This is a genomic window from Rhodococcus sp. T2V (assembly GCF_029269925.1).
Lineage (GTDB): Bacteria > Actinomycetota > Actinomycetes > Mycobacteriales > Mycobacteriaceae > Rhodococcus_F > Rhodococcus_F koreensis.
Genome location: NZ_JARJBD010000052.1, coordinates 1 through 56,987, shown reverse-complemented (window position 1 = coordinate 56,987; position 56,987 = coordinate 1). Strand labels below are relative to the sequence as shown.

Below are 56,987 nucleotides of genomic sequence, written 5' to 3'. Positions count from 1 at the left end.
CGAGTTCGACTCGATCTGGTTGGTCCCGACGAAACCCTTCGCCAGTTTGGTGATCAGATACTGCGCCTCGATGGACATCTGACCGGAGACGTAGAAGGACAGGGCGTCGGGACCGTGCTCGTCGAGTTGTTCCTTCAGCCGGCGGGCGGTCTCGCTGATGGCGGCGCCGACGTCCACCGCGGTGGGCGCCTCCCCGCGCTCGTCCCGCACGTACCCGGTTTCCATGCGGCCACCGGCCACGAGCATCTCCGCGCTCGTCGCGCCCTTGGTGCAGAGCCGCCCGAAGTTGGTGGGATGGTCCTTGTCGCCGGACGCCTTGAGCACCCGGCGCGCATTCGTCTCGGGATCGATCCCGATCTCGAGCACCATGCCGCAGCCGACGCCGCAGTACGAGCAGGCGGTCTTCACTGTGGAAGTCCCGGCTTTCTGCTGCTGCATCGACTCGCTCCTCACCTGCACGGTCGCCGCGTGTCCACCTGGCGCACGACCTGTATCAATGGTGCCGACCGGCGTGTTTCGTCGGGATTAACCCCGGTGAGCGTTCGATGACGTCTCTCGCACCCGGCCGCGGGCGCGGTGGTGATGTCGGCACCGCGGCAACGACCAGGTCATGTGACCTGCATCACTCGATTCAGGTGTGCAGTGTGGCTGAGCAGGGGAGGAACCGGCGGAGCGGTCAGGCCTTCTTCTGCTCGGCCCACCATGACAGGAGTTCGGCCTCGGCCTCGTCGCGGCTGAGAGGGCCGCGGTCGAGCCGGAGCTCCTTGAGGTACTTCCAGGCCTTCCCGACCTCCGGCCCCGCGGGAATGCCGAGGAGTTCCATGATCGCGTTGCCGTCGAGGTCGGGGCGCACCCGGGCGAGGTCTTCCTGCTCGGCGATCCGGGCGATCCGCTCCTCGATGTCGTCGTACGTCGCCTGCAGCGCGGCCGCCCGCCGCTTGTTGCGGGTGGTGCAATCGGCGCGGACCAGCTTGTGGAGGCGCGGCAGCAGCGGACCGGCGTCCGTCACGTACCGGCGCACCGCGGAATCGGTCCACTGCCCCTTGCCGTAGCCGTGGAACCGCAGGTGCAGGAACACGAGCTGCGAGACGTCGTCGACCATCTGCTTCGAGTACTTCAGGGCCCGCATCCGCTTACGGACCATCTTCGCGCCGACCACCTCGTGGTGGTGGAAACTCACGCCGCCACCCGGCTCGTTGCGCTTCGTGTCCGGTTTGCCGATGTCGTGCAGCAGCGCCGCCCAGCGCAGCACCAGGTCGGGGTCGCCGTCCTCGAGGTCGACGGCCTGCTTCAGCACCGTCAGCGAGTGCCAGTACACGTCCTTGTGCTGGTGGTGCTCGTCGATCTCGAGCTTCATCTGCGGCACCTCGGGCAGCACGAAATCGGCCAGACCGGTCTCGCACATCACGTTCATGCCGTCGATGGGGAACTCGCCGAGGATCAGCTTGTCCAGTTCGGCGCGCACGCGTTCGGCGGTGATCCGCTCGATCTGCGGGGCCATGTCGGCGATCGCCCGATGCACCCGCTCGTGCAGGGTGAACCCGAGCTGGGACACGAACCGGGCGGCCCGCAGCATGCGCAGCGGGTCGTCGTTGAACGAGTTCTCCGGCGCCGACGGCGTGTCCAGCACCCCGGCCAGCAGCGCGTCCATGCCGCTCAGGGGGTCGACGAAGTCCTGCGAGCCGTCCGCACCGATCCGGACGGCCATCGCGTTGACCGTGAAATCGCGCCGCACCAGGTCGTCCTCGAGTTTCGTCCCGAACTGGACGACAGGATTGCGCGACACCCGGTCGTAGGCGTCCGCCCGGTACGTCGTGATCTCGATCTGCTGACCCGCCTTGGCGGCGCTGATCGTCCCGAACTCGATGCCCGTGTCCCACTGGTTGTCGACCCAGCCGGACAGCAGTTTCTGCACCTGCTCCGGGCGGGCGTCGGTGGTGAAGTCGAGGTCGGTGCCGAGGCGACCCAGGATCGCGTCCCGGACACTGCCGCCCACCAGGTACAACTCGTGACCGGCGGAAGCGAACTTCTCACCGAGCGGCGTCAGGACTTCGGACAGCTCGCGCAGCGTCGTCGCCGCGCCGGCAAGCAGTCGCGTACGGCGCTCGTCGTCGAGAGAAGGGGCAGTCACGTCCAGGAAGCTTACCGAGGTGCGCAAATAGCGGGATACGCATACACGCTGTCACCTCGCAGTTCGGTTCACCACAGGTGTGTCACGAAGCGTCTCGGTTCGGGTGCGGCGTTCCGGTGGAAACGGCAAAGCCAACTACTATCGATGGGGTGTCTGCTGCCGAACGTGCGAACAGGAGTCGCCGCAACTCGCGGCGGCGCGGCGCCGTCGGCAAACCCGCGAAACCCCACATGAGGACGGTGCGGGAAACGTCGGCGGGCGGGCTCGTCGTCAACGGTCTCGGCGGACCGCGGGAGAATCTGTGCGCCGCGCTGATCGGGCGCACCGACCGTCGCGGGCGGCTGCTGTGGTCGCTGCCCAAGGGGCATATCGAGCAGGGCGAGACCGCCGAACAGACCGCGATGCGTGAGGTCCAGGAAGAGACCGGCATCCAGGGCACCGTCCTCGCGTCGCTCGGCAGCATCGACTACTGGTTCGTCACCGAGGGCCGCCGGGTCCACAAGACCGTCCACCACTATCTGCTGAGATGCCTCGGCGGGGAACTGTCGGACGAAGACGTGGAAGTCACCGAGGTAGCGTGGGTGCCGCTCGCCGAGCTGGGATCACGCCTGGCCTACGCAGACGAACGGAAACTCGCAGAAATCGCCGGTGACTTGATCTCCAAGATGACTACCACTCCGCCCGCACCCGACCTGAAGCTCCAGAAGGGGCCAGACGCCGGATGAGGATGGCTTTGCGTCGGGTCGGTGCCGTGACGTTGACCGCACTCGCGGTCGTTCTGGCTCCCACCAGCACCGTGGTGGCGTCGGCCCAGGAACCCGTGCCGCCGGAGAGCGCCGGGACCCAGCTAGTCGACGAGGACCCCGAGTTCCTCGAACTGCACATCGACAACGTCACCCCGTCCACGGTGACCACCACCAGCGACCCGATCGTCACCGTCACGGGCTCGGTGAAGAACATCGGCGACCGCACGGTCCGCGACGTCAGCGTGCGGCTGCAGCGCGCGCCGGCCGTCGCGAGCAGCGAGGGTCTCCGCACGTCCCTCACCCTCGATCAGTCCCGCTACGACACGGTCGGCATGTTCGACACGGTCGCGGGCCGCCTCGACGAGGGCCAGAGCAAGCAGTTCACGCTGTCGCTGCCGCTGCGTTCCGACACCGACCTCTCTCTCGACATCACCGAACCCGGCGTGTACCCGCTGATGGTGAACGTGAACGGCACCCCCGAGTACGGCGGGGCCGCGCGCCTCGACGACGCCCGCTTCCTGCTGCCCGTGTTCGGGGTCCCGGGCAATCCGGCGGTGCCCCCGGACATCTCCAGTCCCGTCGCCGTCACCATGATGTGGCCCCTCGCCGACCGCCCCCGGCTCGCGGCGGGTGTCGCCGGCTCCGTCACCGAACCGGTGCGTCTCGTCGACGACGACCTCGCAACCTCGCTCGGCGACGGCGGCCGGCTCGACGAACTGCTGGGGGCGGTGGAATTCGCCACCCGGGAGAGCGTCGACCGGGACCACACGCTGCGGGACAGTCTGTGCCTGGCGGTGGACCCGGACCTGCTGATCACCGTCGAGAACATGACCCGCGGCTATCTGGTGGTGGACGACCCGTCCGATCCCACCGGTTCCGCGCACGAGGGTGCGGGCAAGGATGCCGCGTCGGCGTGGCTCGAGCGCGCCCGGACGCTGGCCGCGACGATGTGCACCACGCCGGTGCCGTTCGCGCAGGCCGACCTGTCCGCGATCACCGAGGTCGGGAACGCCGACCTCACCGCGACCGCCGTCGACGCCCCCGCCGACATCGTCGACAACGTGCTGGGTGTCACGTCGCTGCGCAATTTCGTGTGGAGCGACGCCGGCGTGCTCGACGACGCGACGGCGCAGATGCTCCGCGGAGACGAAGCGACCACCGCGCTCGTGGCCGCGAACTCCGTCGACACGACCACGCCCCGGGACAGCGCCCACGTCATCGAGGCGACACCGCCGCCCCCAGCCCCCGTCCCGGCGAACGGGGAGACGACCACCCCGGCGGCCACCGAGACGCCCGCGGCCACGGGGAGCGTCGACGCGCTGCTGTTCGATCCGTCCGTCGGCACGGCGCTCGCCGCGATGGGAACGACTCCGCAGACTCCGTCCTACACCCCCCAGCGCGCCCGGTACGACCTCTCGGACGATTCCCAGACCGCCCGGCTGCAGGACGCGCTCGGTGCGGTGTCGTGGTCTGCCCTCGAACCCGAGGCCGCACGGGCCGCCGGTGTCCCCCGATCGTTGATGGTGGTGCCGCCGCAACTGTGGACGGCAGGCGCCGACGATGCGAAGACGCTGCTGTCGACGGTGTCGTCGCTGATGCGCTCGGGGCTCGCGACGCCCCGGCCGTTGCCCGCGTTGCTGGGCCGTCAGCCCGGATCACCCGAGGTCGCGAGCCTGGACTACCCGGATCAGGCCGCCGAGGACGGCGTCCCCGCCCACATCCGCGACGCCGCCGCCACACAGATGCCCCGGATCGAGGCGCTGAACGCGGCGCTGGTCGACGACCCGCAGGCCCCGCTCACCCCGGAGCGGTTCACCGCGCCGCTCCGCGAGGACCTGGTGCGGTCGATGAGCCTCGCGCATCGCCGCGACGACGAACGCCGGTCCGCGGAGGAAGCGTCGGACACGCGCGCCGACGAGGTGGCCGAAACCATGGACGACATGTTCGGGGCCGTCACCGTCGTGTCGCCGGGCGGCGTCTACACGCTGGCGTCGGAACAGAGCCCGCTGCTGCTGGTCGCCAGAAACGACCTCCCGGTCGGGATCACCGTCCGTCTGCAGGTGGACGCGCCTTCCGGGATGACCATCACCGACATCGGCCCCACCACGCTGCCTCCGCGGGGCAGTCGCACCCTCACCGTTCCCACCGAGGCCAACGACTCCCGCAAGCTCGTCGTCAACTTCTCTCTGACCACCGCCGATGGACAGCAACTGGGAGAGCCGACCAGCGTGACGGTACGGTCCAACGCGTACGGGCAGGCGTTGGCGATACTGACAGCATGCGCGGGTGCTCTGCTGCTGTTCCTCGCCGGCCGCCGGCTGTGGCATCGATTCCGCGGCCAGCCGGATCCAGCTGACGAAGGGTACGAACGTTCATGACCGGGAACTTGCCCAGTAGGGGCCAGAGGCTTCCCGATCGCTCTCATCCCCGGGTCGCGCCATGGGAGCGGGACCACTGGGCTCGGGAGATCCGGCCGGACGAGGCGCCGACGGTGCAGTTCGCGGCCATCCGGGTCGACCCTCCGCCGCCGCCTCCGGTCCAGGACTCGGGGCCGTCGACGGCGCCGCAGAAGCAGGGCAACTCCCGCCTGCTGGCGTCGACCGGGTCGATCGCGGTGGCGACGCTCGTCAGCCGCATCACCGGATTCGCCAAGCAGCTGCTCGTCCTGACGCTGCTGGGCGGGTCGGTGGCCAGCTCGTTCACCGTCGCCAGCCAGATCCCGAACATGATCTCCGAGCTGGTGCTGGGCGCGGTGCTCACCGCCATCGTGGTGCCCGTCCTGGTGCGCGCCGAACGGGAGGACCCGGACCAGGGTGCCGCGTTCGTGCGCCGCCTGTTCACCGCCACCTGTGTGCTGCTCGGAACCGCGGCGCTGCTGGCGACCGCCGCGGCGCCCGTGCTCACCACCCACGTCTTCCTGTCGGCCGACGGCAAGGTGAACACGTCCCTCACCACAGCCCTGTCCTATCTGCTCCTGCCCGCGATCCTGTTCTACGGACTGTCGGCGCTGCTCACGGCGATTCTCAACACCCGGCAGGTGTTCAAACCCGGTGCCTGGGCCCCGGTGCTGAACAACGTCGTGATGCTCACCGTGCTGGTGATCTACTACGCCACCCCGGGGGAGATCACCCTCGACCCGGTCCGGATGAGCGACCCGAAACTGCTGGTCCTCGGCGTCGGCGTCACGCTCGGTGTCGTGGTGCAGGCGATGAGTCTGGTGCCGGCGATCCGGCGCGAGGGCATCTCGCTGAAACCGCTGTGGGGCCTCGACGACCGGCTCAAGCAGTTCGGCGGCATGGCCGTCGCCATCATCCTGTACGTGCTGATCAGCCAGGCGGGCATGATCGTCGCCACCCGCATCTCGTCCCACGCGGACGCGTCGGGTCCCGCGATCTACAACAACGCGTGGCTGCTGCTGCAGCTGCCGTACGGCGTGCTCGGCGTGACGGTGCTGACGGCGATCATGCCGCGACTCAGCCGCAACGCCGCCGCCGACGACACCCCCGCCGTGGTCGACGACCTGTCCGTCGCCACCCGGCTGACCATGATCTCCCTGATCCCGATCATCACGTTCCTCACGTTCGCCGGACCGGAGATCGGTCAGGCGCTGTACGGGTACGGCAACTTCGGGTCCGGTGACGCCGAACGTCTCGGCGAGGCCGTCAGCTGGTCCGCGTTCACGCTCATCCCGTACTCGCTCGTGCTGATCCAGCTCCGCGTCTTCTACGCCCGCGAACAGGCGTGGACTCCCACCTGGATCGTCCTCGGTATCACCGCGGTGAAGATCGCGCTGTCCGCGCTCACCCCGATGATCGCCTCGAGCGACGACCAGGTGGTGATCCTGCTCGGCGTGGCCAACGGCCTCGGCTACATCACCGGTGCCCTCGTCGGCGGGTACCTGCTGCACCGCAGTCTCGGCAATCTCCAGATGGCGAATGTCGGCAAGACCGTGTGGGTGGTGGTCCTCGCATCCCTCGCGGGCGCCCTCGCCATGCTCGGCGCCGACCGGCTGCTGCAACTCGACCGGCTCACCGAACTGTTCGGCGGACCGGGTTCCATGGTCCGCGTCGCCATCAGCGGCATGCTGATGCTCGTCGTCACGTTCGTGATCCTCTGGTTCGCGAAGATCCCCGAAATCGTGTCCATCACCGTCGCCGTCACCCGCAAGGTCCGCGCCCTGCGCGGTCGCGGCGCCGCACCGGAGCCGGAGGTCGACCCGCTCGCAGACGCCGAAACAGAACTGATTCCCGTGGTCCGCGCCACACCGCGCGACGCCGGAGGACAGCCGCGTGGTATCGAACGACCCGGTGGACTCCCGTACCCTGGACACGAGCGGGTCGGATCGCCGCCCGGTACTGGTCGGAGTTGGGCATTCGAAAATGAAGGAGTGAGGGTGAGCGACGACGACGTGGCCGGCAGCAAGAGAGCCGGAGGTTCTACGGTGCAAGCGTCCGAACGCGATTCGGCCGCCGCACCCAACGGCGTCGACGCCCCGACGACCCGGATCTCGTCCGAGTCGGCCTCCACCGACTCCGCGAAGTCCGACACGAAGGCCGGCGCCGACGCACCGCAGAAGAAAGACGCGGACACCTCGCAAAAGAAGACCGCCGACGCGTCCGCGGCCTCTGCCGGCACTCCGAAACCTGCGCAGAGCAACGAGACCGGGGCGAACGCCGAGAAGAAGGCGGCGCCGAAGACTCCCAGCGACAACTCCGGCGAGTCGCCCGCCGACGAACGTCGAGACACACGTCACATGGGCTCCGCACCCGCACGGGATCTCAGCTACGACACCGGCGTGATCCCGATCACACCCGCGCCCGGTCGTGACCCCGGAGCGGGCCCGCGTCGTACTCCCCGTGGCCCCAAGCTCATTCCCGGCGCCTCCGTCGCCGGTGGTCGCTACCGCCTGCTGACCCCGCACGGCGGTTCGCGGGGACTGCAGTTCTGGCAGGCACTGGACGTCAAGCTCGACCGCGAGGTGGCGCTGACATTCGTCGACGCCGAGCAGCGCTCCACCTCGGCCGGTCCCGAAGGCCCGCAAGCAATTCTGTCGCGCACCCTGCGACTGGGCCGGATCAATTCGCCCGGCCTCGCCCGTGTCCTCGACGTGGTCCGGGGAAGCTCCGGCGGCATCGTCGTCGCCGAGTGGACGCCGGGCCGGTCGCTGCGGGAGATGGCCGACACCAAGCCATCTCCGATCGGCGCCGCCAGCGCCATCCGCGCGCTCGCCGCGGCCGCCGAGACCGCGCACCGGGCCGGTGGGGCACTGTCCATCGACCATCCCGACCGCGTCCGGATCAGCATCAACGGCGATGCCGTGCTGGCGTTCCCGGCCACGCTCGCCGACTCCGACTCGAGTTCCGACGTGCGCGGGCTGGGCGCCATGCTCTACGCGCTCATCACCGCCCGCTGGCCGCTCGGCGACCCGTCCGCTCCCGCGGGTGAGCCGTCGGGTTCGCACCGCCCGGGCAGCATCGGCGGCATGCGACTGGCCGACCGCGACTCCAGCGGGCAGCCCATCGGTCCGCGGGTGATCCGGCCGGAGGTCCCGTTCGAGATCTCCGCGGTGGCCCTGCGCTCGCTCGAGCCGAACGGTGGAATCCGCACGGCGGCCACCGTGCAGCACATCCTCGATCAGGCGTCCGTCGTCAACGAGAAGACCGAGTTCATCCCCGTACTGCGGCTCGGGCAGCGGGCCCCCGGCCCGTCCGGTCACGCTCTCGCCGACCCGGAAGCACTGGAGGCGGAGAAGAAGAAGTCCAACCGGATGATCGCTGCGCTCGTCGGGCTGGCGGTCGTCACGATCATCGTGCTGGCGCTGCTGGGCTTCTGGCTCGCCACGTTCCTCACGGGCAGCAGTTCCGACGCGCCGCTCACCGAACAGGACTTCGGACTCACCACCTCGGCGGAGGCCCCACCGAACCCGGAGTCGCCCGCCGCCGCGCCCACCCCGGCGGCGAACGTCGCACCGATCAAGCCCTCGGGCGCGACGGTGTTCTCGCCGCAGGGCACTCCCGACTCCGCCGCCAACGCCCGGCTGGCCATCGACGGCAACACGTCCACCGTGTGGAGCACCGACTCGTACTTCCAGCCGTTCCCCGCACTGAAGAACGGTGTGGGCCTGATGGTCACGCTGGACGAGCCGGCGACCCTGTCGAGCGTGTGGATCAACTCGCCGACCCCCGGCACCAACGTCGAGATCCGCAGCGCCCCGTCCGAGGACCCGACCCTCGACCAGACGCAGGTCCTCGGTTCGAAGGTCCTCGGCAACGGCGTCACCGAGATCCCGGTCAAGTCGGAGGGACCCACCAAGAACGTCCTGGTGTGGATCACCGGCCTGAGCAATTCCCGCGGCACCAACCAATCGTCCATCGCCGACATCGGTTTCAACGCATCCACGTAGTCGGCACCCGATGCTCGTGGAGCGGCGAACTGAGCTAACATCCGCCGGTGCGAATCTTCCGGGGGGATTCCGAGGGTGAGCCCTCGGACGTCGACCTGTTGGCTGCGCACGTCGCCGGCGATCGGCACGCCTTCGAGACCCTGCTCGGACGGCACTACGACCACCTGTGGCACGTCGCCAAACGCACCAGCTACACCACCGAGGACGCGGCGGACGCCCTGCAGGAGGCGCTGCTGTCGGCGCATCGCAACGCGGGCTCGTTCCGCCGGGACGCCGCGGTCCGGAGCTGGCTGCACACGATCGTCGTCAACGCCTGCCTCGACCGGATCCGCCGGAACAAGGCCCGCCCGGCGGTGTCCCTGTCCGCCGACGAGGACGACGAACCGCGCGACACCCGCGATTACGTCTCCGAGGTGGAGCTCAGCCTGGTGGTCGAGCGCGCGTTGGCGCAGCTCCCGCCGGAACAGCGGACCGCGATCGTGGCCGTGGACCTCGAGGGCCGGTCGACCAGCGAGGCCGCGGCGCTCCTCGGGGTTCCGGAGGGCACCGTGAAGAGCCGCTGCGCCCGCGGCCGGAAGAAGCTGGCCGCCTCTCTCGAATATTTTCGGGTGGAGGGGAACCGATCATGACTCCGCAGCGTCAAAACCTGATAGGAGCGGGGAAGTGTTCTGACGTCCCGGACCACGATGACTCGGTGAGGAGGTGCCATGGCCGACCGTGAATCCGAGCCGTCCGATGCCGCACTACCCGAACCTCCCTATTCCGAGGACCTACTCGCGGATCTGCATGCCGGGGTGCTGCCGGAGTCGGTCGGCGATCGTCTGTGGCCGCTCGTCCGCAGCGACCCGCAGGCGATGGCCGTCATCGACGCCCTCGACCGGGTCACCGATCAGCTCGGTGCGCTCGGCCGCGATCATTCCGTCTCGACCCCGATTCCCGCCGACATCGCCGACCGCATCAACCGCGCGCTCGCCGCGGAACGCGACACCCCCGCCGAGGCCACCGTCGTGCCGCTCGCCCGGCGCCGGAAGTGGGCTGCGGCGGCCGCGGGAACGTTCGCGGCGGCGGCAGCGGTCGTGGTGGCCGTCGCGGTCGTGGTACCGGACGGCGGGGAATCCGAGCCGCCGCCCGTTGCCCTGCCCGGTTCCGAGACCTCGCAGGCACCGGAGGTTCTCGACCTGGGCTCGGATCTCGATTCCGGGCGCCTCCTCACCGTGATCGGTTCGCGGCAACTCGGTCCGCTCGAGAATCCTGATCGGCTGGCAGAATGCCTGAGCGCCAACGGTATCGACCCGGCCCGTGCGCTTATCGGTTCCGGTGAGGTTCGTCTCGACGGCGTGCCCGGGGTACTGCTCCTGGTGGCCGCGCCACGTCCGCCGCAGATCACCGCGCTGGTGGTGGGCCGCGAGTGCGGCGCGGGCGACCCGGCCACGATCGCCGTCACCGACATCGGTTGACCCTCAGTCCTTTCCGGGTTCCGAACGGGCGACCGGCATGAGCAACTCGAGGATCTTCGCCCGCAGTGCGGGAGTATCGTCCTCTACCGCGATCAGGCTCGTGAACAGGGCCGCGCCTGCGGCGAGCACCAGCACGGCCGTCGCAGTGCTCGACTCTTCGGAGTCCGCGCTTCCGAACAGTTGAGTACTCGGCCCGCTGAATCCCCGCCAGAGCGTGGTGCGGAGATCGTCGTGGTCCCGTATCGCGGCCAGCAGTCCCGGCGTGGCCGCCCGCACCTCGGGTCGTGAGAACAGTTCGGCGCTGCCGGTCACCACCCAGCGGATCCAGCCTTCGCGATCGGTGCCCTCGAACGGCGTCAGGTCGGGTGTCGCGCCGAGGATGGCGTCGAGAACCAGGTGCGCCTTCGACGGCCACCGCCTGGTGATGGACGCCCGGCTCACCCCGGACCGCGTCGCGATGGCTCGCATGCTCAGTTGTTCCCAGCCCGACTCCACGAGCATCGCGCGGGTGACTGCGAGGACGTCGGTGTCGATCCGCGGGTCGCGAGGGCGGCCGGTTCCGGTTGCATTCATTGGTTCGAATTGTGGGACAGAAGTGCCGTCCGCGCTATATCGTACCCCTTACGAGTCCAGTGGCACCGTAATTCGAGCGAGGCGGATACATGAAGATCGCGGTCACCGGCGGCACCGGCTACGTCGGCGCCCACACCACGCTGGCGCTGCTCGCCGACGGGCACGAGGTTCGGCTGCTGGTCCTCCCCACCGAAACTCCCGACGCCCTGCTCACGGCGGCCGGGGCCGACGCCGCGCGGATCGAACCGGTGGTCGGCGACATCCGCGACGCCGAGACGGTGGCGCGCCTCCTCGACGGCTGCGACGCCCTCCTCCACGCCGCGGGGTAGTGGGCACCGACGACCGCCGCGAACAGTTGATGTGGGAGATCAACACGCAGGCCACCGCCGCGATCCTCACCCGCGCGGCCTTCCTCGGACTCGATCCGATCGTCCACGTCGCGAGTTTCAGCGCCCTGTTTCCGTCGCCCGACGCCGTCATCGGACCGGACAGTCCGACCGCGCCCGGCCGCAGCGCCTACGGCCGCACCAAGGCCGCCGCCGACCGCATCGCCCGCGCACTCCAGGACGCGGGCGCCCCGGTGGTCATCACCTACCCGACCAGCGTCGTCGGCCCCGGGGTCGGAACCACGAAAGGGGTCACCGAACAGGGCTGGGGCGCGATCGTCGGCGGCGGGGTGGCGCCGCGATTCGACGGCGGCATGCAGATGATCGACGTGCGGGACGTGGCCGCCGTCCATGCCGCCGCGATGCACCCCGGCCGTGGTCCACGCCGGTACGTCTGCGGCGGTCAACTCGTCGAGTTCAATCAGCTCATCGACGTCCTCGAACACTCCTCGGGTCGTCGCATCCGGCGTATCCCGCTGTCGGGCAGCGCCTTTCGCACGATCGGGCGGATCGCCGACGTGATCGGCAGACTCACGCCCCTCAGCCCCGGGCTCGGTTACGAGGCGGCCTGGCTCCTCACCTCGGCCACGCCCACCGACGACTCGAGAACCCGCGACGATTTCGGGCTCACCTGGCGACTCGCCCGCGCGGCGCTGGCCGCGACCTTCGCCTGAGAACCCAGCACCCCAGAAGGCAGACCACCATGACCGTTCCACCACCGCGACCCGATATCTGGGCGCCGGCCCGCCTGGGCCCCCTGACGCTGCGCAACCGCATCGTGAAGGCAGCCACGTTCGAGGGTGTCATGCCGCGCGGCCGCGTCACCGACCGGCTCGTCGACTTCCACGCCGAGGTCGCCCGCGGCGGCGCCGCACTGACGACCGTCGCGTACTGCGCCGTCTCACCCGGCGGACGCGTCCACGCGAACACCCTGGTGCTCGACCGCGCCCGCGTCCCCGACCTGCGCCGGCTCACCGACGCCGTCCACGCCGAGGGGGGATTGGCCGCGGCCCAGATCGGTCATGCCGGGCTGGTCGCGAACACGCTGTCCAACCGCACCAAGACGCTCGCGCCGTCCACTCGGCTCAGCCCGCCGGCGATGGGTCTCGTGCGAGGTGCCACCCGGGACGAACTCGACGAGGTCACCCTCGACTTCGAGAACACGGCACGCAACGCCGTCGACGCCGGATTCGACGCGATCGAGGTCCACCTCGGCCACAACTATCTGCTCAGCTCGTTCATGAGCCCCAATCTCAACCGGCGCACGGACGAGTACGGGGGCAGCCTGGAGCGACGGGCGGCGTTCCCGCGCCGGGTGCTCGAGCGGGTGCGCCACGCCGTCGGCGACTCGGTGGCCGTCACCGCCAAATTCAACATGACGGACGGTGTTCCGAAAGGGCTGTGGCTCGACGACAGTCTCCGCATCGCCCAGCTCCTCGAGGCCGACGGGCACCTCGACGCGATGCAGCTCACCGGCGGCAGCTCACTGCTCAACGGGATGTACTTCTTCCGCGGCGAAGTCCCGATGGCGGAATTCGTTGCCTCACAGCCGAAGCTGGTGGGCTGGGGACTGAAGGTGTACGGGCCGCGCATCTTTCCGACCTACCCATTCGAGGAGGCCTTCTTCCTGCCGATGGCCCGGCAGTTCCGCGACGCCCTGTCGATGCCGCTCATCCTCCTCGGCGGAATCAACCGGCTCGACACCATCGAGAACGCGCTCGGCGAAGGATTCGAGTTCGTCGCGATGGCCCGCGCCCTGCTCCGCGACCCGGACCTCGTGAACAAGTTCCGCGACCGGCACGTCGCCGAGGGACTGTGCATCCACTGCAACAAGTGCATGCCCACGATCTACACGGGGACGCGCTGCGTCATCCGGGAGACTCTGCGCTGATCACGTGGCCTGCGGGGGGAGCGACCGGTATCACCTGCAGTCCGGGAACAACACCCTTTAGTCTTGTGTTGATCCATACGACTGAGCACCCCTCACTACTGGAAGGCCCGCATGACCACTCCATCGACGGTTCATGAACTCATCATCGTTGGTTCGGGACCTGCCGGATACACCGCTGCCGTCTACGCGGCGCGCGCGGAACTCGAGCCGCTGCAGTTCGAGGGGACCCAGTTCGGTGGTGCCCTCATGACCACCACCGAGGTCGAGAACTTCCCCGGATTCCGCGAGGGAATCATGGGACCCGATCTGATGGACCAGATGCGCGAGCAGGCCAAGCGCTTCGGCACCGACATCCGCACCGAGGACGTCGAGGAACTCGACCTCACCGGCCCGATCAAGAAGGTCGTCGTGAACGGCGAGACCTACCAAGCGCACGCGGTCGTGCTGGCGATGGGTGCCGCAGCCCGCTACCTGGGGATTCCCGGTGAAGAGAAGTTGCTCGGCCGCGGCGTCAGCGCCTGTGCCACGTGCGACGGATTCTTCTTCAAGGATCAGGACATCGTTGTGGTCGGCGGCGGCGACTCCGCCATGGAGGAGGCCACCTTCCTCACCCGCTTCGCCCGCAGCGTCACCGTGGTGCACCGCCGTGAGGAGTTCCGCGCGTCCCGCATCATGCTCGAGCGCGCCAAGGCGAACGCGAAGATCCGGTTCGTGACCAACGCGGCGCCCGTCGAGGTGCTGGGGGAGAACAGCGTCACCGGGCTCGTGATCCGCGACACCGTCACCGGTGAGACGTCCACGCTGGACGTCACCGGAATGTTCGTCGCCATCGGTCACGATCCGCGCAGCGAACTGGTCAAGGGTCAGGTCGACCTCGACGAGGCCGGCTACGTGATCGTCGAGAACCCGACCACCGCCACCTCGGTGGACGGCGTCTTCGCCGCCGGCGACCTCGTCGATCACATCTACCAGCAGGCGATCACCGCTGCCGGTACCGGATGTTCCGCGGCGATGGATGCCGAGCGCTGGCTGGCCGAGCGCGGCGACATCACCGCCAACACCGTCGCAGCCGCCGGCTCACCCGTCGACGCCTGAGCCGTCCGCACACACCCACCTACCCATCTCGAGTAAGGGAAATCCCCGTGTCGAATACCGTCACCATCACCGATGATTCGTTCCAGCAGGACGTCATTTCCAGCGACAAGCCCGTCCTGGTCGACTTCTGGGCCACCTGGTGCGGCCCCTGCAAGATGATCGCCCCCGTCCTGGAGGAGATCGCCGGTGAGCACAGCGACAAGCTGACCATCGCGAAGCTCGACATCGACGCCAACCCGGGCGCTGCCCGCGACTTCCAGGTCATGTCGATCCCCACGCTGATCCTGTTCAAGGACGGCAAGCCGATCAACACGATCGTCGGCACCAAGGGCAAGGCTGCGCTGCTGAAAGAGCTCGCCGACGTTCTCTGATCGACACCCGAACACCCAGCGCGATTCCCGATTTTGTGGGAATCTCTGAGACAATCGATCGATGTGCTCCAGTCGCATCAGCTAGACCGACCGGGCACATCGATCGTTTTGTTTGTACCGAGATTCGTATTTCTCGTTGATTCGGACTGAGAGGCCCTGAAACATGCACCGACTCCGTCACGGCGACCATGGTCCGGCCGTCGCTGAGATTCGGGGCACCCTGGCCGGTCTCGGATTCCTGCACAACGGTGTCCCCGGCACCCGGCGTGACAACATCAACGGATCTCACTGGATCGCCCCCGACGCCGTGTTCGATCATCACCTCGACAGCGCCGTACGGGCCTTCCAGCAGCAGCGTGGGCTCCTCGTCGACGGAATCGTGGGTCCGGCCACCTACCGGTCCATGAAAGAGGCGTCGTACCGCCTGGGCGCGCGGACGCTGATCTACCAGCTGTCCGCACCGCTCTACGGCGACGACGTCGCCACCCTGCAGACCCGCCTGCAGGACCTCGGGTTCTACGTCGGACGCGTCGACGGCTTCTTCGGCCCGCAGACCCACGACTCCCTGTCCTCGTTCCAGCGGGAGATCGGCATCGCCGCCGACGGCATCTGCGGTCCCGCCACCCTGCGGTCACTCGAGTTGCTCGGCACCCGCGTCACCGGTGGGTCGCCGCACGCGATGAGCGAAGAGGAAATGGTCCGCAGCTCCGGACCGCAGCTGAGCGGCAAGCGGATCGTCATCGATCCGGGCCTCGGCGGCAACACCTACGGAACCATCGTCCGTTCCCCGTACGGCACGATCTCGGAGTCCGACATCCTGTGGGACCTCGCCAGCCGACTCGAAGGTCGCATGGCCGCCACCGGGATGGAGACGTTCCTGTCTCGCCCGCACCACGAGAACCCCACCGACATCGAACGCGCATCCACGTCGAACGCCTTCGATGCCGACCTGATGATCTCGCTGCGCTGCGACGGGAACACCAGCCCTTCCGCAAACGGTGTCGCCAGCTTCCACTTCGGCAACTCGCACGGTTCGACGTCGATGATCGGTCAGGTGCTCACCGGATTCATCCAGCGGGAGATCGTGGCACGCACGCCGTTGCAGGACTGCCGCACCCACGGCCGCACCTGGGATCTGCTGCGTCTGACGAACATGCCGACCGTGCAGATCGACCTCGGATACCTCACCAACGAATTGGACGCCACGGTTCTCTCCAACCCGCGGGCGCGTGACGCCATCGCCGAGGCGATCCTGATCTCCGTGAAGCGCCTGTACCTGCTCGGTCAGGACGATCAGCCGACCGGAACGTTCACGTTCGCGGAGTTGCTCGCCGAAGAGCTGTCTTCCTCCGAACGTTTCTGATCTCCCGCCGAGCGCTCAGTGCGCTCCGACGGGCGTGCGTTCTCCGATGTCGACCATGCTGACCGATGCGGTGTGGATGAGACGCTCCAGCGCGGCCTCCACGTCTTCCTTCCATCCGTGATCCCGGTTCAGTTCGAGCCGCAGTCGTGGGAACCGGTGGTGGGGCGCGACGATCTCGAAACCGTTGTCCTCGAGGAAGGTCGCCGGAATCATGCACTCCTCGGGGGAGCACTCGCGAGCCGCGGTCGCCGAGGCCAGTCCCATTGTGTCGACCGGCCCGGTTTCCTCCGTGCTGCGGATCCCGAATGCCTCGAGAGCACGAACACCGCGACGCACCAGATCGGCCACGACGGCCTGGATCAACGTGGTCCCCAGGTTCTGTTCTTCGCCGGCGGGCTCGAGCCGGAGACTCGTGAGGAGGACGGCATCGGCACCGACCGGAGCGGTCGGGAGTAACTGCGCACGGGGCACGGTCCGCGGGGGAGCGTAGAGAGCGCTGCCGACCGGCTTCCCGTCCATGACGGCAACCTGCCCGCACGATCCCCATTCGAGCATGACCATCGACAGCCAGGCTTCCTTCTCGAATTCCTGGTCGCAGAATCCGCGCGAACTGTGGATCGCCGCCGGATCCATCTCCCAGAAGACACAGCGACGGGCATGGGCGGAGAGTTTATCCAAGCCGTCGAGAGTGAGCGATGTGACGTGAGTCGACACTGGCTAGCTCAGCCTCCAAATGTCACTACCGCAGATCATTCGACATCCTCTGGTATTCAATGTGTTTCGCCCCCGATAGTTCTGCTGGATCCGGTCCGCCGGCGGGCCGCTGTCACAGTGACGGATCATCCGCGGGTACTTCTACCTCTCTCAGGCGCTCACGAATCGGCCTTCTGTGCCTCCATCATTCCAACAATCCTCTGCAGATCGTCCACCGAACCGAACTCGACCACAATCTTGCCCTTGCGCTTACCGAGGCTGACCGTGACCCTCGTGTCGAACGAATCGGACAACCGCTCGGCGACGTCCTGCAGGCCCGGCATCTGGATCGGCTTGCGGCGCTGGACGGGGTGCGCCTGGTCGTCGCTGCGGTTGGCGAGCGTCACCGCCTCCTCGGTCGCGCGAACCGACATGCCCTCCGCGACGATGCGGGCCGCCATCACTTCCTGCGCATCGGCACCCGCTTCCAGTGACAGCAGGGCGCGAGCGTGACCGGCGGACAGCACACCCGCCGCGACGCGTCGTTGCACGGGAATCGGCAACTTCAGCAGTCGGATCATGTTCGTCACGACAGGACGCGAGCGGCCGATCTTCGCCGCCAGTTCCTCGTGGGTGACCTCGAACTCTTCGAGCAACTGCTGGTACGCCGCAGCCTCTTCGAGCGGGTTCAGCTGGACGCGGTGGATGTTCTCCAGCAGCGCGTCGCGGAGCATGGCGTCGTCGCCGGTCTCACGGACGATGGCCGGGATCGTCTCCAGCTCGGCTTCCTGACTGGCACGCCACCGACGCTCGCCCATGACGAGTTGGAACTTGCCGTCCTCGAGCGGGCGCACCACGATCGGCTGCATCAGGCCGAACTCGCGAATCGAGTGAACGAGTTCCGCGAGAGCGTCGTCATCGAACACCTGACGCGGCTGCTTCGGGTTCCGCTCGATCAGGTCGGGAGCGATCTCCCGGTACACCGCTCCGGTGGGGGAGGGGAGGGGTTGGGCACCGTTCCCGGATGCGCCGTCGGCGCCCTTGCTAGCTCCCTTGCGCCCTCCGTTGTTTCCCGTGGACGTGGGAGCAGATTTCTCCTCGCTCGCAGAGTCCGACGAGTTCGGTGCGGGAGCGGTCAGCACGTTGCGCCGGTCCGCCCCGATCACGACGTCGGCGGCGGCGGTGCCCAACCCCGGTCCGGTCGTGGTCGGCCCGGTAGGAATGAGCGCAGCCAGTCCACGGCCAAGTCCACCCTTACGCGTCTGACTCATCGCTGCTCCTGCTTCGTGATGTGCGCGGTGCGTGCTGCGAGTTCACGTCCCGCATCGAGGTAACTCATCGCCCCACGTGAACCGGGGTCGTAATCGAGCACGGTCATCCCGTACCCGGGAGCTTCGGACACCTTGACGCTGCGCGGAATGACAGCGCGGAGGACGGCGTCCCCGAAGTGGGTACGCACCTCCTCGGCCACCTGATCCGCCAACTTGGTGCGGCCGTCGTACATCGTGAGGAGAACCGTCGACACGTGGAGGTCGGGGTTGAGATGCGCCTGTACCAGTTCGATATTCCGCAGCAGCTGTCCCACACCCTCGAGTGCGTAGTACTCGCACTGGATCGGGATCAGCACCTCCTTGGCGGCGACCATCGCGTTCACCGTGAGCAGTCCGAGCGACGGCGGGCAGTCGATCAGGATGAAGTCGGCATCCACCTCGCCGAGTGCCTTCTCGGACAGCGCACCCTTCAGCCGTCCCTCGCGGGCGACCATGGAGACCAGTTCGATTTCGGCGCCGGCGAGGTCGATCGTGGCCGGAATGCAGAACAGCCGGTCGTTGTGCGGACTCTTCTGGATCGCCTCCGCGGCCGTCACCTCACCGAGCAGAAGCTCGTAACTGGACGGCACACCGGAGTGGTGGGCCACCCCCAACGCGGTGCTGGCATTGCCCTGCGGGTCGAGGTCGATCACCAGAACAGTCAGCCCCTGAACCGCGAGAGCGGATGCGAGGTTGACGGCACTCGTCGTCTTGCCGACGCCGCCCTTCTGGTTGGCGATGGTGAGGATCCGCCGTTCGGGTGGTTTCGGCAGGCCCACCGAGTGTGGGTGCAGCACCTGGCTTGCGCGGTGCGCGGCGGCACCGATCGGAGTCTCCTCGACGGAGATTCCGTTGTAGGGGGCAGTGAATCCGTCGTCTCCGTTCCCGGAGCTAGTCGCCTGGTCGGATTGATGGTCGGTTTCACGTGAAACGGCGGATTCAGGCCCACCCGACATTGACTACTCCTTCGATTGGGAATCGCTCGTTACTCGACATACTCACTCCCTGGACCACTCTGCTCATCGTCATCGACGCTGACGGCGTTTCGGTAAACGTTCTGCCCGAACGACAACGGTGGGGACAGGAAGCAGGCCCACTCCGCATTCCACGATATCCAGCTTGCCAGCACCCAACCGAGTCAGGGAAGCGCGATCACGTGAAATCTCTTCGGCGGCGCTCGAACCTTTCAATGCGAGCATTCTCCCATGCTCATGAATCAGCGGCAGTGACCACTTGGCCAACTTCTCCAACGGGGCCACCGCGCGGGAAGTGACGACATCCGCGCCGCCGGCTTCCTTCACCACCCCGGACTCCTCGGCGCGACCCCGGACGACGAGCACGTCCAGGCCGTTCGACTCCACGAACTCCGCGAGGTACACCGACCGTCGCAGCAACGGCTCGACCAACGTGATCCGGAGATCGGGCCGGGCGATCGCGAGGGGGATACCGGGCAACCCGGCTCCGCTTCCCACGTCGACGACCGACTCGCCCTCAGCGATCAACTCGCCGACGACGGCACAGTTGAGGAGATGACGTTCCCAGAGTCGCGGAACCTCCCGCGGTCCGATCAACCCCCGCTCGACACCGTCGGTCGCCAACGATTTGTAATAGCGCTCCGCAATATCGAATCGTTCACCGAACACCTGGCGTGCCGCCGCTTGTTCGTCCCATTCGGCCGGCTCTCCAGCATTCGGTTCCACGTGAAACATCCTCCCGCGAATAACGCGAAATCAACAAACACAGCCTCTCCATTATCCGCCCTCGCCCGCGACTATGTCCCTCAACTCGAACGCGCAACGCCGAACAGTGTCGAGCCGCACCCCTTCCGGTGGGGGAGGGGAGGGGTTGGGCGGCGCTGCCTTCGGCCGATGATGGCGCGACACCGCCTCGAGGGTCGCCCAGGGGATGTTTCACGTGGAACCGCAGCGGCGAACGCGGTGTCGCGGCAAGGTCACGTGGCCGCGCCCCGGACGGCACTGATTCTCGTTCCTACCCGACCGGACCCGCGTCACCTCGACGAGCAGAGTTCACCGCGCCGGTCGGGTCGCCGAGCAGTTTCACGTGGAACATCGGAGCGGTGTTTCACGTGGAACACACTCTGTGGGATCGGCGCCACCGTCTCGCGAACGCCACTCGAACCACGCGCGCCCTTCTCTCGAAATTTCGCTTTCGCACCGATGATTCCGATTTCGTAATCATCACAGTGACGAAACTCCCGGGTGTGGTTGGGTGGGTGAAACTACAACCTAAACTCGCCCGAAAAGGCCCAACGAATGCTCGAGGAGGCCCCAGAGAATAACTGTCGCCGACCCACATCGGTCACCCGTCAGACACTGGTGTCGGGAAAGGAATGGTGCTCGTGAGCGACGAGCCAACGACCGTCTTCCTTCCGCAACCCGACGGTGAGCCGAAGACGGTTCTCTGGGTTGTCGGCGAGCTCCGTTTCCGTTCCGCACCGGAGGAGCGCGTGGGCGAATGCGACATCCTCGCCCGCGGTCACATCCAATGACACCAACTCGAACCTGGCACCACTCGACTGCCATTCGAAGAATGGCGGCCATGTCTCGCGATACTCATTGATTCCGCGAGCGCCTTCGTACGGGGGTGGCACGTCGAACATCACGATGTCGTCGGAGTGGTCCGCGAGAACCCCAGCCATGTCACCACCGTGCACAGCCTCGGCCCAACCTTCGATCAGATTCCGAATCTGTTGTTCGTCCTCGCTCATCTGTCACTCCATCCAGTCGACGGGCCCCGGTTCGGCCCCTTGGAAGGTGTGGACTTCGGAACGCGTCGAAACTCATCGCCGGTGCGACGTCCGGCCCGCAGTTCATTCCGAGGAGTTCCCATCGAGGGTGCCCATCGTCTCGAGCGGGACTCGAGCACTTACCGGGGCGGCTCGACTTCGGAGCACCGGCAAGACCCACCTGGCGATCGCGGGCTCGCGATCCGTGTCCGTCAGAGTGACGCCGACTGTTGTTCACGTCCGTTGCATTGAGGTGTCGCGTCTGGCCGACCTATCCCACCACCGGAACCCGAGAACCGACCCCCTCTTCGGCGACCGAAGATTTGCCCTCTCGGTTGTGCGGTTGTGGTTAGGGGCGCTCCGCGGGAAAGTCATCGGCGACTTCGATGCGTCATGGCCGACTCGAGTCGGGTTCAGCAGGCACGGGAACTTACTCGAGATCCGACACCGCGTCGCGCTTTCACGCACCACCCCTCGGTGGGGGAGGGGAGGGGTCTGTGTTTCACGTGAAACGAAACGCACCCAAAGTGACGGGATGGGACACGACAAACCAAAAAGGGCGGGGCTCCCGGAAGTGAATCCGGGAGCCCCGCCTTGGTGCGTGTGTGGATCAGTCCTTGATGACGACCACGCGACGTGACGGCTCGGCGCCTTCGCTCTCGCTCGATACGCCGTCGACCTTCGCGACTGCGTCGTGAACGATCTTGCGCTCGAACGGCGTCATCGGAGCGAGTTCCTCGCGTTCACCGCTCTCGAGTACGCGACGTGCCGCCGAGGAACCCAGCTCGGTGAGTTCGGCGCGGCGGCCGGCACGCCATCCGGCGATGTCCAGCATCAGTCGACTGCGTTCGCCCGTCGCCTGCTGCACGGCGAGGCGAGTCAGTTCCTGAAGGGCGTCCAGCACCTCACCCTTACGCCCGACCAACTTGGTGAGATCGTCTCCACCGTCGATGCTGACAACAGCGCGGTCGCCCTCGACGTCCAGGTCGATGTCGCCGTCGAAGTCGAGTACGTCGAGCAGCTGCTCCAGGTAGTCGCCGGCGATTTCCCCTTCCTCGATCAGGTAGTCGTCAGAATCGGAATCCACCTCGGTGTCCGGGTTCTGCGTCGGTGCAGTCACGTCTGTCTCATCTCCGTCCACTGCGATGTCAGGCTCACTAGCCATGCTCGTTCTCTTTTCTGAATCAGCGCCGCTTGCGCTTGGGGGACTTTCCGCGGTTGGACTGGGGGCGGGCACCCGGCTTCGGCTTCGACGCCGAACCGTCACCACTCGGCTGATCGGAGACGTCGCTTTCGACGACGCCCTCGACGATCTCCGGTTCGTTGTCGGCGTCGGAACCGTCCGTTGCGGTCGCGGCCTTCTTCTTTTTCTTGGTGAGATCGGGCCGTGCGCCAGGCTTCGGAGCGTTGTCCGCCCGGCGTGCGAGGGCAGCCTGCTTCTTCTCTTCCTCTTCCGCGTCGATCTTGCGGAAGACGATGTGCTGCTGCCCGTACGTCCAAATGTTGTTACTCACCCAGTACAGGAGGATCGCGATGGGGAGGAACGGGCCACCGACGAGCACACCGAGCGGGAACACCCACAGCGCGAGCTTGTTCATGATCGCCGACTGCGGGTTCGCGGCGGCCTCGGGGCTCTGGCGCCCGACGGAAGCACGCGAGTTGAAGTGCGTTGCGATGCTCGCGATGATCATCAGCGGAACCGCGACGACGGCGATGTTCAGCACCGTGGGGATGGGACCGTATGCGGCGAACGCGTCGAGCTGTGCCTTCGGCATGGTGATCCAGGCCGAGATCGGGGCACCGAACAGGCGGGCACTCAGGAAGGACTGCACGTCCTCGACGCTGAAGAAGTAGTTCGGGGTGTTCGCGTTGGCCTCGACCGACATGCCGAGCTGACCGATACCGGTGCCTGTGCGGTTGAACGAGCGAAGCACGTGAAACAGGCCGATGAAGACCGGCGCCTGCGCGAGAACCGGGAGGCAGCCCATGATCGGGTTGAACCCGTGCTCCTTCTGGAGCTTCTGCATCTCGGTGGCCTGACGCTGGCGGTCACCCGAGTACTTCTTCTGCAGAGCCTTGATCTGCGGCTGAAGTTCCTGCATCTGGCGCGTCGTGCGGACCTGCTTGACGAACGGCTTGTACAGCACCGCACGCAGCGTGAACACGAGGAACACCACGGAGAGCGCCCACGTGATGCCGCTGTCCGGACCCAGGAAGGGAATGGCACCGAAAACCTTGTGCCAGACCCATAGGATCCCGGACACCGGATAGTAAATGAAGTCGAGCACGGCTCTATGTACTCCTCTGTTCGTCCACGTTCGCCGGACAGCAACGACGGCTACCCGCATGACGGTCGTGACGGGCAGGGACCGGGTCCCACCCTCCAGGGTGCCAGGGGGCACACTTCGCCAACCGAACCACCGTCAAAAGAAGGCCTTTGATCGCCCCGTGGGTACGCAGGGATTCCACCGCGTACTCGCTACAGGTCGGCATGAACCGGCAGGTCGGCAACCTCAGGGGCGACACATACGTCCGGTAGAGCTCGATGAAGAAAATGAGAGTGCGCGCCGGCAACGCACGAACCGACTTCCACGCGGAAGAGGCCGAGGAGCTGCCCTCGACCGTGTCGGTGCGCGACTCGTGGAGTGCGCGTTTCATGTGGAGTTACTCACGGGCGCAAGAAGGTCCAATCGAAGGAGACCTGCACGGAGTTGCTTCTCCAGGTCCCGGCTACTTGCAGTCGCAGCTCCCGGAAGAGCGCGAATCACCACATCGGTTCCCCGTGGAACCACGTCCACGAGGTCGATGCAGATATGACGAAGCCGGCGTGCGACTCGATGTCGAATCACCGCCGGCCCGACAGCCTTACTCACAACCAGTCCGAATCGCGGACCGCCGCTACTCACCAGCTCATCTGCCTGTGCACGATCGAAAGCGTGCACAACCAGGTCGCGTCTTCCCATCCGACGACCACGTCGCACAGTCAACGAAAAATCTGAATGACGACGCAATCGGTGCGGCTCAGGCAACACCCCGAGCTCCCGAACCCAGTGTCGGGATCAGGCGGTGAGGGATTCGCGGCCCTTACGGCGACGCGCCGAAACGATTGCACGACCCGCACGGGTCCGCATACGAAGACGGAAGCCGTGAACGCGCGCGCGGCGTCGGTTGTTCGGCTGGAACGTCCGCTTGCCCTTGGCCACGGTCAACACTCCTCGAAGTTCATCGACGCCTCCCGGCGTCATGGATCTAACATTGGCGAAAACTCAGGTGTTCATCCACAGGGTGGGGATGGAACGACTTCGAAACTGGACTCAAGCCAGCACGAAACCGCCACCTCACCACAGGGTGACTGTTCGAGAGTACTTACCACTCCCGGTCAGGTCAAACTCGCTCACCTGCAATTCCCCCGCGAATCAGCTGACCGACACGCCGAGGATCGACAAATGCTTGCACCCCGACTTCCAATGTGCCAAACCGCTGTGAGGTTGCCGACACTGTTGCTAGCGTCTATGCATGGTCTCGCCGATGAACCCTGATCGAGTGCCCAGCTCTCGACTTCAGCGTTCTCATCTGCACATTCACCACAATTCATCCACAGGGCACAGATGGTGTCCCGCTTCGGATCATCACGAGGGTTCCTGACACCCTTCACTTCTCGGGTCCCCGCACCCGCTCATCCAGGTTTCGCATGCATATGCGCAGGTCAGCGCGCTCAATCTGGACTCCTCACCGCCACACGACGCCGCGGCGGCAGGCGTCTGCGGTTTGTCCACATCTGTGGATAATTGTGTGGAAACACAGTTCAGATGGCATATTCGTAGGTCCGTACGGGGTCCATCCTCAGGTCGGGGAAGCTCCCATTTCCGCCTCGACGACGGCACCGACACTGGACTCGGCACCGCACCCGCCGAGTCCGCGAACACACTGGGGAGGAACCACGTGAACGACGATCCGAATGCGCTCGCACGGATCTGGATCGACGTCGTCGCCGACCTCACATCCGATTCGCCCGGCGGCGATCTGCCGCCGCTGACGAGGGGACAGAAGGCGTGGTTGGCGCTCGTCAAACCGCTGACACTCGCACAGGGCTTCGCGCTCCTGTCCGTTCCGTCGCCCTTCGCGCAGGAAGCGATCGAACGGGATCTGCGTGAGCCGATCCTCCACGCGCTCGGCCGGCATCTCGGTGAGCAGGTCGAGGGTCTCGGTGTGCGCATCGCCGCCCCGGTCGACGACGAACCCGAATCCGAGGCCCCGAGCCGGGAGCGCAGGCCCGACCCGGAACCGGTCCACACCCCTCGCCATCTCGAGCCTTCCGTCACCAGTTCCGGCACGTTCCGCAGGCGCCGCTTCGGCTCCGGAGAAGACCAGCCCTACTCGGACACCACGGACTTCGAGGAGGTGGACGACGACACCGAGGCCCTCGCCAGCGTCCACGAATCCTGGCCGTCGTATTTCACGAAGCCGCCCGCGGGCCCGGCACCTGCGGCGACGGGTGGGAACAGCCTCAACGCGAAGTACACGTTCGACACGTTCGTGATCGGCTCGTCCAACCGGTTCGCCCACGCCGCGGCGGTCGCCATCGCCGAGGCACCGGCGCGCGCGTACAACCCGTTGTTCATCTGGGGTGCGTCCGGCCTCGGCAAGACGCACCTGTTGCACGCCGCCGGCCACTACGCCCAGCGGCTGTTCCCGGGGATGCGCGTCAAGTACGTCTCGACCGAGGAATTCACCAACGACTTCATCAACAGCCTCCGTGACGACCGCAAGGTGGCGTTCAAACGCCGCTACCGCGAGACCGACGTGCTGCTGGTGGACGACATCCAGTTCATCGAGGGCAAGGAAGGTATCCAGGAGGAGTTCTTCCACACCTTCAACACCCTGCACAACGCGAACAAGCAGATCGTCGTCTCCTCCGACCGGCCGCCGAAGCAGCTGGCGACACTCGAGGAACGCCTGCGCACCCGGTTCGAATGGGGCCTGATCACCGACGTTCAGCCCCCCGAACTCGAGACCCGTATCGCCATCCTCAGCAAGAAGGCCCGAATGGACCGGCTCGAGGTGCCCGACGACGTCCTCGAGTTGATCGCCTCCCGGATCGAACGCAACATCCGGGAACTCGAGGGTGCCCTCATCCGGGTGACGGCGTTCGCGTCCCTGAACAGGCAACCTCTGGACCTCACGCTCGCCGAGGTGGTGCTGCGTGACCTGATGCCGGACTCGTCGAGTCTCGAGATCAATGCGGCGACGATCATGGCGGTCACCGCGGAGTACTTCAACATGTCGATCGACGACCTGTGCGGGCCCGGCAAGGCGCGTCCGCTGGCGTCTGCCCGCCAGATCTCCATGTACCTGTGCCGGGAGCTGACCGATCTGTCCCTTCCGAAGATCGGGCAGACGTTCGGCCGCGACCACACCACCGTCATGTACGCGGACAAGAAGATTCGCAAGGAGATGACGGAGCGGCGGAAGGTCTACGACCAGGTCCAGGAGCTGACCGCCCGGATCAAGCAGCGGTCCAAGAGGTAGTCAGCCGCCTCTGCCCCTCCTGTGCCCCGGGTAGCTCGCCTACCGGGGGCACAGGTCGTTTTGCGGGCGCGATGGTCCGACTCCGCCGCCGCGAGCAACTCGAGGGGCTCCTCGAGCCAGTCCTCGAGGGTGGGCTCGAGCGGGTCCTCGAGGTACCGCTCGAGGGCCTACTCGAGGCTCGCGCACACCCCCGCCGGCGCGACACACCGGGGCAACACGCCGACGCCGGGACCTGGGATAAAGCATGCACACCTGTGGATAAATGTGGGGATGAGGTGGAATCTCTGTGGACAGAACGTGCAGAACTTTGAACAACCTCGAGTAGTCCACACGGGTGCCGGATCGGTCCTCGAGTTTGTCCTCGAGAATTCCCCATACGAGTACGCGGAGGGACCAGCGTCTACAGCTGTTCGTCCACAGATTCCACAGGACCTAATAGTACTTCTCATTAATTCTTTTAAAAAACTCTTTGAAAACAGGGTTGGGGATCGCGTCCGTTCACAGGCCTCCGTCGGAGACTCGAGGACGGAGACGTTCCGCTTTCAAGTTCGTCCTCGAGGGCATACGGTTATGCATCGCCGCTCTGTGAAAGACTGCAGTGCTGTGGTCACGGTCCGACCGTGGCGAACAACCGTGCCTACCGAGAGGAACAACCCGGCGATGGAGCTTGGAAGCCTGAAGTTTCGTGTCTCCCGGGAAGAATTCGCCGATTCAGTGGCATGGGTCGCTCGCAGTCTGCCGTCGCGGCCTCCCGTGCCCGTCCTCGGCGGAGTTCTCCTGGACGCGACCGAGCAAGGGTTGACGGTTTCCGGATTCGACTACGAGGTGTCGGCCCAGGTCAGGGTCGGGGCCGAGGTCGGTAGCGCCGGTCAGGTCCTGGTCTCGGGCAAGCTTCTCGCCGACATCACGAAGTCGCTTCCCAACAAGCCCGTCGACGTGACGCTCGAGGGCACTCGTGTGCTGATCACCTGCGGTAGCGCCAAGTTCTCCCTGCCCACCATGCCGGTCGAGGACTACCCCCAGCTTCCGCAGTTGCCGCAGCAGACCGGCTCGATTCCCGCGGACCTGTTCTCCGAGGCGATCAGTCAGGTGGCTGTCGCGGCGGGCAAGGACGACACCCTGCCGATGCTCACCGGCATCCGGGTCGAGATCGAACGCAACGCGATCGTGCTCGCGGCCACCGACCGGTTCCGTCTCGCGGTTCGTGAACTCGAGTGGTCGCCGGCGAACCCCGACACCGCCGCGGCCGTCCTCATCCCGGCCAAGACCCTCTCCGAGTCGGCGAAAACGCTTGCGGGAGATGCCACCTCACCGGTCGAGCTGGCTCTCGGCTCGGGCTCCGCGGTCGGAAACGACGGCCTCCTCGGCATCGTCAACGAGGGCCGTCGCACCACCACCCGACTGCTGGACGCCGAGTTCCCGAAGTTCCGGCAGCTGCTGCCGTCCGAGCACACTGCACTGGCCACCGTGGAGATCGCCCCACTCGTCGAGGCCATCAAGCGTGTGGCGCTCGTCGCCGAGCGCGGCGCGCAGGTCCGCCTGCAGTTCTCCACCGAGGGGCTGCTGCTCTCCGCCGGCGGCGACGACGCCGGTCGGGCCGAGGAAGGCTTGAACGCGGTGTTCCAGGGCGAGCCGCTCACCATTGCCTTCAACCCCGGCTACCTGATCGACGGGTTGTCCTCGCTGCACAGCGAGCAGGTGCTGTTCGGCTTCACGACCCCCAGCCGGCCCGCGGTGCTGCGTCCGGCCACCGAGGAAGAGATCGAGCCCGACGATTCCGGCAATTTCGCCGCACCGGAGAGCGCGTACACGTACCTGCTGATGCCGGTGCGTCTGCCGGGCTGACGATTCGAGGAAGCGAAACCAGTACTGCCGTAAGACATCTCACGAGTGGACGGAGATCACGATGCAGATCGGGTTGGTCGGGCTCGGAAAAATGGGATTCAACATGCGCGAGCGGTTGCGCGCGCACGGACACGAGGTGGTCGGCTACGACCCCCGCCCCGAGGTCACGGATGTGGCGTCGCTGGCGGAACTCGCGCAGCGACTCGAGTCTCCGCGCGTCGTGTGGGTGATGGTTCCGGCGGGAAAGATCACCCAGGACACGGTGACCGGGCTGGCGTCGGTGCTCGAGAGCGGCGACCTGGTGATCGACGGCGGCAACTCGAGATACACCGACGACAAGATTCACGGTGAGCTGCTCGGATCCCACGGCATCGGCTACCTCGACTGCGGTGTGTCCGGCGGGGTCTGGGGACTCGAGAACGGCTACGGGCTGATGGTCGGCGGGTCGGCCGCGGACGTCGAGCGGGCGCTGCCGATCTTCGACGCACTGCGCCCCGAGGGTGAGCGTGCGGACGGGTTCGTTCACGCAGGCCCGATCGGCGCCGGCCACTACGCGAAGATGATCCACAACGGCATCGAGTACGGACTGATGCAGGCGTACGCCGAGGGCTACGAACTGCTCGAGGCCGAAGACCTCGTCACCGACGTCCACGGTGTGCTGCGCGCGTGGACCAACGGCACCGTCGTCCGGTCGTGGCTGCTGGAACTGCTCGTCAAGGCCCTGGGTGAGGATCCCGATTTTGCCGAGATCTCCGGTTACACAGACGATTCCGGTGAGGGCCGCTGGACCGTGCTGGAGGCGATCGACCACGCAGTGCCCGCGCCGGTGATCTCGGCCGCGCTGTTCGCGCGGTTCGCGTCCCGTCAGGACGATTCTCCCGCGATGAAGGCCGTCTCGGCGCTGCGCAACCAGTTCGGTGGTCACGCCGTGAAGAAGGCGGCAGGCGAGGCAGAAGCCGGTTCTGGAACGTAGGTGTTCGTTCGCGCACTCTCGCTCAGAGATTTCCGTTCCTGGGACGCCCTCGGTCTGACCCTGCGTCCGGGCTGCACCGTCTTCGTCGGACCCAACGGGCACGGCAAGACGAATGTGCTCGAGGCGCTCGGCTACTTGTCGACGCTCTCGTCGCATCGGGTCAGCTCGGACGCCCCACTGATCCGGACGGGCATGGCTCAGGCGTTCGCGGGGGCCACCGTCGTCAACACGGGCCGGGAACTGACCGTCGATCTCGAGTTGAACGAGGGCAAGTCCAACCGGGCGCGGATCAACCAGTCGCCCACCCGGCGGCCGCGGGAGATTCTCGGCATTCTGCAGACGGTGCTGTTCGCGCCGGAGGATCTGTCGCTGGTCCGCGGAGATCCGGGGGAGCGACGCCGCTACCTCGACGAACTCCTCACGTCCCGGATCCCCCGGATGGCGGCGGTGCGCGCCGATTACGAACGGGTGCTGCGCCAGCGGTCGGCGTTGCTCAAGACCGCGGGCGGCGCGTTGCGACGGTCTTCGCGGGGCAGCGGTCAGCCGGGCGAGGACGGTGCGAGTGCCCTTGCCACACTGGAAGTCTGGGACGGACATCTCGCCGCGCACGGCGCTCAGCTGCTCGCCGGGCGGTTGCATCTCGTCCACGATCTCGCGCCGCACCTGGCTGAGTCGTACCAGTCGCTGGCGCCCGAATCGCGGCCCGCGAGCATCCGCTACCGCTCGAGTCTGGGCTCGTCCCTGCCGCCGGAGTTCACCGAGCCGGCGCGAGTGCCCGAGTCCGGCGACATCGCGTTCCTCGAGGAGCGGTTCCTCCAGGAGTTGTCCGTGATGCGCTCGAAGGAAATCGAGCGGGGTGTGTGCCTGGTCGGACCGCATCGTGACGATCTCGAACTGCAACTCGGCGACACCCCTGCCAAGGGGTTCGCGAGTCACGGCGAGTCGTGGTCGTTCGCGCTGTCGCTGCGGCTCGCGGGATTCGCTCTGCTGCGGTCGGACGGCAGCGATCCGGTCCTCATGCTCGACGACGTGTTCGCCGAACTCGACCGCAAGCGTCGCCGCGCCCTCGCCAAGGTGGCATTGGACGCCGAACAGGTGTTGATCACGGCCGCCGTGCCGGAAGATGTACCGGAAGAACTCGATGCCGTCCGGTTCGGCGTCGAGGCCCGCGACACCGAACGAGGAAGAATCTCACACATCCTGGAAGAGACGGAGGACGGCCGTGACGGATGATGCCGAACCCACCGTGCCCGCGGCGACCCCCGAACCGGAGGTGAAGGGAATCGATCTCGCCCGGCGTGCCCTCGAGGAGGCGCGGGCCGCAGCGAAGGCGAGCGGAAAATCCGTCGGGCAGGGCCGGCGGTCCGGGACCGGCGTGCGGGCGTTGCGCGCCCGGCGCAGGCGAGGCTGGTCCGGTCCCGGGCCCGACGATCGCGATCCCCAGCCGTTCGGTGCGCTGACCAGCGCGCTCGCGAAACAACGCGGCTGGTCTCCCAAGGTGTCCGAGGGAACGGTCCTCGGTCGGTGGGTGCAGGTGGTCGGTGAGGACATCGCCGCGCACGCCGAGCCGACCGGGCTGCGGGACGGGATTCTCAGCGTCTCCGCGGAGTCGACGGCCTGGGCGACCCAGCTCCGGATGATGCAGTCGCAGATACTCGCGAAGATCGCCGCGGCCGTCGGCGACGGCGTCGTGAAGTCGCTGCGGATCACCGGTCCGACCGCGCCGAGCTGGCGAAAAGGGGAACGGCACATCCGGGGGCGCGGCCCCAGGGACACCTACGGATAGACCGGAGCGGGCGTTCGGTCCCTAGTTTTGTCTATTACCCAGTGTTACAGTTACTCCAAGTCATCGAGTGAACTGTGCCACAAGCCTTCGTCGTGGCGCAGCCGCCGGCACGAAGGAGTAATGAGATGTCCGCCCCGACTGCGCCCCGGAACGCGATCCCCGAACCGGACCACATCCTGTTGCAGGCCAGAAACGTGGAGTTCGACTGGTCGAACCTCCCGATGCACTGGATCCCGGGCGACCCGTTCAGCACGCACGTCCTCAACGTTCTGCACCTTCTCCTGCCCGCGGGCGAGGAGTGGTTCGTCGAGACGTTCAAAGAGGCCCTGCCGCTGATCGAGGACGAGCAGCTCCGCGACGACGTCGTCGGGTTCATCGGCCAGGAGGCGATGCATGCCAACGCGCACACCGGCGTGCTGGTGCACCTGAAGGAGAAGGGTCTCGATCCGACGCCCTTCACCGAACAGATGGAGTGGACCTTCTCCAAGATCCTCGGACCGCGACCGCTGACCGGTCTGCGCGAGAAGAACTACCTCATCGAGCGGCTGGCGGTCATCGCCGCCATCGAGCACATCACCGCGTTCCTCGGCGACTGGGTGCTGAACGCCGAGGGCCTCGACCGCGCGGGGCTGCATCCGACGATGCTCGACCTGCTGCGCTGGCACGGCGCCGAGGAGGTGGAGCACCGGTCGGTGGCGTACGACGTCATGCGGTACTTCGACAAGCGGGAGTCGCGGCGGATCCGCACCCAGCTGATCGTGACCCCGGTCATCGTGTGGCTGTGGGTGCGCGGCACCCGATTCCTCATGCGGAACGATCCGGAGCTCGCGCGGTGGTCGGCGCACCGCCGCAAGCCGCACCTGACCGATTTCTTCGCGGCGGGCAAGCGCGGCACCCTCCCGACGGCCCGCGAACTCGGCAAGCGGATGTCCACGTATTTCACGCGTGCGTACCACCCGAGCAACGAGGGTTCGACGGCGCAGGCCGTGAAATACCTGGCGTCCTCGCCGGCGGCCCGGGCGGCCGAGCGATGAAGCTGTCCCAGGTTCGGGAGGTGTTCACCGGGCAGGGGCTGCCCCGCCACGGCGCGCCGCCGGACATCAAGGGCCGCGCGCGCCCCGACCGCGCCATGCGGCTCACCGAGGCGGTGGCAGCCAAGTATCTCCGTGTTCTCACTGCGTACGAGTACGACCCCGGCGTCGCCGGGCACAACCCTGACACGGCGATGAAAATGGTTGTCTCCCATAGGGGCGTCGTCGCACTGGACGACAACGTCGTGCAGTTGCGGTTCGAGGCGGAGGACGGTGCCGAACTGCCTGCGTGGCAGCCGGGTTCGCACCTCGACTTCCACCTGCCGTCCGGGCTGCGACGCCAGTACTCGCTGTGCGGCGACCCGTCCGACCGCAGGGGCTACAGCATCGCCGTCCGCCGGATCCCCGACGGCGGTGGCGGATCCCTCGAGATGCATGCCCTCGAGCCGGGGGCGTCGGTGACGGTTCGCGGCCCCCGCAACGGATTTCCGTTCGTGGGCGAGGGGAGCGCGCTCTTCGTCGCCGGTGGTATCGGCATCACGCCTATCCTGGCGATGGTGCGCGCCGCGCGCGATCTCGGCATGGACTGGCAGTTCGTGTATTCCGGCCGGTCGCGGGAGTCGATGCCGTTCCTCGACGAGATCGAAACATTCGATCCGTCAAGGATTTTCATCCGACCCGACGACGAATTCGGACTGCCGACCGCCGAGGAATTGCTCGAGCGTGCCGCGCCCGGCGGCGCCGTCTACTGCTGCGGGCCGACGCCGATGCTCGAGTCGGTGCGCCGCGCCTTTCCCGGAAGCCCCGCCACCGCGTTACATTTCGAGCGATTCGGCGCGCCGCCGGTGCAGGGCGGAACGGAATTCGAAGTGCAACTCGTCAGCACCGGTGAAGTGCTCACCGTGCCCGCCGACGAATCCGCGCTCACGGTAATCAAGAAGACGATGCCCGGAGTGGGATATTCGTGCCAGCAGGGCTTCTGCGGGACGTGCAGGGTCAAGGTGCTGTCCGGCACGCCGGACCACCGCGAGACGCGACTCACCGACGCCGAGCAGGAGAACGAGATGCTGATCTGCGTGTCCCGCGCCGACGGCGGCCGCCTCGTCCTCGACCTGTAATCCACCGATTCCCGAACCCGAACGACGACCAGAGGACACCCATGACTTCATCCACGTCCGGTACCGCCCGGCGGATCACCAACGGTTCCGTCGACCTCGCCGTGTTCGAGGACGGCAACCCCGCGGGCGAGACGATGGTGCTCGTCCACGGCTGGCCCGACACCCACGAACTGTGGAGCCGGGTGGTGCCGTTCCTGAAGGAACGGTTCCGGGTGGTCAGCTACGACAGCCGCGGCGCCGGCGAGAGCACCGTGCCCACCCGGGTCGAGGACTACCGGCTGCCCGCCCTGGCGGGCGACCTGTTCGCGGTGATCGACGCCGTCAGCCCGGGCAGGCCGGTGCACGTGCTCGCGCACGACTGGGGGTCGGTGGAGGCGTGGGAGGCGGTCTGCGAACCGGGCGCCCGCACGCGGATCGCGTCGTTCACATCCGTCTCCGGGCCGAACCTCGACCATCTCGGGAAGTGGATGCGCCGCCGCATCGCCGACCGCCGGTTCGGCGGGCCGCTCGCGCAGGCCGTCGCGTCCGGCTACACCGTCCTGTTCCAGATCCCGGGCCTGGCGACGCTGCCGCTGCGGCTGTGGTTCTCCCGGCACTGGCCGGCGTTCCTGAAGTTCTTCGACCGCCTCGACCCGGCCCTGGTGCGTCCGGCGCCGACGCTGGCGGATGACATGGTCAACGGTCTCAAGCTGTACCGGGCGAACATCCGGACCAGCCTATTCAGGCCGCGTGAGCGGTACACCGACGTCCCCGTCCAGCTGATCCTGAACGAGAACGACAAGGCGGTACGGCCCGTCGGGTACGAGGACACCGAGAAATGGGCACCCGACCTGCGCCGTCGAGGGGTCGACGCCGGTCACTGGTCACCCATCTCCCACGCCGAGGACATCGCGCAACTCGCCGCGGAGTTCGTGCTGGACGTCGAGGACCGGCAGTGGGGAAATGCCCCGGACGGGCCGTCCGAGAGCGCGTCGGCCTAGGTTTTCACTCCCGAGGCGCCCTGAAAATTCGTCTACGGGGCGCTCAGGGGTGTCATAGCCCGCTCCTGGGCCAGACGTACCAGTAAGATGGCCGAGGTAACTAGCGGCAAGATTCCCGATTCTCGTCTCCCGCGTGCCCGACCAGGGCGGTGGGCGCCTGCGTCGGGCATTGGACGGAGAAGGAGAGCTACCCACCCGTGGCTGCCCAGAAGTCAGACAAAAGCACCTCCAGCAAGGACTACGGCGCTTCTTCCATCACCGTCCTCGAGGGACTCGAAGCCGTCCGTAAGCGACCGGGTATGTACATCGGTTCCACCGGTGAACGCGGTCTCCACCACCTGATCTGGGAAGTCGTCGACAACTCCGTCGACGAGGCCATGGCCGGCTACGCCAGCAAGGTCGAGATCACCCTTCTCGAAGACGGTGGCGTCCAGGTCGTCGACGACGGCCGAGGCATCCCCGTCGGGATGCACGCCTCCGGTGTCCCCACCGTCGAGGTCGTCCTCACCCAGCTACACGCCGGCGGCAAGTTCGACTCCGACTCCTACGCCGTGTCCGGCGGTCTGCACGGTGTCGGTATCTCCGTCGTCAACGCGCTGTCCACCCGGCTCGACGTCGACATCAAGCGCGACGGCTTCCGCTGGAACCAGACGTACTCCGACTCCAAGCCGGGTGAACTCGTCAAGGGCGAGGCCACCAAGGAGACGGGCACCACGGTCACGTTCTGGGCCGATCCGAACATCTTCGAGACCACGGTCTACAGCTTCGAGACGGTCGCGCGCCGCCTCCAGGAGATGGCGTTCCTCAACAAGGGCCTGACGATCACCCTCACCGACGAGCGCGTCAGCGACGCCGAGGTCACCGAAGAGGTCGTCAGCCAGGTCGCGGACGCCCCGAAGTCCGCCGAGGACGAGCACGCCGAAGCCGATGCGCCGGCCGTCCACAAGGTCAAGACCCGCGTCTACCACTACCCGGGCGGACTCGAGGACTACGTGCGGCACATCAACCGCACGAAGCAGCCCATCCACAACTCCGTCGTCGGGTTCACCGCGAAGGGCACCGGCCACGAACTCGAGATCGCGATGCAGTGGAACTCCGGCTACTCGGAGTCGGTCCACACGTTCGCGAACACCATCAACACCCATGAGGGCGGCACCCACGAAGAGGGGTTCCGGTCCGCCCTGACGGCGACGGTCAACAAGTACGCGCTCGACAAGAAACTCCTCAAGGAGAAGGACCCGAAACTCACCGGTGACGACATCCGTGAGGGTCTCGCGGCGATCATCTCCGTCAAGGTAGGTGAACCGCAGTTCGAGGGTCAGACGAAGACGAAGCTCGGCAACACCGAGGTCCGGTCGTTCGTGCAGAAGGCGAGCAACGAGCACCTGTCGCACTGGTTCGAGGCGAACCCGGCCGACGCGAAGACCATCGTGAACAAGGCGGTGTCGTCGGCGCAGGCCCGCGTCGCCGCCCGCAAGGCCCGCGAACTGGTGCGGCGCAAGAGCGCCACCGACCTCGGCGGCCTGCCGGGCAAGCTCGCCGACTGCCGGTCCAACGACCCGAGCAAGTCCGAGATCTACATCGTGGAGGGCGACTCCGCAGGCGGCTCCGCGAAGTCCGGCCGTGACTCGATGTACCAGGCGATCCTGCCGCTGCGAGGCAAGATCATCAACGTCGAGAAGGCACGCATCGACCGTGTGCTGAAGAACACCGAAGTCCAGTCGATCATCACCGCGTTCGGCACCGGCATCCACGACGAGTTCGACATCGCGAAGCTGCGGTACCACAAGATCGTGCTGATGGCCGACGCCGACGTCGACGGCCAGCACATCGCAACGCTGCTGCTCACGCTGCTGTTCCGCTTCATGCGGCCGCTCGTCGAGCACGGCCACGTGTACCTGGCGCAGCCCCCGCTGTACAAGCTCAAGTGGCAGCGCGCCGACCCGGAGTTCGCCTACTCCGACCGCGAGCGCGACGCCCTCGTCAAGGCCGGCCTCGAGTCGGGCAAGAAGATCAACAAGGACGACGGCATCCAGCGCTACAAGGGTCTCGGCGAGATGAACGCCAAGGAACTGTGGGAGACCACGATGGATCCGACCGTGCGTGTTCTGCGTCTCGTGACGCTCGACGACGCGGCCGCAGCCGACGAGTTGTTCAGCGTCCTCATGGGCGAGGACGTCGAGGCCCGGCGAAGCTTCATCACCCGTAACGCCAAGGACGTCCGCTTCCTCGACGTCTAGGTATCCGGCACAAGAGAATACGGATCGCGTGCAGCCACCGGTGGTCGGAAGACCCCGGTGGCTGCACCTGTCTGGGCCGGTTGCGGGAACGGATGACGCAGAATTCCGTCCTCGACTGTGAACGGCGATTCTGTGTAGCCTGGTCGGCTGATCCACCCCGCGGCGGCAACGTCTGGGATCAGTGGTGCGGATGTTACTTGGAAGTAAGGATCGGGGAATTTCTGTGGTAAGAACGTTCCCCATGGGGATGTGATGAACTCGTTACATTCGGAAATCGGTGCGTCGGGCAGCGCTGCGCACAGCGCAACTGATCGATCACTTTCCTCTGTCGACGCGTGTCGTCCGATCCGGTACGCCTGCCCTCTCGCGGGCGGGGTCACGAGCACAGAGCGACAAGCTATGAGTGGTGGGAAAGGAAGCGTGGGATGAGCGACGATTCGCCGCCCCGGGCAAAGTTCTGGGATATCGAGGGCTGGGGCCTGCGGTGGAAGGTCACTGCGGTACTCGCAGTTCCCGTCACCGTCGCCATGGTGCTCGGCGGGCTCCGCGTGCAGGGCGAGCTGAGCAACGCCGTCCACTTCACCGAGGCCGCCGACCAGATCGTCGTCGTCCCGGACATCGTGGCCCTCGAGGCCTCGATGGGTACCGTGACCAGTGGTTACGCCTCGGGCACCCTCACCAAGGAAGACCGTGCGGCCGCGGAATCCCTGATGAACGACGTGTCCGAACAGGCCCGGAACCCCGAACTGGATCCCGCTGTCGCGAGTTCCATCAACCAGACCGTCTCGGACGGCCGGGCCCTCCTCAACCTGATGGATTCTCCGGGTGTCGCCACCGATCTGCTCGCGGAACGCCAGCGCGCGTTCGCCGCGGACTTCATCCGGGAGGTCGACGACATCGTCCGTCCCATCGAGGACAGCGAAGTCGTCGACAAGGGCTACCAGCTGACCAACGCCTGGCAGGCGCAGCGCCGCCTGTTCGAACAGGCCATGGGTCTCGTGATCGTGAAGGACGTGTACGCCAGTCCCGAAGGACGCGAGAAAGCCCGCACAGGCAACATTCCCACCTCGGCCGTCGTCGCCGCCGCCGGCGCCGAATCGAGCCTCCTCGACGTCCTCGACCGGTACTACCCGAAGGGCGACGAACGGCTCCAGACGCTGCGGAACAACATCAACGACCGCAACGCCCTCATCGACCGGGGTCTGGCCGACGCGGCACGCGGCGGGGTGCTGCCCATCCTGCAGCTGCGTTCCTCGCTCATCGCCAGCCGCGACATCTACCAGGACCTGACCAGCGACGTGGCGAAGGACATCGCGTCCACCGTGCAGATCCGCGCCGCCGAGACCCGGTCCGCCGCGCTGCGTGACACGGCGATCGTCCTCGGAACGCTGCTCGCCGCGCTCGTGCTCGCGCTCCTCGTGTCGCGGTCGCTGATCGGCCCGATCCGCCGACTGCGGTACGGCGCGCTGAAGGCCGCCCGCCGCGACCTGCCGGACGCGATCGAGCAGATCAAGGCCAGCGACGATCCGAGGGGGCTGTCGTTCGAACCGGTGGCCGTGCACTCGTCCGAGGAGATCGGGCAGCTCGCCCGCGCCGTGGACGACATCCACGGGCAGGCACTGAAGCTCGCCGGTGAGCAGGCGCAACTGCGTCTGCAGATCAACGACATGTTCGAAACGCTCGCCCGCCGAAGCAAGTCGCTCGTCGACCAGCAGCTCGGCCTGATCGAGAATCTCGAGTTCGAGGAGAAGGACCCGAAGCGGCTCGAGAGCCTGTTCCGGCTCGACCACCTCGCCGCGCGTATGCGCCGGAACGGTGAGAACCTGCTGATTCTGGCCGGCACCCGGGTGCGTCGGTCGCAGGCGGCGCCGATCCCGCTCGGCGACGTGCTGCGCGCCGCGATCTCCGAGGTCGAGGACTACCAGCGCGTCCAGATGGGCGCGACCCCCGAAGGCGCGCTCAGCGGCAGCGTCGTCACCGACGTCGTGCACCTGCTCGCCGAACTCGTCGACAACTCGCTGCGCGCCTCGCCGCCGGACACGGTGGTGACATTCAGCTTCGCTCGCGCCGTCGACGGTGGAGTGCTGCTGGAGATCGCGGACCGCGGCATCGGTATCCCCGCCGACGACATGCGCGCCGTCAACGAACGCCTGGCGTCGGGTGGCGAGGTCGGTCCCGAGACCGCCCGCCACATGGGCCTGTTCGTCGTCAGCCGACTCGCGAAGCGGCACGGTCTGACCGTGCGCCTGCGGTCGACGTTCGACACCGCCCGCAACCCGGGTGTCACCGTCAGCATCCACATCCCGAACGCGCTGATCGTGTCGCAGGCCGCGCGGCAGGACACGGGACCGCAGCGGAAGATTCCCGCGGCACCGGTCCGGACCGCCATCCCGGCGCCTGCGGCCCCGGCGCCGCGCAAGGACAACCCGCAGCTGCCGGCCACCCGCAACGGACTGCCGACCCGCAGCCCGTCCACGCCTCCGCCTGCGCCGAGCCCGGCTTCCGCGGGTGCGGTGACGACGGCGTCGGGCACCAGCCTGCCCCGACGGCAGCCCGGTGCCAGCGGCATCGCGGCCGGCGCGGGATCGTCGGCTGCTGCCCCGGCCGCGCAGTCCCAGGACACCGTCAACGTCCGCGGATCCGGAGCGATGCCGAAGCTGCCCGTACGGCGGCCGCAGGCGGCGACCCCGGAATCGCGGCCGGAGACGGCGCCGGCGGAATCGCAGCCGCAGCACACACCGCAAGCACCCCGCAGCGAGAATCGCGTCGAGGCGCGGACCGCGGAACAACCGGCGCCCCCGTCGTCGAACGGCGACGACCAGGCACCGGTCCGGCACCGCTACCGCACCAACCCAGCGAAGACCGCGTCGTTCTTCCAGTCGCGGATCGATCCGCCCCAGGCGGCGGCGACCCCGCGGCCCGGAGGCGGCACCCCGATCTTCTCCGACATGGTGTCCGACTGGCTGACCGATCCGACCGGCGCCGAGGGCGCACCCGGCGTCTGGCATTCCGCCGGCGACGCCGGATGGTCCGCCGCGGAACGGATCAGCGAGACCCCCGTCGAGGTCGACCCGGAGATCGGACTGCCGAAGCGGCGCCCCGGCGACCGGCTGGTTCCCGGCACGGTCGAAGGCGCGCACAATACGGGGACCCTGCGCCGGGTGCGCGACCCCGAGACAATTCGCGCCAATCTCAGTCGTCACCAGCAGGGCGTCCGAAACGGCAGGGCCACGAGGCTCGCGGAACGTAACAGCATTGAAGGAGACCGATGAACACCGCTCATGGATCCGACGTCACGCGACCTCTCGACTGGTTGGTTTCGAACTTCGCCAGTGACGTCCCCGGTGTCTCGCACGCCGTGCTGGTGTCCGCGGACGGTCTCCTGATGGCGGCCAGCGCCCACCTCCCGATCGACCGGGCCGAGCAGCTGGCCGCGGTCACGTCGGGGCTCGCCAGCCTGTCGGCCGGCGTGTCCCGGTTGTTCGAGGGCGGCGGCGTGCTGCAGTCGGTGGTCGAGATGCAGCACGGGTACCTGCTGCTCATGAGCGTCGGCGACGGCTCGCACCTCGCGACGCTCACGGACGCCGAGTGCGACATCGGGCAGGTCGGCTACGAGATGGCGATCCTGGTCGACCGCGTCGGCGCATCGGTGCAGGCCACGGCCCGCACCCCGCAGGGTCTCTGACCAGCCCATGCCCATGAACGACCACCACTCGGAGCGGCCGGGCCCGAACATCGTGCGCCCGTACTCGCTGACGTCGGGCCGGACCCGGCCCGCGGTCGAGCTCGCGCTCGAAGCGTTGATTCAGGCACTGCCGCAGTCGGTGGACCGGCAGTGGGAACTCGACGACGTCAACGCGGCCATCGTCGCGTTGTGCCAGCAGTCGCCGTCGGTCGCCGAGATCGCCGCCCGGGTGGGTGTGCCCCTCGGAGTGGCACGCGTCCTGGTCGCCGACCTGGTCGAGGCCGGTCATCTTCAGATCCTGGCCACCCTGAAGGAAGACTCGACCGACTCCGAACGTCGTGAACTCATCGAAAGGGTCCTCAGTGGACTTCGCGAAATCTGATCCCCGCAATCGGGTGACCTCGACCAAGATCGTGATCGCCGGCGGGTTCGGCGTCGGCAAGACCACGCTGGTGGGGGCGGTCTCCGAGATCGTCCCGCTGCGCACCGAGGCGCTCGTCACCAACGCCAGCGACGGCGTGGACAACCTGGCTGCGACACCGCAGAAGGGCACGACCACCGTCGCCATGGACTTCGGTCGCATCAGCCTGGCCGACGACCTGGTGCTGTACCTGTTCGGCACGCCCGGTCAGCACCGGTTCTGGTTCATGTGGGACGACCTGATCCGCGGTGCGATCGGGGCGATCGTCCTGATCGACACCCGTCGGCTGGACGAGAGTTTCGCGGCGGTCGACTTCTTCGAGGCCCGGCAGCTGCCGTTCCTCGTCGCGATCAACGAGTTCGACGACGCCCCCCGCTACCCGATCGAGGACATTCGGGCGGCCCTCGCGATCTCCGAGGACGTGCCGATCATCCCGATCGACGCGCGTGACCGGGAATCGGCGAAACGCGCCCTGGTCGCGATCACCGAATACGCACTGACCAAGCTCCACACGGCCGCGTACTGAGGATTCGAAACATGTCGGACGAGTTGCAGCACTTCTCCATGGGCACGTGGATCGTCGCCCTCGCCGCGGTCACGTCGTTCATCGGCGTCTTCGTCGGTATCGCCAGCGCCCGCAAGGCGGTGACCGCGCCGAACCCGAGGCAGCGGTATCTGTGGCTGGCGTGGGGCGCGCTGTCCATCGGCGGTATCGGCGCGTGGCTGCCGCACTACATCGCGATGGTCGGGTTCGAGGTCTACGGCAGCGTGGTGCGCTACGACGTCCTGTGGATCGTGATCTCGTTCGTCGTGCCCGTCGCGGCCGCCGCGGTCGCGTTGCTGATCATCAGCCCGCCGCCGACGAAGCACCGGCTGCCGAGTGCAACGGTGGAGATCGGCCGCCTCGCAGGTGGTGCGGTGCTCCTCGGCATCGGGTTCACCGGAATGGACCTCGCGATCGTCGCCTCCCTCGAGATCCAGGGCTCGGTGAACTCCGACATCCTGCTGACCTCGGCGTCCGCCGTGATCGGCCTCGTCGTCGGCGCCGGAATCATGTGGTCCATCTCGGCCCTCGAGTCGCGCACGCTGCGGCTGGTGGCGTCGGTGGTCGTGGCCGCCGGACTGGTGGCCATGCACTACACCGGCGTGTTCGGGCTGAGCGCTGCCGTCGACCAGGCCGTGGCGCGTCCGGACGGCCTCGAGGTGTTCTCGATCCTGTTCCCCGTCTTCGTGCTGGGCATGCTGGTGGTCACCATCCCGATCACCGCCCTGCTGATGGCGCCCGACCGTGTCGCCGCCGAGCTCGAACTCGAGGCCGACATGCTCGCCGCCGAATCCCTCGCCGCCGAGACGCAGGGCAGGGAGCTCGAACTCCAGTAGATCGGGCGACTCCTGCGGCACCGATTCCCGGGCGCACCCGAGTCCTTCACCCTCATAGCTGACCTGCACCTATAGACTCGGGTGGTTGCGCGACGTCGTGCTGGACCGCGAGTCCGCGAGGAGACGTCAAGCCGAGTAGAAGAAGGAGCTCATGACCGACACAACGTTGCCGCCGGAGGGACCGGGGCACGACCGCATCGAGCCCGTCGACATTCAGCAGGAGATGCAGAGCAGCTACATCGATTACGCGATGAGCGTGATCGTGGGCCGCGCGCTGCCCGACGTGCGGGACGGCCTCAAGCCGGTGCACCGCCGCGTTCTGTACGCGATGTACGACAACGGGTACCGGCCCGATCGCGGTTATGTGAAGTCTGCGCGACCGGTCGCCGAGACGATGGGTAACTATCACCCGCACGGCGACGCCTCGATCTACGACACGCTCGTCCGCATGGCCCAGCCGTGGTCGCTGCGGTACCCGCTCGTCGACGGCCAGGGCAACTTCGGTTCCCGCGGCAACGACGGCGCGGCCGCGATGCGGTACACCGAGTGCCGGCTGACTCCGCTGGCGATGGAAATGCTCCGGGAGATCGACCACGAGACGGTCGATTTCACCCCGAACTACGACGGTCGTACACAGGAACCGTCAGTTCTCCCCAGCCGTATCCCCAACCTGTTGATCAATGGTTCCGGCGGCATCGCCGTCGGTATGGCCACCAACATTCCGCCGCACAACCTGCGCGAGGTCGCCGAGGCCATCTACTGGGCCCTGGAGAACTGGGAAGCGGACGAGGAGTCCACCCTCGCCGCGGTCATGGAACGCGTCAAGGGCCCCGACTTCCCGACGCACGGCCTGATCGTCGGCGGCCAGGGCATCCACGACGCCTACACCACCGGTCGCGGTTCGGTCCGTATGCGCGGTGTGGTGGAGATCGAGGAGGACGCCAAGGGGCGCACCACGATCGTCATCACCGAACTGCCCTACCAGGTGAACCCCGACAACCTGATCACGTCGATCGCCGAGCAGGTGCGCGACGCGAAGATCGCCGGCATCTCCGACATCCACGACGAGTCCTCGGACCGCGCGGGTATGCGCATCGTCGTCACCGTCAAGCGTGATGCGGTCGCGAAGGTCGTGCTCAACAACCTGTACAAGCACACCCAGCTGCAGACCAGCTTCGGCTGCAACATGCTGTCCATCGTCGACGGCGTGCCGCGCACCCTGCGCCTCGACCAGATGATCCGGCTGTACGTCGCCCACCAGGTCGAGGTCATCCGCAGGCGCACCGAGTACCTGCTCCGCAAGGCCGAGGAACGCGCTCACATCCTGCGCGGACTGGTGAAGGCCCTCGACGCCCTCGACGAGGTCATCGCGCTCATCCGGGCGTCGCAGACCGTGGACATCGCGCGTGCAGGCCTGATGGAGCTGCTCACTGTCGACGAGATCCAGGCCGATGCGATCCTCGCGATGCAGCTGCGCCGCCTCGCCGCCCTCGAGCGTCAGAAGATCATCGACGAGCTCGCCGAGATCGAGCGGGAGATCGCCGACCTCAAGGACATTCTCGAGAAGCCCGAGCGTCAGCGCCGGATCGTCCGGGACGAGCTGAAGGAGATCGTCGACAAGCACGGCGACGACCGCCGGACCCGCATCATCGCGGCCGACGGTGACGTGGCCGACGAGGATCTGATCGCCCGCGAGGACGTCGTTGTCACGATCACCGAGACCGGCTACGCCAAGCGCACCAAGACCGACCTGTACCGCTCGCAGAAGCGCGGCGGCAAGGGTGTGCAGGGCGCCGGGCTGAAGCAGGACGACATCGTCTCGCACTTCTTCGTCAGCTCCACCCACGACTGGCTGCTGTTCTTCACCACGAAAGGCCGCGTGTACCGGGCCAAGGCGTACGAGCTGCCGGAGGCGAGCCGCACGGCCCGCGGACAGCACGTCGCCAACCTGCTCGCGTTCCAGCCCGACGAGCGCATCCAGAGCGTCATCCAGATCAAGACGTACGAGGACGCGCCCTACCTGGTTCTCGCCACCCGCAACGGTCTGGTGAAGAAGTCCAAGCTCACCGACTTCGACTCGAACCGCAGCGGCGGCATCGTCGCGATCAACCTGCGCGGCGAGGACGAACTGGTCGGCGCGGTCCTCTGCTCCTCCGACGACGACCTGCTGCTCGTCTCCGCGCAGGGACAGTCGATCCGCTTCTCCGCCACCGACGAGGCGCTGCGCCCGATGGGACGCGCCACGTCCGGCGTCCAGGGCATGCGATTCAACGGCGACGACGAACTGCTGTCGCTCAACGTGGTGCGCGAGGGGACCTACCTGCTGGTGGCGACGTCGGGCGGCTACTCGAAGCGCACCGGCATGGAGGACTACCCGGTCCAGGGACGCGGCGGAAAGGGTGTACTCACGATTCAATACGACAAGAAACGTGGCACCCTGGTCGGAGCGCTCATCGTGAACGACGACGACGAGCTCTACGCGATCACGTCGGGCGGTGGGGTCATCCGCACCGCCGCCAAGCAGGTCCGCAAGGCGGGTCGGCAGACGAAGGGTGTTCGTTTGATGAACCTCGGGGACGGCGACACCCTGCTCGCGATCGCGCGCAATGCCGACGAACCCGACGAGACCGACGACAACGCCGAGAGCAGCGGCAAAGGAGCTAAGGAGTCCTAGTGAGCACTCCCAACCAGCCAGGCAGTGACCGGCAGAACCCGGGTTCCGCCAATCAGGCGCGACCCGACCAGCAGGCCTCCCGGACTCCCGGGAACGGGTCGGCGCGACCGAACCCGCAGCAGGGTTCCGCGCCGCAGGGGCCGCAGGCGTCAGCCGGTCGTGGCCCCGCTCAGGCGGGGCCGGCTGCCCGGCCGGGCGGTGCTCCCGACGCGAGACCGGATCGGCAGGCTCCGGCCGATCCGGCCCGGTCTCCGTCGACGCCCCAGCATCAGGGTCCGCGTACGCAGACCCCGCAGGGCCGGTCCGTCCCGCAGCAGGGTCAGGCTCCGAATCAGCACGCCCCCGGGCATCAGGCCCCACCGCAGCAGGCCCCCGGTAACCGGGCTCCCGCGGGTGGTGCGCCCACCGAGTCCGTCCGGGGAAATCAGCCGCCGCCGTGGCAGCGGGGAATGCAGCGTGAGCCGCAGACCAACCTGAAGCGGCCCCTGCAGGGCGGGGCGGGAGCGAAGCAGGCCTCACGCCCGGAGGGGCAGCCGAACCCGGTCAACGGTGCAGGAACGGCTGCCGCGGCTGCCGCGGGTGCCGCGGCAGCGAAGGCTGCGGGCGGTTCGCAGACCACCTCGCCGCAGAAGTCGCAGCCCGAGGGCGCAGCCCAGGGGCAGCGACCGCAGGGCGGACAGAACCCGGGTGCTCCCACCCAGGCCGTGCCCACCCAGGCCGTGTCCACGCAGAAGTCGCCGGCAGCGAACTCGTCCGCACCGGCCAAGGGGCAGCCCGCGCAGAAGCAGGAGACCAATCGCACCGCGTCCGCGACGGCTGCCACCGCGGCGGTCGGTGCGGTGTCCGGCGCAGCGGCGGGGGCCGTGACGCAGCGGGAGGCCGCGAAGGCGAAGGCGTCCGCGATCGACGGACCCACCCGGCACATCAACCGGGACGTCCTCCCCAAGGACATGCCGGACCTGTCCGAGGCCAAGCACCCCCTGCCGGGGGCGGCGGCCACGGGGCAGCAGCCGAAGATCGCCGTGGCCCCGCAGCGGGTCGAGGAGGGTGAGGCCCTCCGCGCGTCGGTGCAGGTCCGCAAGATCGACCCGTGGTCGACGCTGAAGATCTCGTCCGTGATCTCGGTGTCGCTGTTCTTCGTGTGGATGGTGGCCGTCGGTCTGCTGTACGTCGTCCTGGACGGGATGGGCGTGTGGGACCGCCTGAACAATGCGTTCACCGACATCGTCGCGGAGTCGAGCTCTGACGGGCTCGTGACGGCCGGGCAGGTCTTCGGATACGCCGCCGTCATCGGACTCGCCAACATGGTGCTCTTCACCGCGCTGGCGACGATTGGCGCGTTCATCTACAACCTGTGTTCGGATCTCGTCGGGGGCGTCGAAGTGACGCTCGCGGACCGGGACTGAACGCGAAAACCGATAGGGACTGAGCTGGGAAAAGAGCGTCTCGCCGGACCGGTTTTGGTAGTTGCCGGTCCGGTGGGGTAATCTTCCGACTCGGTTCAGGGAACTGTGCGAGATGAGTTTCCGGACTTCAGGGGCCTATAGCTCAGGCGGTTAGAGCGCTTCGCTGATAACGAAGAGGTCGGAGGTTCAAGTCCTCCTAGGCCCACTCCTGGTGCCGGTGAAAGGTCAGTCGCATGAAGGTCCTCCTGTTCGTGGGAGCCGGAGTGCTGGTGGCAATCGGACTGACCAAGTTGCTCCGCGGCAACGAGGTGTGGCACGAGGTAACGGGGCCTTAGCTCAGTTGGTAGAGCGCTGCCTTTGCAAGGCAGATGTCAGGAGTTCGAATCTCCTAGGCTCCACAAGTTGGACAGCAGGTCAGAGCCACTTTCTCGGAAACGGGAAGGTGGCTCTTTTGCTGTCCTGCCCACATTTTGCCCACATCAGCCGACAACTCGGAGTGATCGCAGCTCACCTCGAGCCAGTTTGTCGAGCTGGTCGCCGACCATTCCGAGGTCGTCGTCGAACAGGTGGCCGTACCGGTCGAGCGTCAGTGCCGCCGAGGAGTGGCCCAGCATCCTCTGCAGCGTCTTGATGTTCGCTCCCGCAGTGATCGCCAGGGACGCGCACGTGTGGCGCATCTCGTGCGGTGTGAGCCCTTCCGGTGCGGTCGACTTCTCCACAGCCGTGTTCCACCACCGGCGCCTCACGTTGTTCGCCCGCATAGGCCCGCCCCGCGAGTCCGGGAATACGAGCGCTTCTGGGCTCTTGCCATCGAGGCGCTTCTCAAATAGCTCGCAGAGGAACCCTGGGATGGGCACATCTCGACCCTTGTTCGACTTCGTGGAGGAGAACACGAGCTTGCTGTCGACCACGGTCACCGACCGGTGGATCCGGAGACGTTGGCGGTCGAGATCGACGTCGGCGACTTGCAGCGCTGCAGCTTCACCGAACCGGGGTCCGCAATAGGCGAGCGTGTAGCAGAGCAGCGAGTGCTGGTCCGCCGCATCGGCGAGTGAGTTCACTTGCTGAACCGTGAGGTACCGCATCTCGTTGTGCTCGATTGTGGGGAGGTCCAGGCCGGTCGCAGGGTTTGCGACGATCCGCGAGTCCTCGACAGCCTGCTCGAGCACCTGGCGCACAACGCCGACGTTCTTCTGCACCGTCGCGGCCGAGCTGGTCTCGCACATCGCCGTTACCCAGCGCCGCAGCTTCTCGCGGCTCATGTCGGACAGGGGAGTGGCCTTGAACGTTGGCAGCACGTGCACGTCGAGAGCGGACCGGTATCGCGACCGTGTCGACTCCGACAGATTCACCTTGCCGGCCATCCACAGCTCGGCGCATTCACCGAACGCGACACGCCCGGCCGACGGAGGAATATACGAGCCGGTGAGCTTCTCGACTTCCACTGTCGCCGCGAAGTCCTGAGCGGCCCGCTTGGTGGTGAAACCCCGCTTGTCGGTCTGCTTGCGGTCGGGCGTCCGGTAGCGAACTCGGTAACGCTTGCCGGCCTTCGTGTCGTATGACTCAATCGTCGCCATCGTCGACCAACTTCGGCAGGTTCCGATCGTTCAACGCCTTCGTCTCAATGACCTTGGCATACAGCAGTGGATTCGATTCCCGCATAAAAGCGAGCTGCGCCGCTGGGTCGTCTCGGTCGGGCTCAAGTGAATCCGTGCCCTGGCCCCACTCCCAGATTTCCTGCTGGTCATATACCTCGCCCGCGGGGGTGAGTGTCGACGACTCCCTCGGGAGGATGAGCGCCAGCGGTGACACTCGGAACGAGATCGCGAGCGCAACGAGGTCATCTGTGTCTATTCGCCGCTCGCCGCTCTCGATACGTGACAGTCCCAAGGGTGCAATTGGACGCCCAAGGTCTGCGAGTCGACGACTGAGTTCGGCATACGACAGTCGGTGGTGTTCTCGAAGTCGCTTCACATTGCCGGCGGCGATTTCGCCGATGGGACCCAGCGGGTTCTTCTTCTCAGCCATGAGTGAAGTATGCCCTATCAAAGTGATCGATTGCCAGATCACCTTGACTCACTCGAACAAACTCTGCATGATGATGTCATGTTGCATCGAAATGATGCGATACCAAGTCACTACGAGGGGTTGGGACATGACTCAGTCTGATAGGCGAATCCCACTCGCCACACCCAAAGAGATTGCCGCGTATCGCCGAATCAGCGAGGCGAGCCTGGCGCAGGAGCGCTACAAGGGGACCGGGCCGAAGTTCAAGAAACTCGGAAAGCGCGTGTTCTACGACTGGGATGACCTCTATGCCTGGATCGATGCGAACACGATGACCCGCACAGACGACCGCCCGGGTGCTGCCTAAATGAGCCCCACGATGAAAAACGCCCCCGACGCCGGCCAGGGCATCGAGGGCAGGGAATCCAATCACCTCTTGAAGGGATGTTCCATGAACACTGTATCGCGTCTGTCCGAAGAGGCTGCCGCCTATCTCGCCCTCGAGTCGATCGTCGACATCACGAAGCTGTCCACGACTGCAATCGGCTCCGGCGACCAAACCCTCGAGATCTCCCTGGAGCAGATCAAACGTCGAGGAGATGAGCCGGCGGTGTCGGTGCTGTTCGAGGCCCCTCGGTACTCCGGTGGCGGCGCTGAGATTCACCCGAGCGAGATACCGCACCTCATCACCGCGCTGACGGACCTCTACCGGACGTGGCAGAACCAGAACCATGCGGAGGACAACTGATGACCTCCTCGGTGCACTTCGTTCAGCCCGTCACCGATCCGCCTCGGGTGAAGTACAACGCCGACGTCGAACGGATCGTCATCTGGCTCGGCTCGGACGTTTCCGCTCACCTGACCGTTCCGGACGCCGTCGATCTCATGGACTCAATCGCCACCGCGCTTGCTTCCGCTGAGGGCGAGGAGGTCAAGGCTCTCGTTCGTGACGCTGAGCGCGTCCAGACCGAAGCCGAAGTCCGTGAGGGTCTCCAATGAGCGCCCTTGAACTCGCTCTCGCAGGGTTCGTGCTCGTCCAGAGCGTCGCATGGATCGCGGTCGACTTCGCCCGGTTCAACCGCAACTGAGATCACGCCAACTACCACCACGGGGATCAGCCACCGAACGCGAGCTGGGGCAAAGCCCGCACAGCTTCGCCCCAGCTAAACCAAAGAAAGGCACCCCAAATGCCAACACCAGATACTACGACAGAGGCTCCTGAGTTCGACGAGAACCTCATCGATGCCGCCGACAAACTCCTCCAGGCCGCGTTGCGAGGCCACGCATTCCGGCTGGCAGTCCAGTGCCACGTGTGCGGCACATGGTTGGTCGCACCGGAATCCGTCAGGCGCCACCTCGGACCGCGCTGCGCAGCGAAGCTCGGGAGGTCCGCATGATCCCCACCAGGATGCTCGACCTCGGGTTCGCGATCGGTCCCCTCGAGGGTAAGAAGGCGTTCTTGCCGGGTGGATTCCACGACTTCACCACCGACCGCGCAGTAATCGAACGCCAGGCCCGCAGATACCCGCGATGCAACTGGGGCGGCACCTGCGAGGGTGTCATGTTCCTCGACGAGGATCCGCGCAACGGCGGCAATCTGGAGGCACTGTTCGAGTCCCTCGGAATGCCAGGGATTCCCGACACGATGGTTATCCGGACTGGTTCGGGTGGCCGACACGTGCCCTTCCGCTTCCCAGGCAAGGTACGAGGGAAGCTCCAGGGACATCAGGGGATCGACCTGAAGACCTGGCGCACCGGATACACCGTCATGCCGGGATCCGTTCACCCCGACACCGGGGAGTTGTACCGGATCGAACGTGACCTTCCGATCGCACCGTTGCCATTGCAGCTGCTCCCGTTGGTAGAGGTTCCCAACTACGTTCCGCAGCCCACCCGGGCACGCCCCGAGGTCCGGAACAGCGGTGTGGTCCGCAAGGTCGCTGAAGCCCAAGGTGGTGGCCGCAATGCGATCACGTTCTGGGCGTTCTGCAGGGCACTCGAACGGGGGAGCAGTGACGTTGTGGACGAGATTCGTTCGGCTGCTCTGTCCACGGGACTAGAGGAGAGAGAAATCGAAACGTGCTTGCGGAGCGCCGAGCGCACTACTGGGAGGGCTGCATGAGCGGAGCGGAGGTCCTCGACGACATCGAAGGGTGGTTCGGGCGGTTCATTGCGGTGCCAGACGATCGGGATCTGAGCCTGCTGGCTTTGTGGACCGTGAGTACCCACGTTGCGCTCGAGACCTATACGACGCCCCGACTTCTCATCGACTCCACGATGCCAGGGAGCGGAAAGACAACTGTGCTGGATCATCTCCAGCGCTTGTGCTGCGCATCGGTACAGGCCGCCTCGCTATCGTCGCCGGCACTGCTGGTCCGATTGCTGCAGAACGGTGTCCGAACCGTGCTAATCGACGAGGTGGATAGGTCCCTCTCACCCAACAAGCCTGGAGTTGAGGACCTGATCGGGATTCTGAACTCCGGCTATAGACGCGGGGCCACGCGGCCCGTGCTGGTGCCCGCCAAGGGTGGGAACTGGGAGGTCCGGGAGATGCCCACCTTCTGCCCAGTTGCGATGGCCGGCAACAGTCCTCGCCTGCCCGACGACACCCGATCTCGATCGATCCGAGTGCTGTTGATGCCCGATCTAGACGGAGTGATCGAAGACTCGGACTGGGAACTGCTCGAGGATGACGCGGCGGTGTTGGCGGCTCGAATCAGTTCCTTCGCAGACGGTGTCCGTGACGAGATCAAGGGCATGACAGTCGACCTACCGGCAGGGTGCATGGGTAGGGCTAAAGAGAAGTGGAGGCCGCTCAAGCGGGTTGCGGTCGCAGCCGGAGGTCACTGGCCAGCCATCGCAGACGACCTGATCTCACGGAACCTCGCCGAGGACGCCAGCGAGCGGGACGCCGGCCTGCTTACCCTTCCCCCCGGAATGGTTCTGCTGACAGACCTCCATGCAGTCTGGCCGCAAGGTGAGGACTTCGCGCCCTCGCAGGACCTCATCGTCAAACTGATCCGTCACAACCCCGAGTACTGGGGCGAGCGGAGCAGCTACGGCAAAGAGCTGACACCACACCGGATGGCGAAATTGGTCGCGCAGGCATCGAAGGTAACCACCGTTCGGCCTGGTGGCAGAGGTTCTCGTGGGTACTCACGGTCCATCCTCGCACCGGTCTGGCACCGGTTGGGCATAGGTCGGAATCGAAGTGGTGCAAGTGGCACAACCGGTGAAAGTGGTGCACGCGACCCCCAGATGCACCACTCGGACCAGTTGCACCACTTCGAAGAAGACACCCACGAAAGCGGCTCAACGTCCGGTGTTCGGACGACCAGGGCCGAGCAGATTGCGGCGCGCCTCAATGCCGCTGCCGAGCCAGGGATCGATTCACCCCACCCGACCGTTCGCACGCCTGGCCGTCAGCCGGGGCAGTGGCTCGGGTCTGGCACAACCATCGGAGGAGACGCAGCATGACCGAGAAGCGCGCAGTGACATTGGTGCCAATGACCGAGATCAAGGACGACGTCATGAGCGCTGACGACTTCCTCGACAGCCGACGCAACTGGCTGGAAGTGGTTGTCGTGGAGGTGGAAAAGGACTGTTTCGACGTCGTGCTGAAGATTGACGGCACCTACTTCGACCGAGAGACTGCCGACCAGGTGGCCGAGGCCTTTGCTCGAGACCTTCGACATGTCACTTCGAAGGTCTCGCCCGAGGTGGACGGCACCGGTGACGTCAACACACTGCTAGCTCTCCGGGACGCCGTTCAGGACGGAGACCTGGACCGCGCCCGCGAGATCGCTGCGTGTGTCTGGGGCACCCCGTGACCGCCCGGAAGAACGTGGAACGCGACTGGGTCGCACTCCTCGAGACCATCCTCAGCGAACGTCCATCACTCCCAGGGGCCGCGTGCATCGGGCGACACGAACTGTTCGACGAGGACCACGACGAGAGCAACGACGGCACCCGACCACGCCAGGCAGCGGCCGAGAAGCTATGCGCCGGCTGCCCCGAGGCGTGGCAGTGCCCCGAACGCCAGGCACAACAGACCGAGATGATGGAGGCCAAAGCGTCATGACCGAGAAGTTCTGGGAACATCCGCGACCACCTGTCGAGACACCGATCGCACCCTGGACCGAGCTGCCCGCTGACCCAGTTCAGCCGACGTACGAGGACGCGCCGAGACTCCTGATAGAACGGCACCACCACGAACTACGGCACACCGTGCTCGACGAGTGGCAAACGATCCCGGTCACGGCGGTATTCATCCCGGATGGATTGAGCGGCGCACGTATCGAGATCGGTCAGTGGTCCCTCGATGCCAGCGAGGCTCGACTCCTGGCGATCTCGCTCAACACCCTCGCTGATGCCGCTGAGCCTGGGCGGAGGGACCGATGACGGGGCCCGCTGTGAACGCCAAGATCCACCTAGAAGCCGAGGTCGACCTCACTGTCTCCGCATCGGCACGGAACCTCACGATCACCATCGGCGGCGTCAATGTCCTGCTCAGCGAAGCCGATGCCGTGCAGTTCGCGGAACAGGTCATCACCACAATTGAGGTACTCCGCGCCAAACGCAGGGCCCGACTGTCATGAACGGGCCGGCAGTCCAGAAGCTCGGTAACGCGTTGCTCTTGCAGGGACCTGCCATCGCGGATGCGTACTGGCTCGTCTCGACCGGGATCCGGGCCGCCGAACGCAACGGGCACGCCGTCCGCCCCGACGTCTACCGGCTACAGGCTCTGCTCGGTGAATGTCACCGAGATGCGTTGTCCGCGTTGCGACATCACGACGTCGCACCACCCCCCGACGATGAATCATCGGATGTGGAACTGATCAGCACGAGAGAAGCCGCGGAGGTCCTGAACGTGAGTCCACGCCACGTCCAGCGCATCGCGGCCTCCCTCGATGGCCGACGCACCGCCGGCCGCTGGATCTTCGACCGCGCCGTGGTCGAAGCCTATGCAGCGCACGCCAACGCAGGAGAAGCCGCATGACCGAACAGCAGGCAGAGGACGACTCGTATCCGGACAGTTGGCGGATCCCGGGCCGGACCAACCCCTCCCGGGAACTCAAGCGCGGGGTAGAGGACTACCTCGCCGCACTCAGTGAGGACGACTTCGCCGCGATGGTCGCCCGCACCCGCCAGCCCAAACGCTGAACACCGACTAACAGAAGGAGCAACTGATGCTCAGATCGATGACCCCCGCCTCATGCAAGCGCTTCACCGAGTCCGTCACCCGCCTGGGCGGCACCATCCCGAAGCCCCTGGCCGACACCCTCACAGGGTTCGACGCACTCAAGGCCTGGACCGCACCGGACCCCACAGCCGCACTCACCAATGCAATCGCCGAGGGAAAGTTCACCCCCACCACGGCAGCGAAGCTGCTCGAGCAGGCCACCACCACGGACGGCGGTAACGAGAAGGTCGCGAAGATCCGACTCAGCGCCGAACTCGCACTCATCCGCCGGTTCTACGACGAGCTGAAAGGGAAGTCCGGTGACGCTGTGATCGAGTCCCTGCGGCCGGCATTCGACACCGCAGCCGCGGCCATGGTCAACGCATCCAATCACTTCTCACCCGAAGCCACCGCAGACCAGGTGATCGACATGGGTGCCGAAGCCGCCGAGGTGTGGCGCACACTGCCTCAGCACCGGCGCACCCTCGACGAGATCCTCAACGTCATCATCGCGTGGCTGGCAGTGGACGGTGACGGTCCCGAGATCGTGGGCAACCGCCAGCTCGAACGCCGCGGTGACTGCCAGAAGGTCGCGTTCCTCATGGATGGGCCACGAGGCAACATTCAGGACGCCGCACTGGCACTCGACCCGCTGCGGCAGCAGGGCCGACGGGGAGGCCGCTGGCAGTTCGTCCTCCAGCACACGACGCTGCGGCTCAACACCCCCACCGAAGCGAACGCGATTCTCGACGTCTACGAGAACGCCGAGCGTGAAGCCCGTCAGCGTGAGGTCGAGCAGGGTCAGGGCCTACCTGAGGGCCTCAAGGTCTGACTGACACGGCGTCAACCACACCACCTGACGGGTCGACGACGTCGGGAGCGGAACGGATGGACGGCCCACGACCCACCCTTTCCGGCGAGGCCGAACCAGCGCCACACCGAGCGGACCCGACCACCACGTCGGGTCCGCTCAACCCCAAGACAGGAGAACCACATGGCCAGCTACCAAGACGACAACTACCCCGACAGTTGGCGCACACCGACACGCGCAGAGAAAGCCACCATCGCCGCCGCCGGCGGTCAGTGCCACTACAACTACAAGAACTGCACCGGCAACGCAGTGATGACCAGCGGCGACCACGCATCCTGCTACAGCTGCGCCCGCACCGCCTCCAGCGTGGCCGGGAGGTACTGATGGCCTGGGGCGCAGGAGATCCACGCACCAGCACCAGCGAATGGCGCGTACTCCGCAAAAGCATCATCCTCCGCGACGGCAACCACTGCCGGCAGTGCGGAATCAGTGGCACCGAGACAGCACTCGACCTCGACCACATCGTCAGCGTGGCAGAGGGCGGCACGGACGACCCGAGCAACGCCAGACTCTTATGCCGCCGCTGTCATACGCCCAAGACTCAGGCCGAAGCAGCACGCGGCAGAGCACGCATGAGGGCACGCCTGAAGCTACCCACCGAGAAGCATCCGGGGCTCAAATGAGGACGGCACAGAAGGCCCCAGGGGGTCGCAATCTGCAGCGTACGGGGGGTAACTCAGGTTCCCTCCGATCTTCCCCCACGAATCTCATAGCGGTAACGGATCTGCGTGCTTGCTCGGGAGTCCCGTTTTTTCGGAGTACCGGTTCCTGGCGTGGTCGGTGCCTGCCGTCTGGCGCTCGGTCGGGTGCTGGTGTGGGCGAATCGGTCTCAGGGGATCTGAGGGCCGCACCCGGAAGGGCATTGCATTTGTGCAGGTCAGAGGTGCCGAGTCGTTTCAGGCTTCGACGCCCGGTGAGGAGAATCCGATGGTGAAGAAACCCAGGCCACCCGCCGGGATCGGTGATGCCGGCAAGGCGCTGTGGAACTCGATTACCGGTCAGGTGGCCGACGATGGCCTCGTATTGGACGTTCGGGAGCTCCGATTACTGCGCGATGCGTGCCATTCCGCGGACGATTTGGCCCGTTTGGAGGCCGAATTGGGGTCCGCCGACCTCGTGGTGAAGGGGTCACAGGGGCAGCCCGTGGTCAATGGACTGTTCTCTGAGGTGCGGGCGTGCCGGTCGCAGATCGCTGCCCTGCTGAAGCAAATCAGACTGACCGATGAGGATGCTGGCCGGCCCCTTGGTGGGCTGCCGTCGACGCAGGCTGCACGGGCCGCAGCGAATCAGCGGCACCACGGCAGCGCCTACGGTGTCGGGCAGGCGAAGTGATGGCGCGCCGGCCAGGTAGACGCCAGGACCACGCCATCCGTGACGCACTGATCACGTACCGGGAGAAGTTCGCCCAACGTTGGGACACGCCTGGTGCTCGCGCCCGGGCTGCCCGCACGGCGGCCGGCGCCGCGGTCGTGACCGACAGTGATGAACTGCTGACTGCACTGCTCCCTGTCGACCAGGCCGCGGCGATGCAGTTCGCCCGCGTCGGCATGAAAGCGCAGCGGTACGTGCTGACCGAGAATAACGAACTGCAGATCCATCCCGACACCGCCGGCGGTCCGAATTCGTGAAGTCCTTCGGGGACCTCTCAACGTCTCGACCCACAAGGGGGTGCGCTATCTGCACACCCCACCGGGGGACCCCCGATCGAGGTTATGACCCCACACGAATCTCATACCGCCTCGGATCCTGTACGGGTTACAGGGTCGGTCCGCGCAAGGCTGAATCTCGTTTCCCCAGCTCAGTCCCTCAATGCTCGTGGGGAGAGAAGCGCCACTATGGCTTGCGGGTGGCAGTCGCTTCGATCGAGGGTCCCCCGGGTGGGGTGCGAGATTTGGGCCCCCCACCTCCAGTCCGGCTGTCGGTGATCGGGTGCATCATGGTTGTCTTCACGTCGCGAGGGGCCCGCCATGAGTCGCAGTCGTCGGTCGAATCCTTTGCTCACACTGTTCGGGATTCTGTTGCTGCTCGGGTTGGTTGTCCGGGCGCTCGAGTTGTTGTGGCCGTTGATCCTGGCCGGCGTCTGCATCTTCATCGTTGTGAGGGTGGGTATCGCGCTGTGGCAGCACCACACACGGCGTATGGCTGCACGTGACCGGGAGTATGCCGAGATCGCCGACAGGGCCGATTGGCAGAATCAGGCGTGGCTTGCTGGTGATCCGCGTGGGTTGTACGGCGACGGTTCCAGCCATGTCACCTAGCTGACAAGGCTGACCGGTGTTCGATCCCGATCAGGTCTAAGCGGTGTGTCAGAACTCCGCGGTACCTTCCGTGTCACTGGCGGCGGGGTCGGAGGGAAGCCGACCTTGCCGCCAGTTCGTGCAGCAGCCATGGTGGAATTCGCCACGGTTGAGAGAACGCGCTGACCAGCCAGGTTGCTGACGCCGACAACGTGGGCATCCACGGAGTTCATCTCCGCAGTTCGCGATGAGTTTCAGGTGTGTGGGAATTCGTCAACTGCTCCCGGATTACGTCGAGTTGACGAACAGTCAGGGGCTTGGCGCGGGACGTCACCTCGTCGAGCCAGGCCTGCATTGCCGGCGTCCACTCGACTCTCTCTGATGTGGGTGTCATTCGAGATCTGTCAAGGGACATTGGTTTCTGCCCACGGGCGGACACGAAACCTGCCCGTAGGCG

57 protein-coding genes, 2 tRNA genes and 2 pseudogenes (1 of these 61 running past the window's edge) are annotated in these 56,987 nt (G+C 66.5%); 46 read left to right on the top strand and 15 right to left on the bottom strand.

Features of this window, described 5'->3' with window-relative positions:
* Both P3H15_RS33570 and P3H15_RS33565 read right to left on the bottom strand, forming a co-directional pair.
* Window positions 1–438: the 5' end (the start) of a bifunctional nitrate reductase/sulfite reductase flavoprotein subunit alpha gene (locus P3H15_RS33570; protein ID WP_276141184.1), read on the bottom strand. Its footprint begins 3,699 nt before the window's first position; only the first 438 of its 4,137 coding nucleotides appear in the window; the start codon lies at window positions 436–438; its stop codon lies beyond the left edge, outside the window.
* 238 nt (window positions 439–676) lie between these two features.
* A complete protein-coding gene (locus P3H15_RS33565; protein ID WP_276141183.1) occupies window positions 677–2,131 on the bottom strand; it encodes a CCA tRNA nucleotidyltransferase in 1,455 nt (484 codons plus the stop codon).
* A 149-nt stretch (window positions 2,132–2,280) separates the two neighbouring features.
* Between P3H15_RS33565 and P3H15_RS33560 the strand changes: the two genes are divergently transcribed.
* From P3H15_RS33560 to P3H15_RS33540, 5 genes are all read left to right on the top strand, one after another.
* The gene (locus tag P3H15_RS33560) at window positions 2,281–2,856 is read left to right on the top strand and encodes an NUDIX hydrolase (RefSeq protein WP_276141182.1); all 576 of its coding nucleotides are present in this window, start codon (window positions 2,281–2,283) and stop codon (window positions 2,854–2,856) included.
* A 2-nt stretch (window positions 2,857–2,858) separates the two neighbouring features.
* Window positions 2,859–5,255 (top strand): DUF6049 family protein, encoded by a 2,397-nt coding sequence (locus P3H15_RS33555; RefSeq protein WP_276141181.1) that lies wholly within the window; start codon window positions 2,859–2,861, stop codon window positions 5,253–5,255.
* Between the two features lie 113 nt (window positions 5,256–5,368).
* Complete coding sequence (gene murJ, locus P3H15_RS33550; RefSeq protein ID WP_276141194.1) at window positions 5,369–9,280, top strand: murein biosynthesis integral membrane protein MurJ; 3,912 nt, start codon at window positions 5,369–5,371, stop codon at window positions 9,278–9,280.
* Between the two features lie 47 nt (window positions 9,281–9,327).
* Window positions 9,328–9,909, top strand: a complete 582-nt coding sequence (gene sigM, locus P3H15_RS33545) for an RNA polymerase sigma factor SigM (protein WP_276141180.1) — start codon at window positions 9,328–9,330, stop codon at window positions 9,907–9,909.
* A 78-nt stretch (window positions 9,910–9,987) separates the two neighbouring features.
* On the top strand, window positions 9,988–10,737 hold the full coding sequence (locus tag P3H15_RS33540; protein WP_276141179.1) for a hypothetical protein: 750 nt from the start codon (window positions 9,988–9,990) through the stop codon (window positions 10,735–10,737).
* 3 nt (window positions 10,738–10,740) lie between these two features.
* Here the strand turns inward: P3H15_RS33540 and P3H15_RS33535 are convergent, their stop codons facing one another.
* Window positions 10,741–11,310, bottom strand: a complete 570-nt coding sequence (locus P3H15_RS33535) for a TetR/AcrR family transcriptional regulator (protein WP_276141178.1) — start codon at window positions 11,308–11,310, stop codon at window positions 10,741–10,743.
* 89 nt (window positions 11,311–11,399) lie between these two features.
* Between P3H15_RS33535 and P3H15_RS33530 the strand changes: the two are divergent.
* The 5 genes and pseudogenes from P3H15_RS33530 to P3H15_RS33510 all read left to right on the top strand — a co-directional run bounded on the left by P3H15_RS33530 (window position 11,400) and on the right by P3H15_RS33510 (window position 16,416).
* Window positions 11,400–12,370, top strand: a pseudogene (locus P3H15_RS33530) (NAD-dependent epimerase/dehydratase family protein).
* Between the two features lie 29 nt (window positions 12,371–12,399).
* The gene (gene nox / locus P3H15_RS33525; protein ID WP_276141177.1) at window positions 12,400–13,587 is read left to right on the top strand and encodes a 4,4'-dithiodibutanoate disulfide reductase; all 1,188 of its coding nucleotides are present in this window, start codon (window positions 12,400–12,402) and stop codon (window positions 13,585–13,587) included.
* Window positions 13,588–13,698: 111 nt separating this feature from the next.
* A complete protein-coding gene (gene trxB, locus P3H15_RS33520; protein ID WP_276141176.1) occupies window positions 13,699–14,682 on the top strand; it encodes a thioredoxin-disulfide reductase in 984 nt (327 codons plus the stop codon).
* Between the two features lie 47 nt (window positions 14,683–14,729).
* Window positions 14,730–15,053 (top strand): thioredoxin, encoded by a 324-nt coding sequence (gene trxA / locus P3H15_RS33515; RefSeq protein WP_005249122.1) that lies wholly within the window; start codon window positions 14,730–14,732, stop codon window positions 15,051–15,053.
* A 163-nt stretch (window positions 15,054–15,216) separates the two neighbouring features.
* Entirely contained in the window at window positions 15,217–16,416 is a 1,200-nt protein-coding gene (locus tag P3H15_RS33510; protein WP_276141175.1) for an N-acetylmuramoyl-L-alanine amidase, read from the top strand.
* Between the two features lie 15 nt (window positions 16,417–16,431).
* Here P3H15_RS33510 and P3H15_RS33505 read toward each other — a convergent pair whose 3' ends face one another.
* The 10 genes from P3H15_RS33505 to rpmH form a co-directional block, all read right to left on the bottom strand.
* Window positions 16,432–17,130, bottom strand: a complete 699-nt coding sequence (locus P3H15_RS33505; protein ID WP_276141174.1) for a GNAT family N-acetyltransferase — start codon at window positions 17,128–17,130, stop codon at window positions 16,432–16,434.
* A gap of 158 nt (window positions 17,131–17,288) precedes the next feature.
* Entirely contained in the window at window positions 17,289–18,380 is a 1,092-nt protein-coding gene (locus tag P3H15_RS33500; RefSeq protein WP_276141173.1) for a ParB/RepB/Spo0J family partition protein, read from the bottom strand.
* Entirely contained in the window at window positions 18,377–19,375 is a 999-nt protein-coding gene (locus P3H15_RS33495) for a ParA family protein (RefSeq protein WP_276141172.1), read from the bottom strand. Before P3H15_RS33495 ends, P3H15_RS33500 begins: the two co-directional genes overlap by 4 nt.
* A 69-nt stretch (window positions 19,376–19,444) precedes the next feature.
* On the bottom strand, window positions 19,445–20,128 hold the full coding sequence (gene rsmG, locus P3H15_RS33490; protein WP_012690670.1) for a 16S rRNA (guanine(527)-N(7))-methyltransferase RsmG: 684 nt from the start codon (window positions 20,126–20,128) through the stop codon (window positions 19,445–19,447).
* Window positions 20,129–20,745: 617 nt separating this feature from the next.
* Window positions 20,746–21,147, bottom strand: coding sequence for an SgcJ/EcaC family oxidoreductase (locus P3H15_RS33485; RefSeq protein ID WP_276141171.1), 402 nt, complete (start codon window positions 21,145–21,147; stop codon window positions 20,746–20,748).
* 628 nt (window positions 21,148–21,775) lie between these two features.
* Window positions 21,776–22,330, bottom strand: coding sequence for a protein jag (locus P3H15_RS33480; protein ID WP_037234922.1), 555 nt, complete (start codon window positions 22,328–22,330; stop codon window positions 21,776–21,778).
* 19 nt (window positions 22,331–22,349) lie between these two features.
* Window positions 22,350–23,453: a membrane protein insertase YidC gene (gene yidC / locus P3H15_RS33475; protein WP_276141170.1), complete on the bottom strand. Its 1,104-nt coding sequence runs from the start codon at window positions 23,451–23,453 to the stop codon at window positions 22,350–22,352.
* A 4-nt stretch (window positions 23,454–23,457) separates the two neighbouring features.
* Entirely contained in the window at window positions 23,458–23,823 is a 366-nt protein-coding gene (yidD, locus tag P3H15_RS33470) for a membrane protein insertion efficiency factor YidD (protein WP_276141169.1), read from the bottom strand.
* Window positions 23,820–24,197: a ribonuclease P protein component gene (gene rnpA / locus P3H15_RS33465; RefSeq protein ID WP_218271976.1), complete on the bottom strand. Its 378-nt coding sequence runs from the start codon at window positions 24,195–24,197 to the stop codon at window positions 23,820–23,822. Before rnpA ends, yidD begins: the two co-directional genes overlap by 4 nt.
* 27 nt (window positions 24,198–24,224) lie before the next feature.
* Complete coding sequence (gene rpmH, locus P3H15_RS33460) at window positions 24,225–24,368, bottom strand: 50S ribosomal protein L34 (RefSeq protein WP_005263481.1); 144 nt, start codon at window positions 24,366–24,368, stop codon at window positions 24,225–24,227.
* Between the two features lie 739 nt (window positions 24,369–25,107).
* On the opposite strand from rpmH, the gene dnaA reads away from it, so the two are divergent.
* The 18 genes and pseudogenes from dnaA (at window position 25,108) to P3H15_RS33370 (ending at window position 46,631) form a co-directional block, all read left to right on the top strand.
* Window positions 25,108–26,694 (top strand): chromosomal replication initiator protein DnaA, encoded by a 1,587-nt coding sequence (dnaA, locus tag P3H15_RS33455; RefSeq protein ID WP_072942742.1) that lies wholly within the window; start codon window positions 25,108–25,110, stop codon window positions 26,692–26,694.
* Window positions 26,695–27,354: 660 nt separating this feature from the next.
* A complete protein-coding gene (gene dnaN, locus P3H15_RS33450) occupies window positions 27,355–28,539 on the top strand; it encodes a DNA polymerase III subunit beta (RefSeq protein WP_072942744.1) in 1,185 nt (394 codons plus the stop codon).
* Between the two features lie 40 nt (window positions 28,540–28,579).
* A pseudogene (gnd, locus tag P3H15_RS33445) lies at window positions 28,580–29,512 on the top strand (phosphogluconate dehydrogenase (NAD(+)-dependent, decarboxylating)); the annotation flags it as partial.
* On the top strand, window positions 29,513–30,745 hold the full coding sequence (recF, locus tag P3H15_RS33440) for a DNA replication/repair protein RecF (RefSeq protein WP_276141168.1): 1,233 nt from the start codon (window positions 29,513–29,515) through the stop codon (window positions 30,743–30,745).
* Window positions 30,735–31,298, top strand: coding sequence for a DUF721 family protein (locus P3H15_RS33435; RefSeq protein WP_072942747.1), 564 nt, complete (start codon window positions 30,735–30,737; stop codon window positions 31,296–31,298). Before recF ends, P3H15_RS33435 begins: the two co-directional genes overlap by 11 nt.
* Before the next feature lie 125 nt (window positions 31,299–31,423).
* Window positions 31,424–32,332 carry a metal-dependent hydrolase gene (locus P3H15_RS33430; protein ID WP_276141167.1) on the top strand — a complete coding sequence of 303 codons (909 nt, stop codon included), beginning with the start codon at window positions 31,424–31,426 and terminating at the stop codon, window positions 32,330–32,332.
* Window positions 32,329–33,447: a PDR/VanB family oxidoreductase gene (locus P3H15_RS33425; RefSeq protein WP_276141166.1), complete on the top strand. Its 1,119-nt coding sequence runs from the start codon at window positions 32,329–32,331 to the stop codon at window positions 33,445–33,447. Before P3H15_RS33430 ends, P3H15_RS33425 begins: the two co-directional genes overlap by 4 nt.
* A 41-nt stretch (window positions 33,448–33,488) precedes the next feature.
* The gene (locus P3H15_RS33420; RefSeq protein WP_276141165.1) at window positions 33,489–34,427 is read left to right on the top strand and encodes an alpha/beta fold hydrolase; all 939 of its coding nucleotides are present in this window, start codon (window positions 33,489–33,491) and stop codon (window positions 34,425–34,427) included.
* Between the two features lie 197 nt (window positions 34,428–34,624).
* Entirely contained in the window at window positions 34,625–36,667 is a 2,043-nt protein-coding gene (gyrB, locus tag P3H15_RS33415; protein ID WP_276141164.1) for a DNA topoisomerase (ATP-hydrolyzing) subunit B, read from the top strand.
* A gap of 425 nt (window positions 36,668–37,092) precedes the next feature.
* Window positions 37,093–39,939 (top strand): ATP-binding protein, encoded by a 2,847-nt coding sequence (locus tag P3H15_RS33410; protein WP_276141163.1) that lies wholly within the window; start codon window positions 37,093–37,095, stop codon window positions 39,937–39,939.
* Window positions 39,936–40,352: a roadblock/LC7 domain-containing protein gene (locus P3H15_RS33405; RefSeq protein ID WP_005249096.1), complete on the top strand. Its 417-nt coding sequence runs from the start codon at window positions 39,936–39,938 to the stop codon at window positions 40,350–40,352. The genes P3H15_RS33410 and P3H15_RS33405 overlap by 4 nt, the downstream gene beginning before the upstream one ends.
* Before the next feature lie 7 nt (window positions 40,353–40,359).
* A complete protein-coding gene (locus P3H15_RS33400; protein WP_087554944.1) occupies window positions 40,360–40,734 on the top strand; it encodes a DUF742 domain-containing protein in 375 nt (124 codons plus the stop codon).
* Between the two features lie 13 nt (window positions 40,735–40,747).
* Window positions 40,748–41,299 (top strand): ATP/GTP-binding protein, encoded by a 552-nt coding sequence (locus P3H15_RS33395; protein ID WP_005249094.1) that lies wholly within the window; start codon window positions 40,748–40,750, stop codon window positions 41,297–41,299.
* Between the two features lie 11 nt (window positions 41,300–41,310).
* The gene (locus tag P3H15_RS33390; protein WP_276141162.1) at window positions 41,311–42,153 is read left to right on the top strand and encodes an MHYT domain-containing protein; all 843 of its coding nucleotides are present in this window, start codon (window positions 41,311–41,313) and stop codon (window positions 42,151–42,153) included.
* Window positions 42,154–42,304: 151 nt separating this feature from the next.
* A complete protein-coding gene (gyrA, locus tag P3H15_RS33385) occupies window positions 42,305–44,827 on the top strand; it encodes a DNA gyrase subunit A (RefSeq protein WP_276141161.1) in 2,523 nt (840 codons plus the stop codon).
* Entirely contained in the window at window positions 44,827–46,233 is a 1,407-nt protein-coding gene (locus P3H15_RS33380; protein WP_276141159.1) for a DUF3566 domain-containing protein, read from the top strand. The genes gyrA and P3H15_RS33380 overlap by 1 nt, the downstream gene beginning before the upstream one ends.
* Window positions 46,234–46,364: 131 nt before the next feature.
* A tRNA-Ile gene (locus tag P3H15_RS33375) sits at window positions 46,365–46,438 on the top strand.
* Window positions 46,439–46,558: 120 nt separating this feature from the next.
* Window positions 46,559–46,631, top strand: a tRNA-Ala gene (locus P3H15_RS33370).
* An 81-nt stretch (window positions 46,632–46,712) separates the two neighbouring features.
* Here P3H15_RS33370 and P3H15_RS33365 read toward each other — a convergent pair.
* Complete coding sequence (locus P3H15_RS33365) at window positions 46,713–47,810, bottom strand: tyrosine-type recombinase/integrase (protein ID WP_276141158.1); 1,098 nt, start codon at window positions 47,808–47,810, stop codon at window positions 46,713–46,715.
* On the bottom strand, window positions 47,797–48,261 hold the full coding sequence (locus P3H15_RS33360) for a helix-turn-helix domain-containing protein (protein WP_276141157.1): 465 nt from the start codon (window positions 48,259–48,261) through the stop codon (window positions 47,797–47,799). Before P3H15_RS33360 ends, P3H15_RS33365 begins: the two co-directional genes overlap by 14 nt.
* A gap of 127 nt (window positions 48,262–48,388) precedes the next feature.
* Here P3H15_RS33360 and P3H15_RS33355 point away from each other — a divergent pair, with 127 nt between their 5' ends.
* From P3H15_RS33355 to P3H15_RS33275, 18 genes are all read left to right on the top strand, one after another.
* Window positions 48,389–48,607, top strand: coding sequence for an AlpA family transcriptional regulator (locus P3H15_RS33355; protein ID WP_276141156.1), 219 nt, complete (start codon window positions 48,389–48,391; stop codon window positions 48,605–48,607).
* Window positions 48,608–48,691: 84 nt separating this feature from the next.
* On the top strand, window positions 48,692–48,988 hold the full coding sequence (locus P3H15_RS33350) for a hypothetical protein (RefSeq protein ID WP_276141155.1): 297 nt from the start codon (window positions 48,692–48,694) through the stop codon (window positions 48,986–48,988).
* The gene (locus P3H15_RS33345) at window positions 48,988–49,239 is read left to right on the top strand and encodes a hypothetical protein (RefSeq protein WP_276141154.1); all 252 of its coding nucleotides are present in this window, start codon (window positions 48,988–48,990) and stop codon (window positions 49,237–49,239) included. The genes P3H15_RS33350 and P3H15_RS33345 overlap by 1 nt, the downstream gene beginning before the upstream one ends.
* Window positions 49,240–49,427: 188 nt before the next feature.
* Entirely contained in the window at window positions 49,428–49,637 is a 210-nt protein-coding gene (locus P3H15_RS55845) for a DUF6011 domain-containing protein (RefSeq protein ID WP_369426212.1), read from the top strand.
* Complete coding sequence (locus P3H15_RS33340) at window positions 49,634–50,362, top strand: bifunctional DNA primase/polymerase (protein WP_276141153.1); 729 nt, start codon at window positions 49,634–49,636, stop codon at window positions 50,360–50,362. Before P3H15_RS55845 ends, P3H15_RS33340 begins: the two co-directional genes overlap by 4 nt.
* Window positions 50,359–51,717, top strand: coding sequence for a DUF3631 domain-containing protein (locus tag P3H15_RS33335; protein ID WP_276141152.1), 1,359 nt, complete (start codon window positions 50,359–50,361; stop codon window positions 51,715–51,717). Before P3H15_RS33340 ends, P3H15_RS33335 begins: the two co-directional genes overlap by 4 nt.
* On the top strand, window positions 51,714–52,070 hold the full coding sequence (locus P3H15_RS33330; RefSeq protein ID WP_276141151.1) for a hypothetical protein: 357 nt from the start codon (window positions 51,714–51,716) through the stop codon (window positions 52,068–52,070). Before P3H15_RS33335 ends, P3H15_RS33330 begins: the two co-directional genes overlap by 4 nt.
* Window positions 52,067–52,321 (top strand): hypothetical protein, encoded by a 255-nt coding sequence (locus P3H15_RS33325; protein ID WP_276141150.1) that lies wholly within the window; start codon window positions 52,067–52,069, stop codon window positions 52,319–52,321. The genes P3H15_RS33330 and P3H15_RS33325 overlap by 4 nt, the downstream gene beginning before the upstream one ends.
* A complete protein-coding gene (locus P3H15_RS33320) occupies window positions 52,318–52,641 on the top strand; it encodes a hypothetical protein (protein ID WP_276141149.1) in 324 nt (107 codons plus the stop codon). The genes P3H15_RS33325 and P3H15_RS33320 overlap by 4 nt, the downstream gene beginning before the upstream one ends.
* Window positions 52,638–52,838 carry a hypothetical protein gene (locus tag P3H15_RS33315; protein WP_276141148.1) on the top strand — a complete coding sequence of 67 codons (201 nt, stop codon included), beginning with the start codon at window positions 52,638–52,640 and terminating at the stop codon, window positions 52,836–52,838. The genes P3H15_RS33320 and P3H15_RS33315 overlap by 4 nt, the downstream gene beginning before the upstream one ends.
* Entirely contained in the window at window positions 52,835–53,239 is a 405-nt protein-coding gene (locus tag P3H15_RS33310) for a helix-turn-helix domain-containing protein (protein WP_276141147.1), read from the top strand. The genes P3H15_RS33315 and P3H15_RS33310 overlap by 4 nt, the downstream gene beginning before the upstream one ends.
* Window positions 53,236–53,403, top strand: a complete 168-nt coding sequence (locus tag P3H15_RS33305; protein ID WP_276141146.1) for a hypothetical protein — start codon at window positions 53,236–53,238, stop codon at window positions 53,401–53,403. Before P3H15_RS33310 ends, P3H15_RS33305 begins: the two co-directional genes overlap by 4 nt.
* A 26-nt stretch (window positions 53,404–53,429) precedes the next feature.
* Window positions 53,430–54,254: a hypothetical protein gene (locus P3H15_RS33300; RefSeq protein WP_276141145.1), complete on the top strand. Its 825-nt coding sequence runs from the start codon at window positions 53,430–53,432 to the stop codon at window positions 54,252–54,254.
* A 162-nt stretch (window positions 54,255–54,416) separates the two neighbouring features.
* Entirely contained in the window at window positions 54,417–54,617 is a 201-nt protein-coding gene (locus P3H15_RS33295) for a hypothetical protein (protein ID WP_276141144.1), read from the top strand.
* Window positions 54,617–54,916 carry an HNH endonuclease gene (locus tag P3H15_RS33290; RefSeq protein WP_276141143.1) on the top strand — a complete coding sequence of 100 codons (300 nt, stop codon included), beginning with the start codon at window positions 54,617–54,619 and terminating at the stop codon, window positions 54,914–54,916. The genes P3H15_RS33295 and P3H15_RS33290 overlap by 1 nt, the downstream gene beginning before the upstream one ends.
* Before the next feature lie 304 nt (window positions 54,917–55,220).
* Entirely contained in the window at window positions 55,221–55,625 is a 405-nt protein-coding gene (locus P3H15_RS33285) for a hypothetical protein (protein ID WP_276141142.1), read from the top strand.
* Entirely contained in the window at window positions 55,625–55,921 is a 297-nt protein-coding gene (locus tag P3H15_RS33280) for a hypothetical protein (protein ID WP_276141141.1), read from the top strand. Before P3H15_RS33285 ends, P3H15_RS33280 begins: the two co-directional genes overlap by 1 nt.
* A 339-nt stretch (window positions 55,922–56,260) precedes the next feature.
* A complete protein-coding gene (locus tag P3H15_RS33275; RefSeq protein WP_276141140.1) occupies window positions 56,261–56,551 on the top strand; it encodes a hypothetical protein in 291 nt (96 codons plus the stop codon).
* Window positions 56,552–56,987: the final 436 nt, after the last annotated feature.

Bases quoted from the DNA above. Each gene is read 5' to 3' on its own strand.
- P3H15_RS33410 (WP_276141163.1), top strand. From the start codon at position 37,093: ATGAGCGACGATTCGCCGCCCCGGGCAAAGTTCTGGGATATCGAGGGC.
- gyrA (WP_276141161.1), top strand. From the start codon at position 42,305: ATGACCGACACAACGTTGCCGCCGGAGGGACCGGGGCACGACCGCATC.
- nox (WP_276141177.1), top strand. From the start codon at position 12,400: ATGACCGTTCCACCACCGCGACCCGATATCTGGGCGCCGGCCCGCCTG.
- P3H15_RS33430 (WP_276141167.1), top strand. From the start codon at position 31,424: ATGTCCGCCCCGACTGCGCCCCGGAACGCGATCCCCGAACCGGACCAC.
- P3H15_RS33315 (WP_276141148.1), top strand. From the start codon at position 52,638: ATGACGGGGCCCGCTGTGAACGCCAAGATCCACCTAGAAGCCGAGGTC.
- P3H15_RS33300 (WP_276141145.1), top strand. From the start codon at position 53,430: ATGCTCAGATCGATGACCCCCGCCTCATGCAAGCGCTTCACCGAGTCC.
- P3H15_RS33365 (WP_276141158.1), bottom strand. From the start codon at position 47,810: ATGGCGACGATTGAGTCATACGACACGAAGGCCGGCAAGCGTTACCGA.
- P3H15_RS33280 (WP_276141141.1), top strand. From the start codon at position 55,625: ATGGCGCGCCGGCCAGGTAGACGCCAGGACCACGCCATCCGTGACGCA.
- P3H15_RS55845 (WP_369426212.1), top strand. From the start codon at position 49,428: ATGCCAACACCAGATACTACGACAGAGGCTCCTGAGTTCGACGAGAAC.
- P3H15_RS33425 (WP_276141166.1), top strand. From the start codon at position 32,329: ATGAAGCTGTCCCAGGTTCGGGAGGTGTTCACCGGGCAGGGGCTGCCC.
- dnaN (WP_072942744.1), top strand. From the start codon at position 27,355: ATGGAGCTTGGAAGCCTGAAGTTTCGTGTCTCCCGGGAAGAATTCGCC.
- P3H15_RS33330 (WP_276141151.1), top strand. From the start codon at position 51,714: ATGACCGAGAAGCGCGCAGTGACATTGGTGCCAATGACCGAGATCAAG.
- P3H15_RS33420 (WP_276141165.1), top strand. From the start codon at position 33,489: ATGACTTCATCCACGTCCGGTACCGCCCGGCGGATCACCAACGGTTCC.
- P3H15_RS33500 (WP_276141173.1), bottom strand. From the start codon at position 18,380: ATGAGTCAGACGCGTAAGGGTGGACTTGGCCGTGGACTGGCTGCGCTC.
- P3H15_RS33400 (WP_087554944.1), top strand. From the start codon at position 40,360: ATGCCCATGAACGACCACCACTCGGAGCGGCCGGGCCCGAACATCGTG.
- trxB (WP_276141176.1), top strand. From the start codon at position 13,699: ATGACCACTCCATCGACGGTTCATGAACTCATCATCGTTGGTTCGGGA.
- P3H15_RS33345 (WP_276141154.1), top strand. From the start codon at position 48,988: ATGACCTCCTCGGTGCACTTCGTTCAGCCCGTCACCGATCCGCCTCGG.
- P3H15_RS33390 (WP_276141162.1), top strand. From the start codon at position 41,311: ATGTCGGACGAGTTGCAGCACTTCTCCATGGGCACGTGGATCGTCGCC.
- P3H15_RS33340 (WP_276141153.1), top strand. From the start codon at position 49,634: ATGATCCCCACCAGGATGCTCGACCTCGGGTTCGCGATCGGTCCCCTC.
- P3H15_RS33540 (WP_276141179.1), top strand. From the start codon at position 9,988: ATGGCCGACCGTGAATCCGAGCCGTCCGATGCCGCACTACCCGAACCT.
- P3H15_RS33510 (WP_276141175.1), top strand. From the start codon at position 15,217: ATGCACCGACTCCGTCACGGCGACCATGGTCCGGCCGTCGCTGAGATT.
- yidD (WP_276141169.1), bottom strand. From the start codon at position 23,823: ATGAAACGCGCACTCCACGAGTCGCGCACCGACACGGTCGAGGGCAGC.
- P3H15_RS33355 (WP_276141156.1), top strand. From the start codon at position 48,389: ATGACTCAGTCTGATAGGCGAATCCCACTCGCCACACCCAAAGAGATT.
- P3H15_RS33305 (WP_276141146.1), top strand. From the start codon at position 53,236: ATGACCGAACAGCAGGCAGAGGACGACTCGTATCCGGACAGTTGGCGG.
- P3H15_RS33360 (WP_276141157.1), bottom strand. From the start codon at position 48,261: ATGGCTGAGAAGAAGAACCCGCTGGGTCCCATCGGCGAAATCGCCGCC.
- P3H15_RS33535 (WP_276141178.1), bottom strand. From the start codon at position 11,310: ATGAATGCAACCGGAACCGGCCGCCCTCGCGACCCGCGGATCGACACC.
- P3H15_RS33310 (WP_276141147.1), top strand. From the start codon at position 52,835: ATGAACGGGCCGGCAGTCCAGAAGCTCGGTAACGCGTTGCTCTTGCAG.
- P3H15_RS33295 (WP_276141144.1), top strand. From the start codon at position 54,417: ATGGCCAGCTACCAAGACGACAACTACCCCGACAGTTGGCGCACACCG.
- P3H15_RS33350 (WP_276141155.1), top strand. From the start codon at position 48,692: ATGAACACTGTATCGCGTCTGTCCGAAGAGGCTGCCGCCTATCTCGCC.
- P3H15_RS33285 (WP_276141142.1), top strand. From the start codon at position 55,221: ATGGTGAAGAAACCCAGGCCACCCGCCGGGATCGGTGATGCCGGCAAG.
- P3H15_RS33290 (WP_276141143.1), top strand. From the start codon at position 54,617: ATGGCCTGGGGCGCAGGAGATCCACGCACCAGCACCAGCGAATGGCGC.
- P3H15_RS33405 (WP_005249096.1), top strand. From the start codon at position 39,936: ATGAACACCGCTCATGGATCCGACGTCACGCGACCTCTCGACTGGTTG.
- P3H15_RS33485 (WP_276141171.1), bottom strand. From the start codon at position 21,147: ATGAGCGAGGACGAACAACAGATTCGGAATCTGATCGAAGGTTGGGCC.
- P3H15_RS33335 (WP_276141152.1), top strand. From the start codon at position 50,359: ATGAGCGGAGCGGAGGTCCTCGACGACATCGAAGGGTGGTTCGGGCGG.
- rsmG (WP_012690670.1), bottom strand. From the start codon at position 20,128: ATGTTTCACGTGGAACCGAATGCTGGAGAGCCGGCCGAATGGGACGAA.
- P3H15_RS33480 (WP_037234922.1), bottom strand. From the start codon at position 22,330: ATGGCTAGTGAGCCTGACATCGCAGTGGACGGAGATGAGACAGACGTG.
- P3H15_RS33275 (WP_276141140.1), top strand. From the start codon at position 56,261: ATGAGTCGCAGTCGTCGGTCGAATCCTTTGCTCACACTGTTCGGGATT.
- P3H15_RS33495 (WP_276141172.1), bottom strand. From the start codon at position 19,375: ATGTCGGGTGGGCCTGAATCCGCCGTTTCACGTGAAACCGACCATCAA.
- P3H15_RS33555 (WP_276141181.1), top strand. From the start codon at position 2,859: ATGGCTTTGCGTCGGGTCGGTGCCGTGACGTTGACCGCACTCGCGGTC.
- P3H15_RS33320 (WP_276141149.1), top strand. From the start codon at position 52,318: ATGACCGAGAAGTTCTGGGAACATCCGCGACCACCTGTCGAGACACCG.